This window comes from Microcoleus sp. D2_18a_D3, from assembly GCF_036702455.1.
In the GTDB taxonomy this organism is placed as follows: domain Bacteria; phylum Cyanobacteriota; class Cyanobacteriia; order Cyanobacteriales; family Microcoleaceae; genus Microcoleus.
Genome location: NZ_JAUBTK010000044.1, coordinates 312 through 57,982 on the forward strand (window position 1 = coordinate 312; position 57,671 = coordinate 57,982).

The following is a 57,671-nucleotide window of genomic DNA, read 5'->3' on the forward strand; positions in this document are numbered from 1 at the left end:
CAACAACTCCAACAACTCCAACAACTCCAACAACTCCAACAACTCCAACAACTCCAACAACTCCAACAACTCCAACAACTCCAACACCGACTCCAATTCCAACTGACAACCAACCGCCAGTTGCCAACAATGCCAACTCCAGCCTCGGGCCCAACAGCAGCACCTTAGTCACGGGATTGGGAGGAAGCGACCCCGACGGGTCGATCGCCTCTTACACGATCAACACCCTGCCCTCACCAGACCAAGCCGTCCTGTTTTTAGGAGATCCAGCCAACGGTGGCGTTGCGGTGACACCCGGCCAAGTCCTGACTCCAGCACAGTTACAGCAACTATTTTTCTCCACGACGGGCAACTTTACAGGAGCCAATTTCACTTACAGCGCTACAGACAACACCGGTGCTATCAGTCCCCCTGCTACCGCTACTGTGGCGGCTATCTTGCCGCCAGTGGCGCCAACGCCCACACCAACGCCGGCATCGCCGATCGTCTCAAATCCGATCGCCGAAGCAAATACCGACTGTTTGTGTCAGCCCATTATTGAAAAACCGGGAATTAACTTTGCGCCCCCGCAGCAACCGGCCGCGGTTGGATTTGTCCGCCCGATTTCACAATTCTCAGAGGGACAAACCACCAAAGGAACCGACGGCGATGACTTCATCGTAGACACCAAAGGCAACCAAAAAATCGTCGGTTTTGAAGGCAACGACCTGCTTTTAGGTGAAGACGGCGCGGACGAAATTGACGGAAACGAAGACAATGACACGATTTTTGGGGGCATTGACACCGATATTGTTTACGGAGACGAGGGCAACGATATCGTATTCTCCGGCAAACAAAACGACTGGATTGCCGGCGACTTAGGCTCTGACTCCCTGTTTGGAGATCAAGGTGCGGATACGATTCTCGGAGACACCGGGCAGAGCAACTCCCAGAGTCCTGACGATGCTCGCGATTTGATTTTCGGAGGCGAGGGTGCAGACCTGATTAACGGCAACGAGGGCGACGATACCATCCATACCGGCAAAGGTGACGATATTGTCCTTGGAGGTAAAGAAAATGACCGAATTTGGGGCGAACTCGGCTCCGATACCTTGTTTGGTGGCATCGGCTCCGACACCTTGTTGGGCGGCATCGGCGACCAAAAAGCCAGCGACTCCGAGGGACGCGACTTGCTGTACGGAAGCTTCGGCAACGACTTCCTCAACGGCCAAGAAGGCAACGATACGCTGGTTGCAGGCAAAGATAACGATCGCGCTTACGGAGGTAAAGGCAATGACATCATCTACGGTGAATTAGGGTCCGATACCCTCTACGGCGGTGAAGGAGCCGATACTCTGCTCGGTGACATTGGCAGTTCTCAGTCCATCGGGGATATTGGGGAACAAGACTTCATCTTTGGCGACAGCGGCAACGACATCATCGGGGCCGGCCACGGTAATGATACCGTGCAAGCAGGTAAAGGCAATGATTGTGTTTGGGGTGGCAAAGATAATGACTTGCTTTGGGGCGAACTCGGCTCTGATACCCTTGTTGGCGACAGCGGCGACGACACCATGTACGGCGGTACTCGAAGTCGAGATCAAGATGTTGGCGGCCAAGACTTGCTTTTTGGTGGCATCGGTGCTGATGTGCTGTTCGGCGATGAGGGTGACGATACCATCAGTGGCGGTGAAGACAACGACTTGATTTACGCCGGCAAAGCTAACGACCTCATACACGGAGATCAGGGTGACGACTTGATTTACGGCGGTGACGGCAGGGATGAACTCTGCGGTGGCGAGGGCAACGATACCATCTATGGCGATCGTGCTGATAACCGGGCTGTCTCGGTGGGCGCAAACGACCAGCAAGACTGCATCAACGGCGGTGACGGCGATGACTTGCTCTACGCCAACGAAGGCCAAGATACTATCAACGGAGATGCTGGCAGCGATACTCTGATTGGTGGTAAAGATAACGACCTTCTCAATGGGGGCGCTGGAGATGACTGGCTGTTTGGCGACTTGGGCGAGGATACTTTAATTGGAGGTATTGGGTTCGATCGATATGTGTTGAGTGCTGATGGCGGCATTGATACTGTCATTAACTTCGAGGTAGGCGTGGATAAGTTTGTTTTGACCGACGGGCTGAGTTTCCCGCAGTTGCAATTTAGCGCCACTCCGAACGGTACGTTGCTGCGCGTAGCAGGAACCGATCGGGTTTTAGCAAATCTGGTGGGGGTTAACGGGGCGATCGGCTCCTCGGATTTCCTATCAGATATCTTGCGCTTTGAGGGTTAGAATTGGTGGCGAAAGTCTCCTGTTCTGGCGAACAAAACGCCACAGCAGATCCGAACTTCTGTGGCGTTCCTCCCAATACTCAATCCGGGTTAAAAACTTTGTAGCACTCGGCTTTTGTCATGGCTCTTACAGTGGCTTTTTGTCCCTCTCTAAAATGCTAAAAAATAAAGGTGTATTCCAGCCGGATTTGGGATAATATCAAATCAGTTATACCAATTCACTATGAAGATACACTAAATGAGGCTGATGTCTTCCTGGTTGGAACTATATCCTTAGCGTGTAAGGATTCAGGTCTGAAAGAAGGGAATAAGCTCAGGCCGAGCCAAGTCACAAGAATGGGCAGAAATAGCCTCACGGAAAAAAGCCATTACTGAACGAGCTTGAAAACGACAGGTTTGAATTACACTCAGCAGATCAGCCGTTTCCTCAAATCGTTTCATTGAACGAGAGCCGCCAGAAACTTTCCGTTTCGTGACAGCTAGCCGTAGGGAACGTTCGGCTTTATTATTATCAGGAGGCACCGAGGGGTCATCCAGAAAATACCACCACTGTTTTGCCTTATCCCGTAAGGATTTGAGTAACAAACCTGCGGCATAACCAACTTGGTTCAACCAAGTGGCAAGGGCTTTATTGAATCGTATTTTGAAATCAGTTGCCCAGGAGTCGTAGGTAAGTTGCTCCTTCGTCTTTCGCCAGGACTCATGGGATCTAAAAGCTTCATCAATTAATGACAGAAATACTTGAGCGACTGCTGCATTATTGTTGCCAGGAAGTTCCAGCACTTTCTTGAAATGCCGCCGTAAATGGGCCAGACACTTCTGTTGGGCTGCGATGTTCCCGCCATTATAAACGCTGAAATCATCTGAGCTTAAGACTCCCGCAAATTCTTTGCCCAGCATGGTTTCCAATTCCACCCGCCCCCTGGTATCTGCGGCATGAAATAAACAGAATCCTTCTCCACTAGCTGTCCATAGCCATTCTTTAACCCCCATCACACACCGGGGGCGTTTCATCTACATGAACATTTGATTGCACCCCGGCCCATTTCCACAGTGCATTTATAGCTGGCTTGACTGCGGCTGCTACTCGTTGATTGGTTTTTTGGAGTGTTCCTACGGACACTTCTATCCTGCCGAGTTCCCACAACAATTCAGTCTGCTTGGCGTAGGAAAGATGCCCATAATTCCCTAACCATACTAATAGTACTTGGAGATTAACGCTCAAGTCTTGTCCTGGAACTATTCCCCGGGGTGGTTCTCCTCTGACTACTGCACCACATTCTAGGCATTTACACGATTGTGTCTGATATTCGATGACTTCAATTGGTTTTGCTACTAGACTTGCTACTTGCTGTCTGTGGATGTTAATTACTTCACTTAATTCTTTACTGCCACAATTGAGACAGATGTCGGGTGAGCTAATTTCAGTTCTGTCTACTCGTCCAAACCCTTTGCGGGTTTTCCCCTGATGACCCGGTTGTCCGCCTGGTTTCTTTTTTTGGTCTGCTTCTGGTTTGACTGTTGCTTTCTCTGGTTTTTGGAGTAGATCCGTTGATGGAGGTTTTGAGGAAGTCTGACTGGTGGTTCGACTATTGCCCGTAGCAATAGCTAGTTTTTCTTGTAATTCTTCAATGATTTTTTGCAGCGCCAGTACCATTTCTACCAGTTCAGCTTGGCTCAACTGGTAGAAATGGGTTTTTTCTTTCGGTCTGGTGGCTGCGGGCTTTTTCATTTGTTTATTTTACCAGCTTTTGACACTTAAGTCTTTTTTGACCTGAATCCTTACCTTAGCGTTATATTAAATGCAGCTTCATAGTGAATTGGTATTAGCCTTGGGATTATTCATAAATCTCTTATTATCGGCGTGAATCAGCGTCAATCCATTGTCATCTGCGGTGAATAAATTTTCTTTTTTAAACCGCCGATGTGGGCAGATAAACACAGATTAACGCAGATGAATTCGATTAATTCCTGTTGCAGCGTCCGTGATTTTTGACTTGTTTTTACGCGCGACGCGGCTACCGGAGTTGATATAACTTTGTATGGGGTTTTTCAGGTGTTCCCAGGTGCACAAGGGTTGGTAACAAATAGTGTTTACTAGCAACTAATTTTATTGTGTTTTGCGATCGGGCTTAACAGTCAACTAAAATTCATCAATAATTCCCCATTCCCATTCCATTGATTCACAATAGAAGGAAAGAAGAGCTATTTTTTCCTTTTTCTTGGCGAATCCCCAATTCCCCACGATCAATTCAAATACTTATACCATTTTTTTAAAGATGTGATAGAGATAAAGAATGTAAAATCCAAGACCATCCGGTGAGAAAACCAATGACGCGAGCGGTGAAAGATGCCAAAATTTCCTGGACTTTTATGCGGAGTTCGTCAAGATTACTAAACACCGACCAAGCTAAAAAATATTTCAGATATTCCCACACTCTTTCTGTCGGATTTACTTCGGGACAAGCCGGAGGCTGAAATAGTAAAATAACATTGTCTGGTAATTCAGATGAGCTTAAATTATGAGCGGGTGCGTTATCAACTTGAATGATGTGTAATTCCGCAGGATATTGTCTTGACAAAAGTTGTAGATATGCTTCAAAACAAACTTTGTCTAAATGCGAAAACTCCCAAAAAAAACTTTTTCCATTAGCGATCGATACGGCTCCATACAGCCAAAAGCACTCAAACTTCCCTTGATGCTTTCCGATTGGCTTTACGCCTGAAAGCGTCAGCTTACGCCGACGAATTGTATGCAGCCCTAAACGAGTTTCATCACTGCACCAATAATTGACTTTTTTATATTTGTTTACTTGAGGTAAAGCTTTGTCTAGTAAAGCTTTTATCTGTTGATGTAAGTTATTTTAAAATTCATTAATTGCCGTAGATTTCTGAGAAACACTGCGAGGTCTGGGAATTTTTAATTTACTTTTTAATTCCCCTCTCACTAAAGAATATACAGCCGGGTAACTACTGGCTATTCCTTTAATCAACCATAGCCAAAGATGAACTTCTTTATAACTCTGAAATCCTTCGGGGTCTCTCAACTCTTGTTGCAATGAAGCTGCTACTTCAACTGAGAACTTTTTTGGGCGACCAAAAACCTGCCGATTTTTTAACAAATTTTCCAGACCGCCCTCTTTATATTGAGAGAGCCAGCGATGAATTGTTGCCTCACTTTTACCTAAAACTGCGGATACTTCCCGCACAGTTTCTACTTGTTTTGACTGAAATAAATAAAGCATTTGAACTTTGTTATAAGCTAGGATTCTTTTTTGGTGTTTGAGGATTTCTCGTAAATTTTCTACAGATTCGGTAATCTTTATATGAGGACGACCAGACATTGTAATTGTCTCCTTTACTTTTAACACAAGTCTATCACATCTTTAAAAAAATGGTATTAGCTTAGGATAGCGAAATCTGCTTGCGTAAAAACAGCCGGCGCGGCTGGCCCAACAGCCAACCAGTCCAATTCCAATCCGCCTGTTGCAAGCGATAGCCGGCCTGATAGTACAACTGTCGCGCCGCGTGATTATTTTCCAGAACGTGGAGGTAAATCTCAGAAAATCCCCATTCTCTGGCTGTCTCCTCGCAGTTGCTGAGCAATTGTTGAGCAACTCCCTGCCGCCGGTACTCCGGGTGAACGGCTAAATTCGACAAATAAGGATAGTCAGAATTAGGGATTTGCCAAGGAAAGCGAGAACGTAGAGCCATTTCTACTGTTCCTGTTATGCGCTGATCTCGGTGCGCCCTATAATTCTGCGTTCCCTCCTCGCGCGAGACTAGCTCAGCAACCAGACAAATGTAATGTTCTGCCTTAGAACGCAGCCGATTTTTTAAATCTTCGTAAATGCCCAAACGCAACACTGGATACACCCATTCTACAAACCCCTCGCGGGAGTGAAAGCTCATGGCTAAAATATCAGCTAGCTGCGTTAAGTCGTTGGGCGCAGCCACCCGGATCGAAAAACCCGAAAGTCCGGGAGTTTGTTGTTGGTGAGATGGTGAGGAAAAAAATGAAGGATTCACAATGCCAGGCCACTATATTAATTTTTTTACGAGCGTTTCTAAGCTACCCTCTTAGAAAATTCACTGATGTTATACTGATCTTATAACGTAACTTATAGGCATAGTTTATTAGCCAGATTAAATTACATTTTTTGCTGCTTGACTTTAAGTAGTATTTGAGGTAAAGGAAAAATTTTTAGCAGTTAATACTCTAGTTATGAAAAAATAAAACTCATCCCCTAATACTAGATTGGTGGATAAGCTATTTGGCCTTTAAATTGAAGCTTTATCCCTGGCTTTCGGCCGACATCACAAGAGTTAAGTAAACAGTAGCTTACAAATTAAATGCGCGACAGCTTAGCGGGCAAGGTATTAAAAACAATTACAAAGGTTTTAACGTCAGGTTCCCGGAATCCTACCGCTCTCTGCTTAGGGAAATACCCGATCGAATATAATTTATCCGTCAAGCGGTAGTTGAAAAACTCAACGACTGACCATACTAACACTGGGCACGATCGCGCGTCGGATGTTCCCCGCCGCCCCCCGGCCTGGCAACCCAGCTTTCAGCAGTGCTGGCCTATCCATCGCCCGTCCCCGATCGAACCGGCCTTACCTGTTGAGCTAGGGGGTACTTTTCCAACCTCCAATTTAAATTTGGATGGCTGGAAACAGTCTGCAGGCGTTTTCCCCGTCGGTTCGATACTCTGCTGCGCGCGAGACCTTCAAAACCTCGATCGAGCTGATTGACCCTGCCTAAAAACCGATACAAGTCACCGACACTCGTCGTGGAGAGATCAAAATTTTAGACCCTAGTTCAAGCTCCGCGATTCATCTGTGGAGTAAATCTAAAATCTAAAATCTAAAATCTAAAATCGACTGACCGGTTTCCACAGAGTACATCCCTAGCTAAGATTAACAGATGGATGCTCGATCTTGCGGTGTTTCGCCGCAGTAATTGGCTTGGGCGTTGGTCTGCAGGAGGCACAAAAAATGCCGAGATCGGGGAAAAAAGTGCAAGTCTAACTAAAATGGTACAGCAATTGCGTCACTCCCACAGACACCTCTGTGGTCTGTGGGCCACCCCCGAATATCAGTCAGGGGCTCGGCGCCGGATTGTGGTCGGTATCCTTGGCTGACTGTTAAAGTTGCTGTTAATTGTGGGAAAAAACACCGGCGAAGATGTTGGTTGTCTATTGTATCTTGCTGCGGGCAGCTTTCACATACCAAATAAAACACTCCCCGGAGCCAGGCTCAAACATAATTTTGGCAAATCAACTCACAATCAGGACGGTTATTCCTATGTATTCTGAGATATCCAGACGGCAGTTAAAATGACCACCTTTGTGTTTGCTCTCCTGCTGCATAAAGGTAAGGGGTGAAACAAAATTATCTATCGGGAGATGAGTTTATGTGAATATCATTAAATAATAAAATTGGGGTGCACGACAGATAACTGTGGCTCAGAAGAATTCCGAATTGAAAACCCAGACATCAAAAATCAAGGTTGATGCTTGCCTCGGCCTACTCACAACAACTTCATATCCACGAATTATTGTGATACCATTTTCCCAAAATAATGGCCCTCTAGGCAAAATCCCAAGCCTTATGTCATCACTCATTCGCAATCGAAAATCGAAAATCGAAAATCGAAAAGGGTATGACTTCAGCAATTTAAATCGGCGAATTCTTCCTTTGATCAGACTTATTAAATCGAACAGCCCCGGGGCACAGGAGAACGGTGCATGAATTCCCAAGAAAATCCTAAGCTAAAAATTCTGATCGTCGATGACGAACCGGATAACCTCGACTTGCTTTACCGCACCTTCCATCGAGACTACAAAGTGCTCAGAGCCGAATCTGGCCCCGCTGCTCTCGAAATTTTGGCAAAAGAGGGAGAAGTTGCGGTGATTATCTCCGACCAGCGAATGCCAAAAATGAGCGGTACGGAGTTTCTCAGCCTGACGGCGGCTCAGTACCCCGACGTGATCCGAATTATTTTAACTGGCTATACGGATGTTGAAGATTTAGTTGAAGCTATTAACGCTGGCAAAGTATTCAAATACGTTACCAAGCCTTGGGATGCTCAAGAGCTGATAAATCTTGTCAGTCAAGCTGTTGAGACTCACAATCTTCTGAAAACGCGCACCAATGAACTGCGCCGTGCTTTGAGCCAAGAATCGCTGCTTTATGCCGTTACCAATACTATCCGATCGGCTCCCAATTACCAGCAAATGCTGCAAAGAATTGTGGAAACTGTCGGGCAGATGTTTGAGGTAAGTTGCTGTCTGCTGCGGCCGTTCCAAGACGGCCGGGTAGCCGATGAGTGGTTCGTTTACCAGAAGGCCGAAACTAAAGGGTTGGGGGGCGATGAGGAAGCGATGCCCGGAGATGCTTCTCCTGCGGAACTCTCCCCGGATTTGCTGCCGGATTTGGTTTGGGAAACTTTGGATGTGGAGGTGATTCAAGATGCCCAAACTGACGATCGAGTTTTAAACTGGGATAATCAACAGCGAAAGCAGGCTTACGAAGCTGCGAATATTCGATCGAGCTTGATCGTACCGCTGTTTTACAAAATGGAACTGATGGCAGTCTTGGCGCTGCACCAGTTTGATCAACGGCGCCAGTGGCAAGACCACGAGGTACAGTTGGTAATTACGGTGGCAGACCAAGCGGCTTTGGCGCTTTCTCAAGCCCGGGCTTACGAACAGGTGCGGGCGCTGGCCAAGCGCGAGGCCTTAGTCAATACTATTACTACGGCAATTCGATCGAGTCTAGATCCCCAAAATATTTTTGCAGCCATTACTCAACAACTCGGCCAAGCTTTGCAAGTTGACGGCTGCGCCCTATCTCTGTGGACAGAAGATGATGAATACGTCCAATGCGTGGGGCTATACGACACAGATAGGGATACCGTGGCTGTAGAACAGGGTTTTATTGACAATCCAGAGCTAGTTGCGAACTCTCTGGGCTACGAGACGGCTTCTGGTGATGCTGCTGCTAACACTCGCGCCTGGGTTTTTGCCCATCCTTCTTTGCCACAGTCTTTGGTGCCGATTCGGGGCAATCCGCTGTTGTTGCAAGTTATGGTATCAAAAGAACCGGTGGCGATCGAAGATCTCGACGAACACCCTGAGTTAAATGTTACAGAACTGCAAGTGCGATCGCCAGCCCGCGCCCTGTTAGTCGTTCCCTTACTCTCAGAAGGCAAAATCATCGGCAGCATTTCCCTGCGCCAAAATCACAGCATCCGCCGCTGGAACATCTCAGACATTGACCTGGCTCAAATAGTCGCAACTCAAGCTGCTCTGGCCGTGCAGCAGTCGCGCCTCTACCAGACTACCAGACAGCAGGCAGAACGGCTTCTGGAAGCCGATCGGCTCAAAACCGAATTTTTCCAAAATATCTCCCACGAGTTCCGCACGCCTCTAACTCTAACTATCGGCCCTCTGGAATCAGCTTGCAGGCGCAAAGAAGACTTGCCCTACGAACAAGCCGTAATCGCTTTGCGTAATTCCCGCCGCCTCCTGCGCTTGGTAAATCAACTGCTGGACTTGCAGCGGCTCGATGCCGGACGGATGCAGCCGAGTTTCCGCCCCTGCGATTTGGTCGGTTTCTGTTACTCTACCGCAGAGTCGTTCCGCGCCTACTGCGAGAAAAAAGGACTGCACTTAATTACCCAACTGCAAGAATGTCCTTTACTTTATTTGGACTTGGAAAGATTTGACAAAGTTATTTACAACCTGCTATCAAATGCTGTTAAATTCACCCCAGAAGGCGGAACTATCACCCTGAAAGTTGAATCTGCCGGCGCTCACTGCTTGTTGCAAGTAAAAGACACTGGTATCGGCATTCGCACCGAACAAATTCCCTATTTATTCGAGCGGTTTCACCAAGCCGAAGGTTCAGCAAGCCGTTCCTACGAAGGCAGCGGTTTAGGTTTGGCACTTGTCAAAGAATTAGTCGAACTCCACGGCGGTCAAATTTCAGTTGAGTCAGTTTACGGCGAAGGTACTACTTTTACCGTTTGGCTGCACTTCGGTTCGACTCACTTGCCCCCGGAACAGGTACTAGAAATACCTGCGGAGTTTCACTCATCGAAAGCTGCGGTGGAACTGGCAGATGTGGAGGCGGATTTGTCGGAAAATGAGGCAGAAAATCATAACTTTGAGGCGCTCGAACCTGTCAGATCAGAAACAGCAGTGGGAACGGTTTTGGTGGTTGACGACAATCCCGATTTGCGATTTTATGTGTCGGCCATTCTGCGAGATGCCGGCTTTGCAGTTTTGCTCGCGCGCAACGGAGAAGAAGGATTTGCCGTGGCTAAAAAACGTCGCCCTAATTTAATTATAACGGATTTGATGATGCCTTTGATTTCGGGCTTGGATTTGATTCGGATGATTCGAGAGGATGAGGAATTGCAGGGAACTCCGGCAATTTTGCTGACGGCTAAAGCCGACGAAGATACTCGCATTGAAGGAGTAGAACGGGGTGCGGATGCTTATTTGTCCAAGCCTTTTAACGATCGAGAATTGTTGGCGGAAGTGCGGAATTTGATCGCCCTCAAACAAAACGAGCGCCGAGTGCAGCAGTTGAACAGTTATTTAACTGAGTCGGTGCTGCGCCGATTTTTGCCGCCGGCGATGGTGAAGGCTGCCGCGGCTGGAGATTTGGCATTGGATTTGCGCCCGGAACCGCGATTGATTACTATTTTGTTTAGCGATATTGTCGGTTTTACTCAAATGGCAAATACGCTGCGATCGCGCCGGGTAGCTGAGCTGTTGAATGAATATTTGGCGGCAATGACTAAGGCTATTTTTGACAGCGGCGGTACGGTGGACAAGTTTGTGGGAGATGCGGTAATGGCTTTCTTTGGCGCGCCGGAGGAACTAACGCCTAATGAGCAAGTACGCCGCGCTGTGGCTGCTGCTGACCAAATGCTGCGAGCTCTGAAGGAGCTTAACAAGGGCTGGTTGGAGCAGGGAATTGTTGGGGAAAATGGCGTGCCTCCGGTGCGGTTTCGCTGCGGAATTCACCAGGGTACTGCGGTGGTGGGGATGTTTGGCGGTCCCGATCGATCGGATTATACTGCGATCGGGCCGAGCGTGAATATTGCCGCCCGCTTGCAAGAGGTGACGGAACCAAACACGGTGCTAATTTCGGCGGCGGTTGCAGATTATGTTGAGGAAAATCGCATTGTTAAATATAAGCCTTTGAAACTAAAGGGAATTGATGAAACGGTATTGACTTTTTTACTAAATTGTGATTAGTCATTAGTTGTTTGTTAAGTATTATATGTTGATATCCCACACACAATCTCGGAAACAACCTCTTCGTAAATACAGCCGATTTCAACTGAGTGAAGTACCTTCACCCCACCCGCCCCAAGGCTGTTTCATATCGATTCCGGTTGCACCGGAATCGATATCAATTGTTTAATCTTTAATCTAAAATTTACAATCGACTCACCAAAGTTCAAGATTCCAAATGGCGGCTGGGGAGTCAACTCTAAAATCTAAAATCTAAAATCTAAAATCTAAAATTGACTGACTTTCCTTAATCAATTGTTTAATCTTTAACCTAAAATTTACAATCAACTCACCAAAGTTCAAGATTCCAAATGGCGGTTGTGGAGTCAAATCTAAAATCTAAAATCTAAAATCTAAAATCTAAAATTGACTGACATTCCTTGCGTCCATCTATCAAAAGAGTGACATTTTTTAACCGTTCGTTGGCGGATAACCTCTCTCTAGAGAACGGTTCAGCCGATCGCTCTGATCGAGTAGAAATAGAATGTCATATCTGATTGTGTATTGTATGAAACTGAATTCTTTTACGAAACGGCTTTCGACTGTCGGGCGCTGGATGGCTACAACTGCGCTTTGCGTGTCAGCGATGGCCTTCGTTTGGTCTGGTGCGTTCTTCTCCAACACCGCAGCAATGGCATCTCCTAGTGTAAACTTGATCGCAGCAGCAGATGCGGGCGATGCGGTTCAAGAAAAAGCCAGCAAAGATGCTGGACGAGCCAAGAACTTCATCCGAGATACAGAAGAGAAGGTTAAGGAAACTGCCAAGACAAATGCTTCTAAAGTCGATCGCTCATCGGAGGATGGTAGTGTAGTAGAGCGCAAAGCTAAGAAAGATGCGGCCACAATTGAGAAAAGAGCATCGGAAGATTCAGCGCGGACTCAGAAAGCAGTAGATAATACCAAGAATGCTGTCGAGAGCGCTGTTGACAGCATCAAGGGTGTTTTTAGCAAGTAGGAAATAAATAAGTAGGTAAGTGCAAAGCCCTTGTCTACTTAATTGACACTCCCCAGCCATCAGGCGTGGGGATTCTTGGTTCTAGCGACATACCTTAAAACTATCTATCCTTGCGGCAATACTTAAACCAAATATCCGTTCAAAGGAACCAAATATCGAGCCTAATTTAGTTAGTCCCAGAGGGTTTTATCTCCCCAAGCGTTCGAGAATTACTTCTCATGTTACCGGATGCCCGCTCGGTACGTTTTAACTTCCCAAAATTTACTTTTCTGGTTTTGGCTTACGTTAGTCAGCCTAGCTATGTTTTTCGTGGTTTTCGCCACCCACTAACCATTATTGTTTTCCGACCAGTCGTTTGAGCTTGGTGTCTCATTTGTATCGGCGGTTATTCTACCTGTGGTAGTAAGTATCATTGTACTCTACTTTAAATAGAATGCAAGGAAATTTGAAAAATAGATACTAACGCCACTAAACGATTAAAACAAAAATCGGCAATCAATTAAAGCCGTCCTATTAAGAAGGGGCTTTAGACCCAATTATCTTGGTAAGCGGGCATGAATAAACTGATGTGAGGGGGCGGGTTTTGACCTGAAAGAAGTCGGATAGCAAGAGTTACTTGCACTCACCCGCCCACCATATCTTATGGTTTTGTCGCTCTTGTCTGCTTACTTGAAACTGAAAGATTGATGTACATTAATCAAAATTTCTATAGGTTTGTAGAACCGACCCCAAACCATGCTTTAAAATTGTCGCAAAAAGCGCAAGTCGCTAGCATAAACCCGGCGAATATCGTCGATTTCATAAAGTACCATTGCGAACCGCTCGACCCCAAAACCGGCCGCAAACCCAGTATATTTTTCTGGGTCTAAACCGACTCCTTTAAGAACGTTAGGATCGACTGTTCCGCAGCCCAAAACTTCCAGCCATTTGCCGTTCCACTGCAAATCAACTTCGGCAGAAGGTTCGGTAAACGGAAAGTAACTGGTGCGGAAACGAATCGGCAAGTCTTGCCCGAACATTTGCCGTAAAAACTCTTTAATTGTGCCTTTCAAGTCAGTAAATGTCAGACCTTCATCAATTGCTAAAAGCTCAATTTGGTGGAAAACGGCGGCGTGAGTAGCATCGACAGTATCGCGACGGTAAACGCGGCCGGGAGAGACAATCCGAATCGGCGGTTTGTGCTGTTCCATGTAGCGAATTTGCACCGATGATGTCTGAGTCCGCAGCAAGTCGCCGCCTGGTAGGTAAAATGTATCTTGCATATCCCGCGCTGGGTGGTCGGGGGGTGTGTTCAGCGCCTCGAAGTTGTAATAATCTGTTTCCATTTCCGGGCCGTTGGCGACGGTGTAGCCGAGGCCGACAAAGATATCGAGAGCGCGGTCTATGACGGCGTTTAAGGGGTGCACGCGGCCTTGGGGGCGAAAAATCCCCGGCATGGTGACATCGATGGTTTCTGAGGCTAGTTTGGCTCCAATTTGGGCGGTTTGGAGGGCGGCGCGCTTGTCTTCTAAATCGGCTTGCAGGGCTTCTTTGACTGTATTGGCGATCGCACCTACTTTGGGTCGCTGGTCTGGCGACAGTTTGCCCATCATGCCTAAAATTTGAGAGAGTTGGCCTTTTTTGCCGAGGTAGCCGACGCGCAACTGTTCGAGTTGTTCGAGGGTATTGGCAGTGGCGATCGCACTTTTGGACTCTTGACCGAGGGTTTCTAGTTGAGTTTCAATGTCGCTTAGCTGGACAGTCATTTTGATTTTAGATTTTAGATTTTAGATTTTAGATTGATGGCAGTTTTGGGCCAAGTTGAGTTTAGCGCAATTTTGGCTCTACAGCTTGTTGATTTTAGATTTTAGATTTTAGATTTTAGATTTTCGGCAGTTACGGATAATTTGTAATAGGTAATTCGATGTTAGAGCGATCGCCCTAGTTGAATCTAGTTTAGTATTGTTATAAGGCCTATAAAAATTTCAATGAAACTTTTAATTAGCAACGACGACGGCATCTTTGCACAAGGCATCCGCAGCCTCGCCAACGCTCTCGCCGCCGCTGGCCACGATGTGAGTGTAGTTTGTCCCGACAGAGAGCGCTCCGCTACCGGCCACGGCCTTACCCTGCACCAACCCATCCGCGCCGAAATTGTCGAATCTATTTTTGAGCCCGGAGTCCAAGCTTGGGCCTGTTCGGGTACTCCCGCCGACTGCGTGAAACTCGCTTTGTGGGCTTTACTTGACAAACCGCCGGATTTTGTTCTTTCCGGTATCAACCACGGGCCCAATTTAGGCACGGATATCATCTGTTCGGGCACGGTTTCGGCAGCAATGGAAGGAATTATGGAAGGTATTCCCAGCATTGCTTTCAGCCTCGCGAGCTTTACTTCGCAGGAATTTGGGCCGGCGGTGGATTTCGCTGTCACCTTGCTGGCACAGTTGGAAAAACAGGCAATGGCCAAACCGATGCTGTTGAATGTCAACATACCGGCAGTCACACAAGCAGAAATTACCGGAGTTGCGATCGCCCGTCAAGGCATTCGCCGCTATTTCGACATATTTCAAAAGCGCACTGATCCGCGCGGCAAAACTTATTATTGGCTGGCTGGCGAATTGTTAGAAGATGTAGAAGAAATCGCCGATTCGGCGGTGCCGCATGATATTCCTACAGACGTACAAGCTATTCGCGACAACAGAATAACCGTAACTCCCTTGCAATATAATCTCACCTGTGCTCCAGACTTGCACTCGTTGCGGGATTGGCAATTTGAAGGTTTTCCCAAGCATTGAGCTCCGATCGACCCGATTGGAGCGGTAAACTAGGAATTAAGGAAAAGTGCCTCTCAAGGTCTATACCTTAAGCGTTAACACAGGCCCCCAATTACTTGTTAGTTTTTTTTACTCAAGAAAAACAGTTATGAACGCTCCCACCTATAACACTCATTCTGTCACTTGCCCGATCTGCAACCGTTCCAGCGTCGTAGGCCCAGTCGGGATGGTCAGTGGACTATTCACTTGTCCCCACTGCCATTCTCATATGGTAATTAGCTGGAGCGGTCATTTTGTGCGCGATCCTTTTAGTCTCAAACAACTGACGGTAGGAAAAATGCTCAGGCGCGAGAGCAGGCCGTTAGCTCGGCTTCAGCGGGACTTTGGGCTGGGTAAGCCTTTTCCGCTGATTGCTATTTTGGGCAGTGTGGTCTTTTTCGGGTGTGCGATCGCCGCTACGGAACAATCGCTACCCCGACAGAATTCACTTCAAGGATTTTTAGAGTGGGTGAGCGGAACTGGTAATTCCCAAGATGTCTCACGTTAACATTTCTTAAAAAAGATTCTGACAGATACTGCGTGCAAATATCTAGTCCTTTAGGTAGAAATCACACTATTTTAGCAATTGCATCCCTCTTGAGCTACGGGTAAGCATTTAGACGGGGTGCCCTTCATCGTGTGCCCAAAAACGTCAAAACCCCAGTCCGGCAGGGGTTTTAACCCCTGCCTAAAAGCTCAAGTCGGGTGGGCGTAAGTATCACAAGGGTGTTTGGGGTTAAGTTGACACGTAGAGCACTTTTCACGTAAGTAGGTACGAGCTGTAGGGACACGGAACTGACCTGTCCTAGCCCTTGTAGGGAAACGGCGCCGTGCCCATAGCTGTCAACTTAACGTGCAACCGATAGTCCGACAGGGGTTGAAACCCCTGCCTCAAAGCTAAAGTCGTCTGAAGACGACTAATGAGTTTTTCAGTCCTCTTTGATAGGACTTTAGCTATAAGCCCTGTGGAATTTATTCCCTGGCGAAGAGTGCCGGGTGAGCGGGAGGACTGGCGGACTAAAAGCTTAAGTTGACACGCCTACGGCGCTCGCCGTAGGCGTGTACTCAATTAAGAAACTCAGCAATTTTTCTAACTGCTGCTTCCAAAATTGCTGGCGACTCGACTAAGGCAAATCGCACGTAGCCTTCTCCTGATTTCCCGAAACCGGCACCGGGGGAAGCTGCGACTCCTGTACTCTGTACTAGCTGAGTGCAAAATTTCACGGAATCTCCGGCCCAAGGTTCCGGCAGTTTCGCCCAGACGTACATGGTGGCAGGGGGTACGGGTACTTGCCAGCCGATGCCCTGTAGCGCGTTTACAAAGGCATCCCGCCGTTTTCTGAAGGTTTCTACGCTGGTTCTGACGGTATCTTGAGGGCCTGTTAATGCGGAGATCGCTCCGTTTAAAATCCCTCGGTATTGGTTGAAGTCCACTGCGGCTTTTACCTGTCGCAGCGCTGCAATTAGTTCGGAATTGCCGATCGCATATCCGACTCGAAAACCTCCCATACTGTAGGATTTGGATAGTGTAAAAAACTCGATCGCCACACTCTTCTCTCGATCCGCCTGAAATATTGACGGTGCCATCAATTTGCGGTTTTCCTCGATCCCAGAGGGCGGGCACGGGGGCACCGCCCCTACGGAATCGTCAAATACCAAATCCACATAAGGGAAATCGTGAACTAAAACCAGCCGATGTTCTCGACAAAAAGCCACAGCTTTCTCAAAAAAAGCAACCGGGGCGATCGCAGTTGTAGGATTGTGAGGATAGCTCAAAACCATCATCTTCGACTGAGCCAGCACTGCTGCCGGAATATCTTCAAATATCGGCAAAAAGGCATTTTCTGCTAATATAGGCATCGGATAAATTTGACCACCAGCCAAATGCACACCGCCCGCGTGGGAAGGATAGCCCGGATCGAGTAGCAAAGCAAAATCTCCAGGGTTGAGTACAGCTAAAGGCATATGCGCCGTGCCTTCTTGGGAACCAATTAACGGCAGCACTTCTGTTTCTGGATTGACTGCAATCCCAAATTTTTGCTCGTACCAAATAGCTGCTGCTTCCCGAAAATCTCTTGTGCCGTTAAATAGCAAATAGCCGTGAGTGCTGGTGTCGGACAGAGAATGTGCGATCGCATCTGTAATGTGAGCAGCCGCCGGCAAATCCGAAGAACCCAGAGACAAGTCAATCACATTTTGTCCCGCTGCTCTAGCTTGAGCTTTTGCCCGATCCATATCGGCAAATACATTAAATTGCAGTGGTTCTAAACGTTTAGCAAATTGCATATTTTCTATAGTTTTGTGGAATTTTAAGAAATATTTTTATCCCATCTAAATTATTTTTTATATGGCATTTTTATTGAGTTTGTGATTTTTTTTAGTAACCGCAGAGAGCGCAGAGGGCGCAGAGTCAGAGAGGAATATCGAGGAGAAAAGAGAGATGTTAAAAAAATATTTGCGATTTCTATAATTGTAAGTTGGGAGTTGGAAACTCCCGAATCATTTCCAAACTTTATAAGTGAGCGTCGAGCAAACCGACCAAAGTTTGTTTAGTAATAGCTCCCTCGTGAGACAGCACTACTTCGGCATTTTTAAACAGCCTGAGAGCTGGGACTCCTTCTACTTTATACTGCTTGACAGTATTAGGATTGGGGTCAATTTCCATTTTAACCACTTTCAGCCGATCGCTGTAGTTGGCCGCCACCCAGTCTACCGAAGGCGCGATCAGTTTGCAAGGCCCGCACCAAGTAGCCCAAAAATAGGCAAGCACTGGTTGCTCAGCTTTCAGGACTTCTGTTTCAAATTTTTCGTCGTTAATGACAATTACACTGTTGCTCATGGTTCTGCGATTATTTTTTCTATTTATTTCTAAAGCACCGGCTGGCGTGAAACTTGCACCAACTTAGAAGACAGGCCCAAAAAACTGTTACTAATTTTAAAACATTCTGTGAATTATTGAGTAGAAACTAAGGACTCGTGACTGATGGCTAATTCTGTTTGGCGTTTAATTCCGCAGCTACAAGCGTCTGGGAGGTTGCAGATGGCGATCGACCAATGGCTACTGGAACAGCATCTAGCGGGGAAAAATCCGCCAACTCTGCGATTTTACACTTGGCAACCGGCGGCGATTTCCTTGGGCTACCACCAGCGCAGGTGGCCGGAGTTTTGGCAGCATTTGTCTTGGCGGGGAATGCCTGTGGAGTTGGTGAGGAGGCCCAGCGGCGGGCGCGCCGTGCTGCACCAAGGGGATTTAACTTATGCAGTTGTGGCGTCGGGATTTGGAAGCAGGCGTATGAAAGCTTATCAGACTATTTGCGAGTTTTTGATTGAGGGTTGGAGGGCGATGGGGTTGGATTTGCACTATGGGGAAGCGGGAAGGGGTTATATTCACAATCCGAATTGTTTTGGTACTGCGACGGGTGCGGATTTAGTTACACTTGATGGCCACAAGTTAATTGGTAGCGCGCAATTGCGACGGGGTGATGCTATTTTGCAGCACGGTTCGATGCGTTTGCAGCCGGATGTTTGTTTGTTTTCTCAAGTGTTTGGGGAGCAATTAATTCCTGTGCAATTACCTCTATCTGAAGGAGGAGATGATTTGATTGCCACTGTAATTGATGTTTTGAGTGCGGCGGCTTGTCGCTGTTTTGAGATTGAGTTGGAGGTGCGGCCGCTTTCGGATCAGGAATGGCAGGATATTTTGGAATTAACAAGTAATAAGCTGTTTCACATTTAACCTCCATATTTGGGGGCGGGCTTTACTGCCACCTTTTGGGAACAGCCAAGATGGCCGTTCCACAAGAGATTTTTGGAATAATTATTGTGGGGGATGTCAAAAAGTCGGCCGCCTTTTGGGAACAGCCAAGATGGCCGTTCCACAAGAAAGAATTTTTATTGTAGAACAGCCATCTTGGCTGTTACTGATACAAGTTAAAAACTTGTACACTTCTTTTTATTAAAACTCTTCTAGCCCGTTGCTCTAACGTTGCCAAAAAAGTTAAATTTATATGCAGTACAGCTTATGGCTGTGGCTGAGTTGGAACGATCGGCTCTTTGGCAATTTCGCCCAATGTCACTGAATCCAGCAAGCTTTCCCAATCAGCCTTGAACGTTGTATCATTAGGCTGATCGCGGCGAGCAGCAGCTAGGGTGCTGAGGGCATCTTGCCAAATCCCATTTTCAGCATAAATAACGGTTTTCTGGCGCGGATCAGCCTGCTCTAATTTACTGCGGATATCTGCACTGAGTTCAACTCGCCGTACAGTACCGATTTCGATCTGATCTGCCGATCGGTCTAGAGAGTCGCAAATCACTGTAAAATTCCAACGGTAACTTTTGCCTACTTCCAAGGGCGGCACATTTTGGTTAGCGGGGATACTAACCCCGATCACCCCTGATAAATTGCTAATTGTGAGAGCCTGTTTATAAATCTCCTTGCCGCTTGGATCTTGTAGGGTAAATTCGGCTGATTCCGCCTCTGTTGGAGGCAAGTAGAAAAAGAACGTTGGATAGTCGGAAACAGTCCGTCCCATCTTATTTGTAGGCATTAAGGCTGTGAGACCTAGCTGACTAATGCTCGCGCAGCCACCGCGCACAGGCCGTCCCGGTTGAGTGGGGGGCAGCTCATCTATATCTTCAGTAGGCTGACTGAAGCGCGGCCCTCCCGATTGAGTGATTGGCTTGCCATCTACGTCTGGAGTCGGCTGTCCCACAACTGCTAATTGGGAAGCATTAAGTGTTGCTATCAATACTATTGAGCCAACGGATGTCAGATTGAGGATAAATTTAGTAATTGTTTTCATATTAACTCCCTGAATTTTTATGAATAGATTCTCTCTTTTTATTTCTTTTTATTTCCCAAAATCCGGTAGACATTAACTTTTTGTTCCCTGCCTCTTAAAGGCAAAGCTCCCCAAGATTCTACCTCAAATTTGTCCCCCAGATGCAGAAAGGTTTCTTCTGCAATCAATATCCGGCAAGTGTCCTCGTGCCGCTCCTTTTCGCAGCTTTCGAGTCGAGAGGCAATATTTACGCTGTCGCCGATCACTCCATATTCTAAACGGGTTGTGCCTCCCAGACTACCCACCATAACAGGCCCTGTAAAGATGCCTACTCGCATTTTTACGGCCGGTAAACTGCGATCGAGCCAATTTTGATTCATTTCTGGCAAGCGGGAACTGATGGCTAAAGCGCAAGATACGGCAAGGCGAGCATCTTCTGCAATTTCTTCTGGAGTGGTGCGGGGAATGGGTACGCCAAATACTGCCAGCATTCCATCTCCGGTAAATTTATTAATCACGCCTTGATGTGCTTGGACTTCTTGGGCCATTGCTGATAAATACTCATTTAACCAACTCATTACCACTTCTGGCGGTAGTTTTTCGGAGATTGTACTAAAACCCTGCAAGTCTGTGAGGATGATGGTAGCAGTAACTTTTTGACCGGGCAATAACCCTGATTCGAGCAGATGGACGCGCTCTTTCCACAGGGCATTTGCGATCGCGGGTGAAGTTTGTTGTCCTAATAATTTCATCACAATCCCTTGCTGTTGCCTCGACTGCTCGTATTTATAGGTGACTGCGACTCCTGCGGTGATTAAAAGTGCCAGGGCTGGAGTGATTACAGGTATCCACCCCTGTTGCATGAAGAGGAAAAAGGTGAATCCGAATAATGAGCCACAAGCTGCGATCGCGATCACGATCAAATTCAGCGATTTTTCTAGCCGCCAAGCTAAACAGCCGCCCACTGCACTCCACACAGTGATCCAGAGAATTTCTTGCCATTCGTCCCAATACCAAAATAGCCCTTTCCCATCTAAAACTGCGCTGAGAATTTGGCTAGTGGCAGTTGCATGAATTAATACCCCCGGCATCGGCTGGTTTCCGCTTGCAGCAGCGCTGTAAGGGGTGGAAAATAAATCTTTGGCAGTTAGGGCTGTAACGCCTATTAGCACTATTTTACCTTTCACCCATTTCGGGTCAACTTTTCCCTTTAACACTTGAGTTAGTGTCACGGTTTTTGCTATATTTTCAGGAGAGCGGTAATTGAGCAGGATTTGATAGCCTTGGGCATTAATTTTCTGATAACCTCCTGAGTTCGATCGCAACTTGGAAAATACTGTTTTGTCTACCTGGAGGGTGTTGTTTTCTATTAGTTTAGAATCTATTTTTTTGTTGTTAAAATAGGCAAAAGCTAGTCGCATTGAAAATGAAGTCAATGTCGTTTTACCATTCTTGGCGTACATCAAATTGCGACGCAGTATACCGTCGGGATCGACGACTAAATCGTTAAATCCTACCCGCTTTTCTGGTATATTGGGAGGTGGTGGCGCTGAATCTTCTTTAGAGTTACCGATCAAGGTAATGGGGATTACTTTAGGGTTTTGCCATTGAGTTACTAATTCTGCATTCCCCGGTTCGTAGGGAATATTGCGAATTATATCTATGCCAATAGCTGTGGGTTCAAGACGCGCTATTTCTGCGATCGCTCGTGCTAAAGTGCGATCAGAAATGGGCCATTTTTCAATAGTATTAATGTCCTGATCTGTGATTGTTACTACCAGTAATCTGGGGTCAGGGCCCTGATCGGGTCGCAACTGCACCATGAGGTCGTAAGCATTTAATTCTAGTGGCTGCAACCCGCCTAAATGCCGCACTCCCAATAGAGTTCCGGTCACGACAATCCAGATGATAGCAACAGGTTGCAAGTCAGCGTAGGGGAAGAAATGAGTTAAATTTTTCCAAAGTCCCTCCGCAAATTTATGATAAATTCTCTTAAAGAATGGGGGCATAAAATTTAGTGTTTCAACCCTGAGTGACAAAGTTTGCTACATCTTAACTGATCGCTGATGCCCCTTACCGATGCCCAATTTTTAATTTTCCTGTGCGGTTTTGGCGATCGCACTTAATTGCAATCCCTGCGGATAGCTGTTTTCTTCTTTGCTGCGCTTGATGTCTGTTTCGGAAATCTGGGGTTTGAGGTATTTTGCCAAAACTTTAACCACGTCACCCCGATCGATCGTCCCCGCTACTGAACCAATCGGCGAGAGGACGATGATTCGGGGGAGTTGACGGGCTTCCATGCTGTTAATTACTTCTGCGAGGGAGGCTTTTTCCGAGATTGTGGGGGTTTTGCCGAGGGGTTTCAAAATGTTGTGCAAAGTCTGAACTTGCCATTGACTGCGTTCTGTGAAGCGGATATCGTCGATCGACACTAAGCCCAAATCCCGGCCGTTGGTCGCAGCAATGTAAAATGGAAACGGATTGACTTCTAACAAATATCGATCGGCAAATTCTCGCAGAGTCAAATCTGCATCTACAACTCGAAACTCGCGGCTCATCGCATCGCTGGCTTTAATTTTGAGCAGGGCTTCTTGCAGTGAAGTCAATCTGCTATAAGCAGTGGCATTGCGAATGCCAAACCAGCCGATCAGCGCAATCCACAAGCCGCCGTACTCGCGCGCTAAAAAGCATAAACTCAGACCCAAAGCAACAGCCAGCCAACCTAAAACTTGTCCTGTTTTTGCCGCCCAGCGAACGCCGGCAAATCGAGAGCCGGTGATTTTCCAAATAGCTGATTTTAAAACTTGTCCTCCATCCAAAGGCAAACCGGGAATTAAGTTAAATAATCCCAAAACGAGATTGATTAGTGCTACCCTTTCGGTGACAATTGCTAGCAAACTTTTCGGGGGCAGAACTTGAGAACCCAAACCGAGGATTAAAAACACCGCAAAGCTGACGAGAGGGCCGGCAATAGCTACTTGAAAAGCTTGACCGGGAGTTTTTGATTCCGAGTCGATCGAAGCTACTCCGCCAAATAAGAATAAGGTAATAGAATTAACTTTAATGCCTTGCGATATCGCCGCCAAGCTGTGTCCGAGTTCGTGCAAGAGCACGGAAGCAAACAGTAGCAGAGCTATTGCTAACCCCGCACTCCAGGAGAGCGCAGGCCCCCACAGGCGGTAACTGCTGGCGTATTCGCGGGTTGCTAAGGCTAAAATTATAAACCACGAATAATCTATAACTAGGGGGATGCCAAATAAAGAGCCGATTCGCCAACCTGTCTGCATGAAGTTTCCTGGGAAAGGAGAGCAAGAAAGAGTTTCTATTATATCTTTTCTTCCCCTTTCCTTTGCCTTTCCCCTGATTTTTACAGAACTCCGGCGTTACCCAAGCCCAAGATTACTCCGGCTCCGAGCAAGTGGCCGAAGCTGGCTGTTGCCAGCAATTCTGGTACGCCGAAGCCTTTGAACATTCCAGGGAGTGCAACGGGTAAAGCAGGGCCCTTGCCTCGGTTTTGCTTGGAGATGCCGTAGTAGCCGATCGTGATCGCCAGCAAATTGCATAAAATCATTGTCAGTCCTACCAGTGGCGACCACTCTGGTGTTGAGGGAGCGGTAGATTGTACGGCTAACAGCAAAGATGAGGTGATCATGTTCTTATCTCCTGATTTCACAGATAAATTGATTTCCAAGATTATAAAAAGCGGTTTGCATTAAACTAAGATTTGTTTTAATAGTTAACAATTCGTTGATATTTTGATACAAATTCGGAACGGAGGACGAGGAGTGCGGGTTAAAATTTGCGGAATCACTAAATTAGACCAAGGAATTGCGATCGCCCGCTTGGGAGCCCAGGCTTTGGGGTTTATCTGCGTGCCGGCTTCCCCCCGCTATGTCAGCCCAGAAACAATTCGCCTGATTGTCGAGCAGTTGCCGGAAAATGTCGATCGCATTGGCGTTTTTGCCAACACCACAATAGAAAATATCTGTCAAGTAGCGGCAGAGTCAAATTTAAGCGGGGTGCAGTTGCATGGAGATGAAACAGCGGAATATTGCGATCGACTGCGGGAGTTTTTGCCGGGAATTGAAATTATCAAAGCCCTGAGAGTTAAGACTCCTGAAACTTTAGCCACCGCTGCTGTTTATGCTGTTCGTGTCGATACTTTACTGCTGGATGCTTACCATCCCAATCAACTCGGCGGCACTGGCAAAACGATCGACTGGATGATGTTATCAGAGTTTAGACCCCAGTGTCCTTGGCTGCTGGCGGGCGGTTTAACACCCGATAATATTTTAAATGCAATTGATAGTGCGATCGGCAATAACTTCAGCGGTGTTGATCTTTCTAGCGGCGTAGAAATAGCGCCGGGAGATAAAGATTTGACCAAAGTTGCTCAGTTGTTTGCTAATTTAAGTTTACTTGCTCATCATTGATAAATTGGCAATATCAAGTTCGCGCTTTTTATCGGATTTATTCTTTAGTCTGCTTGGGCGAAGCCTGCCCTAGACTAGGCAGACTTCGTTTGTATAGTAGGGGTTTCAACCGCAGTTTATGCCGTTTATTGTATTATCGGCGGATCTCAAAAGTGCGCTCGCCCTCCGGGTCTTCGTATTCCAAAACCAACTCACTAACCGTAGCACCGGTGGGGCCGCGGCGGCACCAAGCAATCATTCCTTCCACAGCTTTTTTGGAGCCTTCAAAGACAGCCTCGACACGGCCATCGGGGAGATTTCTTACCCAGCCGCCCAGGCCGAAATACTTTGCTTGATTCCTTGTTGAATATCGGAATCCTACTCCTTGAACTAATCCCGAAACAAAAACGCGGACTCTGACGGGCGGCAATGATTGGTTTTGCATAATAAACGGCTCAACTTACTGTTAACATCTGTTTGAAAATTTTAAGGATCAGTTTGATTATGTTAAATTTTAGTGCGATGGCGCTGCCGGGATTCCTGATACGCCGCATCACCCTGGCTTTTTCAACTATTCCCGATTTCACCGATTGGCTGGTTGCAGCTATGCTCGCGCTGGTTTACACTTCGATCGCTCTTTCCATTGGTTTTTGGTCAGGATTTCTAAAAGTAGACGTGCAAACCTCTCGGCGTACAATTGTGGGAGTGCTTCTTGGCTGTTTGTTAAGTCCGGGCATCACCGAGGAATTATTGTTCCGGGTGTTAATGCTGCCACACCCGTTCGAGAAGGCTTCTGGCTTAATGCTGTGGTTTTGGGGATGCGCGAGTTTGGCGGCTTTTGTAGTTTACCACCCGCTGAACGCGCTGACTTTTTATCCGGTTGGTCGATCGACCTTTATGAATCCAGTATTTTTGCTACTGGCGGCAATTTTGGGAGTTGCGTGCTCCCTCGCATACCTGCAAAGCGGTTCTATCTGGCCTGCGGTGGCGGTTCACTGGCTAGCAGTGACAGCCTGGCTGTTGCTACTGGGCGGTTACAGGAGGCTGTATGGTTAAATGTAAAAAGTCCAGCATCACTATTTTGTCGGGAGGATCTCAGTTGTGGGTATCATAGGGGCGATCGTAGGTTTTTTGGCAGGGGTAGCAGTTGCTTACTGGTTAGTGGAAAAGCGCTTAAACAAGCAAAAACAAGAATACTTGCAGCAAACTCGCAGAATTAGTGAAGAAATAGAATTAGCTCAGATGTCTCGGGTGCGACAAGCTGTCGAATCTCAGCAACAAGAACGCGAAAATCAGCTTAGAAAAGCTACTATCGAACACGAAAATTTACTCAGACAAGTTACTACCCAATACGAAAACCAGCTCAAACAAGTTGCGGCTCAATACGAAAATCAGCTCCAACAAGTTTTGGCAGAACGCGACAGTCAGCTCCAACAAGTTGTCAGCGCACACGAGCCTGAGCTGCGGCGGCAAATCAGCGAGGAATTAGAAGCCGCTAACAATGCTAGGATGCAGCAAAATATCCAATCTTTGCAAGCAGAACACGAACATCATTTACTCAGAGTTGCTGACGAATTGCATCTAAGTTATCAAGCTCAGATGGAGCAACATTTGCAAAACCTGCAAAATGAACACGAAATTCGCTTGAGGCAAATTGCCGAGGAATATGAGAACCGAGAGGTTGAGATGCAGTTAAATATGGAGGCTTTGCAAGAGCAATACGAGAGTCAGTTGCAAGCGGCTCACGAGCAGTTGAAAGCTCACGAAGCTCAGATGCAAGCTACTATCAGGTCTTTGCAAGAGCAGTACGAAAGTAATGTACAACAACAAGAAGTCCCCGATCAGCAGTTCAGTCAGTTAAATTCAACAGAATTTGCCGAAGGTTTATCACAAGAAGAAGTTTGGCAAGAACTGTCAAGTGAGTTAAATCAAACAGAAGTTCAAGAAGAGTTAAATTACACAGATTTTTCGGAACCACAACCAATAGATATACATCAACCAGCAGTCGAACAACAGCTTCCAATTACCAGACAAGCACCAAGCTATTCCCTACCGCAGTTGATGGGATGCGTTCAAAGTCAGGACAAAGAAACCCGCAAGTTTGCAGCGTCTTCTTTAGGTAAAATGGCTGCTGCTAATGCTCTGAGATCCGAAGGTGAGCGAACAATAGAAACCTTGGGAAAATTAGCTCAAGATATTCACCCGGAGGTGCGTGAAGCTGCTGTGGAAGCACTAGCAATGATTAAGTCTGAAAAAGTGATTCCGCTGCTACAAAAAGCTTTGCGAGATATAGATAGCGGTGTGGCTAAATCGGCAAGTGCTGCGCTCAATAAGTTTAAGTTTTATCCGCGCACTCCGGCTGCTAAACCGAAAAATGTTGATGTGAAAAAACCCAAGCGTTAAGCATTTATATCAATTCCGGTTGCACCGTCCGTGATTGTTGACTGTTAACTGTTGACTGTTGACTGTTGACTGTAGAAGGAGGGGTGGAAAAACTGAATGGTTGAGTGTTAACTGTTGACTCGATTTTACAGCATATTCCAGAATATGCTGTAACTTGTGACTAATGACTACTGACTGATGACTAATTTAAAATCGCTGCTTTGTACCGAGTATAAGTTTGATGTCGCCGGAGTCGCTAACAGCCATATCTAAGCGAATTAATCCAAAGGACGATCGCACCCTCACACCCACCCCAACACCCGCCCCAGTCCCCGGTTTGTCCCTGACTAGCGCCGGTTTTCCGAGTACACTATCTCCCGTTCCCAAATCCGACGCAAAATCAACAAATATCACGCCGCCGACATCCTGACCCACAGGAAACCGATATTCGCCGGAAGCTAAAAAATAACTCCGGCCGCTGCCAATATCCCCGCTATCGTAACCTCGCACGGAATTGCGGCCGCCGAGGCGAAAAGCTTCCGTTGGTGGCAAATCCCCAATTACCGTCCCCGCTTGCAAGTTAAAAGCCAGCATTTCGGGCAAGGCTTCAGACTCGCTGATGCCGAGCAAAGTTACTGGTACATAATGTATATAATTGGCTAACAGCCTGTTGCTCACAATGTTACCTCGCCCCAGAGGTATCGACTGCTCGGTGCTGAGGCTGAGAATTGAGCCACTGGTGGGGTTGAAGGGATTGTCCCGCCGATCGAGCATGGCACCAAAAGAAACAGTGTATAACTCGTCAACGCCGCTGCCGCTGAAAGTGAGAGGATTGCCGAGTTCGTCGCGGCGGGCGATATTTAAGTTGCGATCGCGCGTACTGATGTTTGTATAATTCAGTCCCAAAGTCGATTGCCAATCGCCCAAAGGTCTGGTAAACCTGAGATTTCCCCCCATCCGAATTTCCCGAACTCGGTTCCCGTTGGGCAAATCAATATCTTTGTTGAAAATTTCCGATATTCTGCGATCGCCAAAAGCTCTCACACTGTATCCCAAACGGTCTTCGGCAGCAACGTAAGGGCTGACAAACTGGACATCGTACTGGATACCTCGGAGGCTGGGTTCAAGTTCCACCGCCAGCCGCTGCGGGGTTGTTCCGAAAGTTCGATCGGTATAGGAAAGAGGAACAGCCACGCCAACATCATCACTAAGACTGGCACTCACGCTAAAAGAGCGAGCCGATCGCTCTTGAACGTTGTAAATTACATTAACATCCGTGCCAACTTCTTCGATCGAAACCGTAACCTTGTCAAACAATCCCAATTGCTGCAACTGCTGTAAATCCGATCGTACAACTTCCCGGCTGTAGTTATCCCCCGCCTTGAGTTTGAGCTCACCTCGAATAAAATCTTCCGAAATTCTGCCCTCAACCGGATTCCCTTTTTTATCAACAGCTTCGCCTCTGGAATTGACAAAGCGAATTTTCACATCAGCAACGTAAACGCCTTCAGCATTGCCCGCTTGACTGATTTGTAGAGTTCCGTCTAGCTGTCGGGCGTTGCTGTTTACTGCTTCGGGGATTTCGGCTTGTGTCGCGATCGTCGCCGGAGTTTTTAACAGAGATGTAAAATCTTTCTTGTGGTTGGACTTGAGTGATATCAATTCCTTACCCGATCGCTGCACCCCGCGTACTTCAGCCAACATTCCTGTTCCACAAAACAATTCATCTCTTGTGGAACGGGCATCTTGCCCGTTCTTGACAGATGCTGCACCGTTCTTGAGAGATGCTGCACCATTTTCAATCAGCTTTTGATGAACAGGCAAGATGCCTGTGCCACAAAACAATTCATCTCTTGTGGAACGGGCATCTTGCCCGTTCTTGACAGATGCTGCACCGTTCTTGAGAGAGGTTGCACCATTCTCAATCAGCTTTTTATGAACAGGCAAGATGCCTGTTCCACAAAACAATTCATCTCTTGTGGAACGGGCATCTTGCCCGTTCTGGAGAATGGTGCCAGATGTGAGACTCACCTCATCCTCCTCCCTCTGTGCCTCTGCAGTTCGTCGCTTGTCATCTAGTCTAGATCCCCCTAAATCCCCCTTAACAAGGGGGACTTTGAGCATATTTCTTGTCCCCCCCTTAGTAGGGGCGGTGCCCCCGTGCCCGCCCTTGGTTAGGGGGGATCTAGACTTCGCTACAAACAAGAGAGACGGTGGGTTTGACGTTAAGTTATCACCAATGACCTCATCCTCCTCCCTCTGTGCCCTCTGCGCCTCTGCGGTTCCCTCTCTCAACTGGGCCTCAGTCAGTGCGGCACTCGGATCGATCGCCCGCGCTGCCAATTCGCCGCAACCCAGCGCCGCCAAAGTCAAAAATGCAATAATCGAAATTCGCATAGACATTAAATTTAAAGCACACCCAACGCATATTACCCAAAACCGGGTTCCCTGCATAATTAGCCGAAAAGAAACCCGGTATTTTTGAGGCTACCGGGTTTCTGGGATGCTGAAATGTGGGAAAGTTCGATCGACAGTGGGCGATCTTAATGACCCAGAAAAATTTGTTTAAATAGCTTGTCGAGAAACACGTTTCTCAAAATGAGCCTGAGTCTGCTGCAACAGTTGTTCGCGACTATCCTTAGCGGTGGTAATGGTAGGGAGCAGGTTGCGAGCTTGTAAAGTCATGTGAAGCTGTAGGTGTGCTACGTACTCACTGACATCTTCGCGAAGAGAGCAAGCCGGGTACTGTTTTAAAGTAGAGTTCAAGGTGTTCTCCTGCTTTGGGTTTGTAGTTTTTTCTAATAATCATAGACAATATCATGGTCTATTTCTAACTGTGTACTCCGTAATGAAGTTTAACGTTTGAACTGCTTTTTTGTTACAATCCTTTACAAAGGTATCTTACCTATCAGGAGTCGATCGCCATGCAGTCTCAAGCACTTGTAGGACAAAAGCACACATTAAGTACATTTGTCAATAGCACCACCCAAACAGCAGCCTACCTGGACATCGGGTGCGGCCGACCCTTATTGATGCTGCATGGTTTCTTCGGAGAAAAGACTTGCTGGCTGCCCTTAATTGAGTTATTGCAATCTCAGTTTCGGTGCATCAGTTTAGATATGTTGGGTTTTGGAGAATCCAGCAAACCAGAAATCCGCTACGACGTAGCTGTAGAAGTTGCTTTTGTGCGGCAAGTTGTAGAACAACTAAATATCGAACCCTGCTACATCCTCGGACATTCTTTTGGCGGTTGGGTAGCATCTGCATATTCCCTAAAATATCCTAATTCTGTTAGCAGTTTAGTGTTAGCAGCACCTGCGGGAATTCGAGACGACAGTTTTTGTGGTCAATACGATGCTTTGCGGCCGCTGCTGTGGGAAACCCCAGCCGTTGATTGGGCCTTGCAGTTGGCAAAACCTTTTGCTAGTTTAGCGGGAAAAAGTGAGCAATTGCAGCAAATTTCTGGGTGGCGCAGGGAGTTAATGTCTCAACCAGTAGCAAGGTCTTTTTTAATGAGTCGGATGCGGCCAGAAGATGCAGTTGATACAGTAGAAAAAGAAATTCACAAATTGCAAATTCCTACCTTAGTTATCGCAGCAGATAGTGACGAAACAATTCCTCAATGGCACTGTGAAACCTACGCGGGCGAGATACCGGGGGCAGAGTTAGCAATTATTCCCAATGCTGCTCACGGGTTGCCGCAAACTCAAGCTCCCATCATGGCCAAGTTTATTAGTAAATTTTTGAATAGTTAAGAAAAACGGTGCAACAAGCGGAATCCTGAAAATTGTGATATGCCACAACGGTAAAATAATTGTGTTTTAGTATACTACTCTACTACGAAATACAGAATATATTGGTGAGTGTCTTGTACAAAAACTTTTTATGGCTCTTAAATCTTGTGTCAGCAGGAGCTACAGACATTTAGGCGAGTCGGGGGCATTACCAATGGCGGCAGTGAAAAACTACTTTAATCTGGAAGAAATTACGACAGCCAGAAGAATTAGTGCTGCGGTAATTAACATCAGCGGCCGCCAGCGAATGCTTTCCCAACGAACGGCTTTTTTTTGCATGAGGTTAGTTTGCTCCTCGAATGCGGCAGAAAGAGCAAAACTGCGCGGGAATTTGTTAGAGGCGATCGAGCTTATGGAAAAATCGCACCGCGACTTAATTAATACTAGCAGCAGCATCAACTTATTGAGTCCCCCTTCAGCCACTGTCAAGGCAATGTATTTTGAGCCGCCACTGTATTTAGACAAACAAGTGCGCGCATATATCGATCGAATTAAAGCCTTGGTGCAAGTTCCCGATGCCGAACTCAGGCTGGAAAATTCCCATCTGCTGTACATTGTCGAAGCAGCGGGCGGCGACTTGCTAGAAGCTTTCGATGCCGTGGTGAGTCAATACCAGCAAGAAAGCGAAATCGAACAATTTGAAATCGATCTTAAACAGGTAGAACTTTATCAAGAAAGTTGTGCTGCTACCTCGAAAGCGGAAGCTCAAGCGGCCAAGCTCGATCGCGCACTTTGCGAACTAAAACAAACTCAAGCTCAACTCCTCCACAGCGAAAAAATGTCTTCCCTGGGAGCGCTAATGGCTAGTATCGTCCACGAAATTAATAACCCAGTTAGTTTTATTTACGGCAACTTGAGCCATGCCGCAATTTATACTCAAGATTTGCTGAACCTGCTGCGTCTCTATCAAGAATGCTATCCCAATCCCTGTCCCGAAATCACAGCTAAAATCGAAGAGATAGATCTGGATTTTCTAGTTGAAGACTTGCCTAAAGTTATGTCTTCCATGCAAATGGGTTCCAATCGCATTCGCGAAATTGTCAAATCTATGGGCAACTTTTCGCGAACCGATAACAGTAACATGACCCTGTGCGATTTGCACGACAGCATTGACAGCACCGTGTTAATTTTGCGAAACCGTCTCAATTCTCAAATAGACCGTCGCGACATTCAAGTAGTAAAAAATTATGGAAAATTGCCTGCTGTAGAGTGTTATTCAGGACAGCTAAATCAAGTATTTATGAATCTAATTACCAACGCGATCGATGCTTTGGACGAGGCAGCACAAAATCAGCCCAATGCTGCGCTAAAAATTTCGATCAGCACAGAGTTAGCTGGGCCCGATCGCGTGAGAGTGCGGATTGCTGACACGGGAAGCGGAATGACACCACAGATAAAAGAGCGAATGTTCGAGCAGTTTTTCACCACCAAGGAAATCGGTAAAGGTACCGGTTTAGGATTGTCTATTGTCTACAAAATCTTAGTAGAAAATCACCGAGGATCGCTCCGGTGCGAGTCGGAGCCCTGCAAGGGAACCGAGTTTATCATTGAACTGCCGATCCAGCAAACTTAAGCAATTTACCCAAATTTATCTATGTTAACTGTGGCACGGGCGTCCCGCCTGTGTTAACTGTGTGTGGCACGGGCGTCCCGCCTGTGTTAACTGTGTGTGGCACGGGCGCCCCGCCTGTGTTAACTGTGGCACGGGCGTCCCGCCTGTGTTAACTGTGTGTGGCATAGGTGTCCCGCCTGTGTTAACTGTGTGTGGCACGGGCGTCCCGCCTGTGTTAACTGTGGCACGGGCGTCCCGCCTGTGTTAACTGTGGCACGGGCGTCCCGCCTGTGTTAACTGTAGTTAAAATTTACACATATCCTACGCTAATTCGAGCTTCAAAGTTGGCAACAGCTTTTCTAAATTTCTGAGAGATTTCTGTTGCCAAGGAATATCATTTGAACCCAATACCAAAAGTTGAATCGTTTTCTTTTTTCGGACGCTAATGACAAATTTAGACAGCATACTGATACCAGAACTGTTAACAAATTCCAATTTTTTTAGGTTCAAGGTAATAGTAGGAGGTTCGCCATTGGCGACCTCATCTAACAACTCGGCTATTGGTGCATACTCTGCAGGGCCGCTCAGGCTGAGTTCCCCTTGGAAAGTGAGTGTGACTGATTCTAGATCGTACTGAATCCTGTAATCTTCACCTTTAATTTCTTGAATGCCCATTGTGATTTGGTTTCCTGACTAAAATATTGCGATCGCACAAGAGAGTAAATATTGAAATGCTAGAAACTAGACCCTAATTTGAACCACAGTCGTAAGAATGATGGTATCACTATCTGGCCTGGGCTCGAATTTCCAACCTATCTTAGCTGAATAGTCATTAATCATCGTCAGCAATCCCAATCCCGATGTATCACTTTCCGATTCCGCATTCTTTTCAAGCTGCTGCAAATAAAGTTCATTGGGATCGGAAGCCATAATTTCTTCAATAAACTCCTTCAACTTATTCGCCCCTTCTGAAGTGACACTATTACTGGCAAAAATTACCGCCGTCACCTCTGTTTCACCAATAAAATGTATACCAAATCTGACCTTGTAATTGGTATCATCGTTATTAAATTTAATCGCATTTTCTAACAGTTCGTTGGCTACGTAGCTCACAGCTCCCTTGCTTTCTTTTATCCGTTTCTCGCTGCTAGCATCCTCCTCATCCACCGGTAGAAAGCTAGACAAATAATCGGCTACAAAATGAGCTGAAAGCCTGTTGTTGCGCCACCGCTGTTTGATGGGGCGAGAACTGGGGGTAAATGTAAGTTCTAGGGAGTCGTGTTCAGGAGGAAATTCTTCAATGAATTCTCCAAAGATTTGTGTCATTGTTTTTAAGCTTCCAGATGTCATGATTTTTCTCGCTCCAATTGATGTATTAAGGTCACTTCTTGGTGAATTTCCACACGCCATTCCAGTTAGCCGGAAGACTATTTTCTAACAGCGATTGGATGCGTTTTAGGTAAAGTTGACTGGGCTTGTCATCTGGATTTAGCGCTACTATCTGTTCAAAACAAACTATGGCCTTAGCAAAATTTCCCTGACAATATTCTTGGAGTCCCTCCTCAAATATAGGCAAAGTTTGAATTTTGAGCGATCGCACTGGTTCTACTTCAACATCTAACACCTCACAAACTGTAATGGCTTCTTGTCTACCTTTGACAATAGCCCGATCCAAAAAACGGATATGATACTTTTCGGGTTGACTCAAACGTTGTACCACATCTCCAGAAATTAATAAAGATACGCCATAATACTTAGTCAAACCTTCCAGACGAGCGGTGAGATTGACATGATCAGAGATCGCATCTGCTTGCATCCGATTCGCATCTCCAATAATCCCAACCATCGTATCACCCACATGGATACCAATGCCAATCTTCAGCGGGATCTCCCCATTTATTTTACGGCTTTGATTGTATTTCTGCAACTGCTCCAACTTCACAATTCCTGCCCCAATAGCATCATCCACGCCATCGGGAAAAACTGCCATGACTCCATCTCCAATATACTTGACAATAAAACCGTTGTGCTTCCGAATTTCGGGACTAACTTGCTGTAAATAGTTATTGATGAAGTCAAAGTTTTCTTGAGGAGTCATTTGCTCCGCCATCGTGGTGAACGAACGCATATCGGAAAACATAATTGCCATCTCTTTGCTCACGTGATCTCCAAGCTGGAAATCAACCATGCTTTGCTTGCCGAGAAATTGGAGAAATTCATCGGGAACGAAACGTCCGTAAGCCTGCAAAAGTTTCTCTAATTCTTGTTCCCGCGCTTTCACCGTTTGCACCATATGCGAGAATACCTGTGCCAGTTCTCCCAGTGCATCACTGCGCGCTGCCACATCTGACAATATCTGGGGTTGAAAGCTATTGTTTTTTACAGCAATAGCTGCATCTATGACTTTTTTTACCTGCTCGATGTAAGTCTGCATCTCTCGGTTTTTATGACGGATCTGGTTTTCCAGATCCGTGGAGTGTTGCGTGATAATTTCTACTAAGGTTTCATAGCTATTTTTTTCATCCTCTACTTCCTCAAGTTTTTCGCTCAACTCCCGTAGCTGGGTATGGAGTTCTTCGGGAGATTTAGATGGTGATAAATTTCTTTGTGGTTTCATAATTTAAACTTCCGAATCGGGAAGCGCAAAATTGTTTGACTCGCTCGCTGTAAAATATTAGAACTTACACACGGGGAACTCGAAATCCTGTTTCGGCTTCGATGCTTGACCACTAAATCCAAGACCCCTCGTAGAAACCGGGTTGACGACCGTCAATCGATTTTAGATTTTAGATTTTAGAGGCGACCCCACGGATAAATTCGGGGGGCAAGTTTCATGGGATACAGGTTTTTTATTTCTCCGTCCTGAGTCTGCTTTCGGAATGAATCCGGGGGCTTGTATCCTGGATGCTTTCGGTCACTCATAAATTATGCACAATATTGCCCTGTTGCTTCAATACTAGCAAAGTAATGTCATCAAAAACCTTTTGTTCTCCAATAAAGTCTCGCAAATCATCAATGGTGGCTTCCTTAATTTGTTCGGCGCTCAAATGCCAGTTTTGAGAAACCACTTCACAGAGTCTTTCGATACCGTAGAATTGTTTGTGCATATTTCTAGCTTCGGGGATGCCGTCAGTATAAAGCACCACCCCGTCCCCCGGCTCTAAGTCTACTAAAACATGGCTGATCCAATCGGAAATATCCTCATCTAAGCCGAGCGGAAATCCTAAATTTATGGTGTCTATCCGCTGGATTTTACCGCCTTTCCTGACCACAAGAGTTTCCTCATGTTGACCGCTGATACTAATTGTGCTATCCGCATAGTTGAGCAAAGCTAGTGTCATATTTTTGTCCGAGTTCATGCGCTGGACATTTTTATAAATAGTGCGGTTGAGGGTATCTAAAAAACGCACCGGGTTGGATTCTTGCATTTCCTGAAGAGTGCGGACAGCAGCTTGAGTCATCACCATCAAAATGCCGCTTTCCAATCCGTGTCCGGTGACATCACCAATGCAAATCGTGACAACTCCGTTAGTACAAAGTACGTCGTAGTAATCACCCCCTACTTCCGAGGCTGGCTCCATAAATCCGGCAATATCTAAATCTTCAATGGCTGCAAGTTCAGCAGGTTTTGGCAGAATCAACTGCTGCATTTGTTTGAGCATATCGAGCTCGGAGCTCATGCGGAGGTTTTCCGCTTTCAGGCGCTGGTTGAGAGTGGCAATTTGTTTAGTGGCTGTGGCGAGTTCAGAGGTACGTTCTTTGACTTTATCTTCTAGCGTTTCAAAGGATTCTTGCAGTTGTCTCGCCATGCTGTTAAAGGAATTGGTTAAGGTTTCAATTTCCAAAATCCGACTGGAAGCAACGTTCTGGTTAAGAGCACCACCTGCTAGATATTCTGAAGCTTGAGCAATTTGGTTCAGGGGGCGAGTAATCCAGCTAGCGGTGAAAATACCCACTCCAACAGAGACAATGAGAGCCACAATACACAGCAAAATAGTCTGCCGAGTGTGAGCATAAATTTGCGGCATAAAGTCCGCTTCAGGAACTACTACTACACTCAGCCAATTGAGGCCGTACTTGTCAGTTAGCGGAGAAACTTGGATAAATTGCCGCTCACCGTTAAACTTAAAGTCAAGTTGAACAGTTTGATGGATGTCTTCCAAACGCTTGAAGCGATCGAGCAGATAAACCACACTTTGACGCATCAATGGGTTGCTGCTTTCCTGTGCTTTGAGCCGCTTTGTATCTTTGCCTTTTCCCACCGACAGAGGCTGTTCTTTAAGCGAAGTGGCTATTAATTCACCCTGGGGTTCAATGATAAATACTTGACCGGAATTACCCACCCTTAAGGTTTGCAGGAAGTGGCGAATTTGATCTAGTCCCATCTGGCAAGTCAGCACGCCAATTAGTTTCCCTTCGGCATCGTAATAGGGTAGACTCGCATTAATTTGCAGCGTACCGTAGCCAAAATTAATATAAACTTCACTCCAAGCTGCCTGTTTCTTCTCAACAGCTACTCTGTAAAAAGGGCGCGTGCGAACATCATAATTGGGCGTGTTTTTGTCGATTGTTGTCGGGTTTCCATTATCGTCAAGGTTGTAATATATCAAGTCGCCGCCCCCCGGAATCAGTTGCTGGGCAAGCTGAGGTTGTTCAAGTCCAACCAGCCGATTTACCCAACCCACACGCAGGTACTGACCTTTTTCGTTGGCAATTCCCGCGTGACCGATCGACTTAAATTGCAGAACTTGTTTCCAAAAATATGGTCTAGCTTGCTCCAAATCGTCAAAGTTCAACACCCCCAAAGGTACAGCATCCTGATTGATCTGATTCACCAGTGGGGGAGCTTCCAGATAGGTTTGGACACGTTCGTAAACTCTCGCACTCACTTCGTGCCGCAACTGACTAACAATATCGTTGACTATCTGCTCTCCGTTTCTGTAAGAGAGATAGCCAACGCAGCCAACAGCCGCCAAAATTTGGAGAACAAAGGGAACTACCAAGACATTGCGGAGACGGAATTTGCCCGCTCTGGAGACGATCGCACTTTTTTGAGAAACCATTGTTAAAAACACTCCCAGCGGGCAGTTTTTTGTTACAAGACTTGATAATGGATATATTAATAGCGACGGACAATGTTATCATATCAAAAACTCAACCAACCTCAAAAAAATCTGCGTTCATCAGCGCTCATCAGCCTGCATCAGCGGTTAAAATAAAACCATAAATCCCAACAAAAATGCAAATTACTCAATCCCTCCACAGCGCCATCCTCATCTCCAACCTGGAACAATCCCAACACTTTTACAGCACCGTACTAAAACTGCAAAAAATCGATCGAGACTTAAAATTTCCCGGAATCTGGTATCAAATCGGCGACTTCCAGCTCCACCTAATTTTAGGTGGAACAATTATCCCAGATGCCGTAGACAAGGCTAAATGGGGACGCAACCGACATCTAGCATTTTCTGTGGCCAACTTAGAGGCAGCCAAACAGCAGTTAATCGCTCACAATTGCCCGTTCCAAATGAGCGCGTCAGGTCGATCGGCATTATTTACCCAAGATCCCGATGGCAACATCATCGAACTCAGCGAGTAACAGATGAAAATCATCGCTTATTCTTACACCGAACCGCTACTCGAAGCAGCACCCGCACCGGAAATTTGGGGGCAAGAAGTCGATCGCACCTATCAAGACTTAGGAGGGCGACAACAACTGCAACAACTCCTCAAAGACTGCGAAACAGAACCAGTCAAATACTTATTAATTCAGCGCTTTGAAGAACTCGGCGACACCGTACAGCAAGTGTGTTCGCACCTCGCCCAACTCGAAAACCTCGGCGTCGAAATCATCGTACAAGCAGAAACAGAACCGCGAAACCGCCAAAACTTGCTGCAAATCCTCGCAGAAATCCAGCGCAGCCAACACAGCCGGAGTATTCGCAAAGGACACGCCCGCAACCGCATCAAATCCCGGATTCCACCGGGTAAGGCTCCCTACGGCTACCGGCGCGGCAAAGATTGTTATACGATCGATAAAACCACCGCCCCCACCGTCAAAGACTTTTTTGAACACTTTTTAATTTACGGTTCCTTGCGAGGTTCCGTGCGGTATTTAGCCAAGAAATACAACAAAAAAATCTCTGTAAGCACCGGCCGCCGCTGGCTGACAAATCCCGCCTACCGAGGCGATTTGGAATATCAAAACGGCCAAGTAATTTCTAACACCCACGTCCCGATTATTTCCCGAGAAGAAGCCGCCCAAATAGATAGGTTACTGCGCCGCAACCGCTGCCTTTCTCCTCGCAGCGCTAGCGCCCCACGTTCCCTCGCAGGTTTAGCAATTTGTGGAGAATGCAAATCGCCCATGACAGTTGCCAAAGTCACCTCCTACCGCAAAGAAAAAGAATACCTTTATTTGCGACCGATTAACTGTCCAAAACAGCCTAAATGTAGCGGCCTTTCCTACGATGAAGTTTTGCAATTAACCATCGCCGGTATTTGTCGGGATTTACCCGATGCTGTTGCTGGGTTGCAAATGCCGAATATGAGTGGAATTAAAGCAGGAATTGTCAGGGCGATCGCATCGAAACAAGAAATCATAGAGCAACTTTCCGCCCTGATTGACAGCGGCATTTTAGACACAGAAACGGCAGAGTTTAGAGCCTACAAAATCCGCACCGAAATTGCCGATCTGCAAAGCAAATTAGCGCAACTACCCCCAGTGAATTTGCGAGAAACTGCCCAAACAGTTTCCCTTCCCCAATTTTGGCTCGATTTATCAGAATCAGAACGCAGGTTTTACTTTCGAGAATTTATCGATCGCATTGAAATCGTCCGGGAAAATACAAATTGGCAACTGCAAATTATTTTCATTTTTTAAGGATTAGCTCGACGTTCATCCCTAGCTCCTAGGTTAGATGCCCGACTTCTTAAATAAGTGGGGTATTTGGGTACTCTCTTAGTTCGCTAGGAGTGGACTTCGTTTGACAAGCATCGGTTTCTACCGCTGAATTATCTTTTTTACCTTTTAGCCAATAGACGCTCATCTCTCCTTTTCCTTTAATCGTGATCGCACCTCTTTCCTCAAATAAATACCCATCTTTTAACAGTTCGTAAATAGCAGTAGTAACTTGAATATATCCCGGTAATCCTTGACATTCCATCCGAGAAGCAACATTAACAGTATCTCCCCACAAGTCATAGATAAATTTTTTAGTGCCAATTACGCCAGCAACTACTGGCCCTGTATGAATGCCAATCCGAATTTGAAATGGTTCGCCTCTGTCAGTTTGAAAATCCGCGATCGCTTCCTGCATATCCAAGGCCATATTCGCGATCGCTTCTGCATGATCTGCCCTCGGCACCGGCAACCCCCCCGCTACCATATAAGCATCTCCAATTGTTTTAATTTTTTCCAAACCGTGTTTTTCAGTTAATTGGTCAAACCTGGAAAAAATCTGGTTCAGTACATTTACCAATTCTAGAGGTAACATTCTCGCAGCAATAGACGTAAAATCGACAATATCGGCAAAAAGCACTGTTGCTGAATCAAACCTCTGAGCAGGAGAACCCTCGCCCTTTTTCAAATTTTCAACAATCGCGGCTGGTAAAATATTCAGCAATAAATGATCGGACTTTGTTTGAGCAAGCCGTAAAGCTACCTCCACCCCCTGCCGCTCTTTAATTTCGTTTTGCAAACGTTCGACAAGTTCTTGGAATTGCTTCGTTTGCTGTTGAAGTAACTGTTGTTGAGTTTGAATTGTTAACTGATTTGCCACTCTGGCCAATACTTCTTTACCGTGAAAAGGTTTAGTAATATAGTCAACTCCTCCCACCTCAAAAGCTTTCACCTTATCTAAAACGTCATCTAAGGCGCTTAAGAATATCACGGGAATGGAACTGGTTTTTGGTGAAGCTTTCAACTTTGCACATACCTCATATCCATTCATCTCTGGCATCATCACGTCCAGCAAAATTAGAGTCGGCGGAAACTCCAGCACTGTAGCGATCGCCCTTTGCCCGTTCAGTGCTTTACGAACCTGATACCCTTGTTCTGTCAAGATTGTAGATAAAAGCCGCACATTATCGGGCTTATCATCAACTACTAAAATGTTGGCTTGAATTGTAGGATATTGATGGCTGTCCATGCGATCGCTCACGGTAGTTTGTCAAGATGAAAGATATTAACACTTAAGAAGTTTACCTCAAAAAAACCCAACGGTAGAAATTCCGATTTACCTTGCTAAAAATAGATGGCAAGGAGACGGTATTGGGGCGTAATCTTAGGTCTTTTTTAAATAGAATTGCCTCCCAAGTTAAGATTAGTTGAAAACTGTTATTTTTACCTCGTTGCAACTGCTGACTGCGCTATATCTATAATATCGTCAAATAGGAAATCCTGCACCAAAGTAGTTAAGTATTCTGCGGCAAAAGCAAACTCGCTCGGCAATTCCTCAATCAACTTAACAATTTTATCGTCGCAACATTCATGAGCAGCATGAGATATCTTTTCTACCCACTCAAGAGGCATTTGACCGAGTTGTGACTCGACAGATTGATTGCTAGTCACTCCGCTAATTTCGTTTTCATTTTCTAGTGGTGCATCAACAGATTCCTCGTAAATGTAACGTACTCCTAAAAGTTCTTCCATTTTCGCAAATAGTATCTTTGCCTCGAATGGTTTACGCATGAAATCATCGCATCCTGCTCCTAAAATAGTTTGTCGTTCCTCTTCAAAAGCGCTCGCAGTAAGAGCCACTATTACAGTTTGTTTTCCGAGAGGATGAGCTTTAATTTTTCTGGTGGCTTCATAGCCATCCATGACAGGCATCTGCATATCCATCCAGATCAGGTGCGGTTGCCAATCCTCCCATACAGCAATAGCTTCTTGACCATCTCTAGCTTCTCGCACGAGGATGCCTAGTGGTGACAATAATCTCTCTATGACTAGGCAGTTATCGGCGCGATCGTCAACAACCAAAATCCGGTATTCTGGTTGATTCGGTGCTAAACTAATTACTTTTTTCTGCGGTTTAAGGATTTTAATCTCGCTGGGAGGGGCAAGGCTGATTTGAATATCAAATGCAAACTTACTTCCCAATTCAGGTGTACTGCTGACAGTAATATCTCCTCCCATCATTTGTACAAATTTGCGGCTAATTGGTAAGCCTAAGCCAGTTCCTTGTTGAGATTTTTGACCTGTTTTTGTTTGCTCAAATGGTTCAAATAACTTATTCATTTCTTCTGCAGCAATGCCAAGGCCAGTATCTTCAATTTCAAACTGAAGGCGTAACAATTCCGGGTGAAGGTGAGTCGAGTCTACACAATCACAGTCCGCCAAGCTTTCGGACTGATTAAAACCAGTGCACCATCCGGGTTTTCTTTGTATAGCTGCGGTTTCAACCGCTAAGCTTTCGTAATGTTCAGAACCCGCGCCGACAAGTTTTGTTTGTGTGTCGGAAAACTCTGCGGTTTGAGCCACCAAACTTTCTTCTACCTTCTTTTTCACTCGCAAAGTAACGCTACCCCTCTCTGTAAACTTGATCGCATTTCCTACAAGATTAATTAAAATTTGGCGCAATTTACCTTCATCTCCACTAACAAAGTCCGGTACGCCGTCACCCACTTCAAGATTTAGCTGCAATTTCTTAGATTTAGCTTTTAATCGAAACATTTCTTCTAAGGTTTTTAGCAAGCGCATTAAATTAAAACTGCTTTCATTAAGCTGACTTCGGCCGGCTTCAATTTTGGACATTTCCAAAATGTCATTAATCAGGGCAAGCAAGTGTTCACCGGCGCGATTAATAATTTCTAGGTGCTGTTGGTGTTGATTGTTGAGAGATGAATCGCGCACCATCACCTGACTAAATCCGAGAATGGCATTCAGGGGAGTCCGCAATTCGTGGCTCATCGAAGAAAGGAATTCGCTCTTGGCGCGGTTAGCTGTATCAGCAGCTACGACAGCTTTTTGTAATGCTGTTTCTGCTAATTTGCGATCGGCAATTTCTGTTTTGGCTTGTTCAAAAAGGGTGCATTGCTGGATGGCAATTGTTAGCTGCACGGAAATTTGCTTGAGAGATTCTATCTCAGAAGAGTTCCAATGCCTATGACTGCGGCAGTGATGAGCAATGAGTAGCCCCCATAGTTTGTCACCTTGCAAAAGGGGAACCACGAGGTTAGCTTTAACTTCCAACTCGCTCAGTAAATTAACGTGGCACTCTGAAATACCTGCCGTGTAAATATTCTCGATCGCGCGGACGTGTCCCTGCTCGTAAACAGAGACGTAGCGTTCTCGAAAACAAGGGTCATTAATGTCAATCCCCAAAATCGGCATCGTACCGACGGATACCGACTCGACGGCTATAAATCCACTCCAATCTGGATTAAAGCGGTAAATAACTGTTCTATCAGTTGACAAAAACTGGCGGACTTCTTCCACAGCCATTGTCATTACTTCTTCTAGGTTAAGAGAGGAACGAATTCGCTCTTGCATGGAATTCACGAGCCGCTCCCTTTTTACTTGTTGCTGCAAAGCTGCTTCCGCCTGTTTGCGAGCAGTAATATCTACTCCATAACCCACGCACTCCACAGGTATGCCAGCAGCATTTTTGACCAACTTAACCTCATCGTATATCCAGCGATAACTACCGTCTTTGTGCCGTTCGCGGTATTCGTAGGAAATCGCTTCTTTTTCCACTATCTGAGCGAATGCAGTTGCAACATTTTCTCGATCGTCTGGGTGAATGAGGCTATGCCAATCAAGGGAACCATCAACAAATTCTCGCGCTTCATAACCCATCATTGAAACAATATTATCGCTGACAAATGTTACGTCATAATTTCCCCCTAATTTGCAGCTAAAAATCACCGCCGGAGTAGTCGCCAGCAAATATTGCAAGCGTTCGGTGACAGAACGCAAGTTTAACTCAGCTTGTTTGCGATCGCGAGCTTCCATTGCTAAAGCTGCGATCTGCGCCACATAGCTAGCAAAGCTTTGTTCGTCGAGCGTCCAATTCCTGGTCGTTCCCTGATGTTCTAAACAAATTACACCCGCAATTTGCCCTTTATGGGTAATAGGAACATCTAGCATCGACGAGATGTTTAAAGGCATCAAATAAGATTCGCTAAATTCTAGGGTGCGCGGATCGGTTTTGGCATCAACCGCTGCGAGTACCTGTTCTGTATTCAAAGCTTGGAAATAGCTAGGATAGTCAGCAACTTTCAGTTCTGCACCGGCGCTGTGTTGATTTGGAGTCAGTTCGTAAATATCCGCACAGCACATTGCGGATTTATCTTCCTGATAAAACCAAATACTTGCCCGATCGACATTCAGAGTACGAGTTGCCATTTGCGTAATCTCTCTCAACGCATCGCCGATATTTCCCTCGTAGATACTAGAATTTTTGGCTAATTCTAGCAATCCATTTTGTTGTTCTGTTAACCTAGTTTCTCGTTCGCGTAAAGCGGATTCAGCGGCTATTCTTTCTCTTATTTCTGCTTCTAAATAACCATTAATTTTTGTCAACTCTGCGGTGCGCTCTTGAACTTTAATTTCTAAGTCATCATAAGCGTGGCGCAACGCTAATTCTGCCTCTTCACGCACAGCAATCTCAGTCTGCAACTTGCAATTTATTGCCTCTAATTCTTGGGGGGTTTTTAAGGACAAAAACTGGGGCAATAGTGTTACCATCGAGGCGGCGGTGTAGCAGGAAACCAGTGCAGTAATTCCTTTTTCAATCCCCGACAGCCAATAAGCGGAATGCCACAACGTCCAAATGTCTAGCAAGTGACCCGTGCCACACAGAATAATAAATGCACCAAATAAACCAAATATTCCTAAAAAAGGAACATCGCGGCGCTTGAAGATAAAATAAATTAGCATCGCCGGAATTGAATAGTAGGCGATCGCGATTAAAAAGTCCCCAGTTACGTGCAGCCACACTAAAGGCGTTTGCCAAAGATAGCAATGACCGTGAGGCATATACTGAGTTGGGGAAAAGATATTTTTGAGTGCTTCCCACATAATAGTTGTTATTGGCAGATAAGATGGATTTGATGATGCCTAAGTTAGGCAAAAAAATAAAATAAGCCGAAAATTGTAGCTGGATTCAGCATTATTTATTAACGCCTAAACCCCGCTTGTTCATAACAGCTTGCTTGTGCAGATGGTGGCGCTCGCCAAATTGCGAGCGCAAAGGAATTTCAATAATAAACTCCGTACCTCTCCCAACCTCGGAAGTGCAGCGCAAATAACCTTCATGGGCTTGAATAATCTGATAAGAAATCGCCAAACCCAGCCCGGTACCAGCACCGATAGGTTTCGTTGTATAAAATGGATCGTAAATTTTAGCGATCGCATCATAATCTATGCCAGTGCCATTATCCGCAATGTGAATCTGCACCCACTTGCCATCAACTAAAAGGGTGCGGAGGCGAATTTTTAGCAGTGGGCAATAGGTGTTTTGTAAGTTGTCAGATAAATTATTTTCCCAATAGCCGTTGGTCGAATATCCCTCCTGTACAATCTGTTCTAAAGCATCAATAGCATTTGAACAAATATTCATAAATACTTGGTTAAGCTGCCCAGCGTAGCATTGCAATGCTGGCACATCTCCATACTCTTTAATCACTTGGATAGGTGGACGGTTTGGTTGTTCTTTCAAGCGGTGCTGCAAAATCATTAAAGTGCTATCGAGCCCTTCATGGATATTTACTTTTTTCATTTCGGCTTCGTCTAACCGGGAGAAAGTTCGTAAAGACTTAACAATTTCCCTAATTCGCTCTGCGCCAATTTGGATCGAACGAAAAAGTTTTTGCAGGTCTTCTAAAATAAAACCTAAATCAATTCTGTTAATCTTGTCTACAATTTCCGGTGCAGGAGTGGGGTAATAAACTTGATAAGCCTTAATCAATTCCAAAATATCTTTAATGTATTCCTCAGCCGGAATCAGATTGCCATAAATGAAGTTAACAGGGTTATTTATTTCGTGGGCAACCCCAGCTACCATTTGCCCCAAAGACGACATTTTTTCAGTTTGCACGAGTTGAGCTTGAGCGCCTTTAAGTTGTTGCAGAGCGTTCTCTAAATGCTGAGTTTGTTCTAGCAGTTTAGCTTCCGAGTGCCGCAATGAATTTTCCGCCAAAGAGCGATCGCGATTTTCCTGTTGCAAACGTTCATTAGCAACTTCTAAAGCGATCGTCCTCTCAATAACCCGTTTTTCCAATTCTAGCATTAATTCCGAGAGTGCTTCTTGAGCTTGTTTGCGATCGCCAATCTCCTTTTGTAAAGCCCTATTTGCCACCGCCAATTGAGCGGGACTGGGAATCGCCAAGATTTTTGGGATTAGTTCCACCAGCACTGCTGCTGTACATAGCGAAATCAGCGCAGTAATCCCTTTAAGAAAACCAGAGAACCAATAATTAGGATGCCACAGCGTCCATATTTCCATAATATGGGTAATCCCGCAGCAGATAATAAAAGAGCCAAACAGCATGAAAACCCAGTCAAAAGGCACGTCTTGCCGCTTTTTGACAATATAAATCAGCGTGAGCGGTATCAAAAAATAAGCGACGGCTATCAAACCATCGGACAAAACGTGTAGCCCCACCAATCCAGGCTTCCACAAGTAGCAATGGCCGTGAGGAATAAAATAATTTGGAAACATTTTATGAACCATTTGCCTCAAACAACTCGGTTATTTGCTAATATTTTTTAGAGGTGGTTACAGGAGTATTAAAAAAAATGCTAGCCCCCCAATAATAATTAGAGTTTGGGACTTAACACTTGTGAGCAGTAAATGCAGCGAGCTGAAACTACTGTTAATTAACTTAACATCAATCGACTAAGCTTTAGCAAAGTCAACTGTCACATTTTTAATTCTGCCTTCACTATCAACTGTGACACCGACATGACATTTTGGCCAACGATCAAGAAAAACTGAGCACAGATTCCTTTCCAGTAGGAGCGCCAGCGCCCATTGAAATTAGGTTATAGCACTCAGCGATCGGTCAGGCAACGGGGAAATCACCAGATTTAACGGATGTCACGAATTTAACTTAACGAAGAGAACCATTCTCAAAAACCTGTAGAGATGGGTTCACTCTTGTACCCTTGAAGAGTGCAGACAGGTTAAATACACCCGCCCCCACCGCGCGAGGGAATTCTTGATTATTGATAGTGATACTCTTCGGGAGAGATTTAACCGATGTGACCAATTACCCCATGAAAAATGTCGCGACAGGAGCGTGTGGCAATCCAATAGGCGATCGCTCTCAGCTTTACAGTCAATTATAAGTGATAATATCAACGATACACTGACGGGATAATTGCAAATTATGACGATAGATGAGGTACTACAGCTAACTCGTGTCCGATTACAAAAAGATTTATATCCCGTACAAGAAATCATACTCCGCCAAGTTTGGGAAGGAAAGACTTATACAAGTATCGCATCTGCCTCTCATTACGGAGAGCATTACCTGAGAAACATCGCCTCATCCTTGTGGCAATCTCTCTCTCAAATCTTGCAGACATCTATTAGTAAATCAAATTTTCGCTCTTGTGTAGAATCACGTTCCCTGACCACAGAGGAACGAGAATTAATTGAAGCATTCACCCGCAGCCAATGCCTAGCCACACCTTTAGAATTTCCCGGATCTCCCGTGCCCCTCGGTTCGCCATTTTATATCCATCACCCGCTAATTGAAGAACTCGCCTATCGAGAGATTGCCAAACCAGGAAGTGTGCTGCGGATTAAAGCTCCCAGGAAGATGGGAAAAAGTTCCCTTCTGCTACGCATTTTAGAGCGCGCGACTTCTCTTGACTATCGAACTGTAAGTTTAGATTTTCAGCAAGCCGAGGAAGCTGTCTTAGCCAATATCGATAAATTTTTACGCTGGTTTTGTGCCAACATCAGCCGTCACCTAGAATTACCACCTCTATTAGATGATTATTGGGATGAAGACATGGGTAGCAAAGTAAGCTGCACTATCTATTTGCAACAATATATATTAGCACAAATAAGTACCCCTCTTGTGTTAGCTTTAAATGAAGTAAATAGAATTTTTGAGTATCCCAAAATTGCCAGAGAATTTTTGCCGCTGCTGCGAAGCTGGCATGAAGAAGCAAAGCGGATTGAAACTTTGGGAAAACTGCGGTTAATCGTTCTTCACTCCACAGAAATTTATATTCCTTTAAAGCTCACTGAATCGCCTTTTAATGTCGGTTTACCGCTGCAATTGCCCTATTTTACAGAAGAGCAGATACTTGCTTTAGCGCAGCGTCACGGACTAGATTGGACAGAGGGTTCCGATGCCGATCGACTGATGGCAATGGTGGGGGGACATCCTTATCTGGTGCGGCTCGCTCTTTACCACCTCTGTCAAAACAGTGTCAGGCTAGATCAGCTACTACAAGAAGCTCCGACAATAGCGGGAATTTATAAAGATTACTTGCGGAGTTTTTGGGCAACATTGCAAGAGTATCCCGAACTTGCGGTTGCACTTAAACAAGTGGTAAAATCGGAACACGGAGTGGAATTAGATCCGATAGTAGCTTCTAAATTATTTAGTATGGGCCTGCTTCATATCGATAACAACCGCTGTACGCTAAGCTGCGAGTTGTACCGCCTCTATTTTGGTTCGCACCACTTTGTTTAGTTATTGCCCCACCTGAAAAATCTGTTCTGCCGTTAAGTTGAAATCGGGGAAAGCAAGCGATCGCACCACATCCTAAACCAACTTTTTTGATGCTAAAAGCTCTATTTCAAATTATCCCATAAACGGCATGACTCAGGTAACATACCAAATTGGTGGCAGTCTCGCCAGTGATGCGCCTACATACGTAGTGCGGCAAGCAGATTCCGAACTTTATGAAGCCTTAAAAGCTGGCGAATTTTGTTACGTCCTTAACTCCCGGCAAATGGGCAAATCTTCTCTCTTAGTCCGCACCCTGCACCGACTGCAAGCAGAAGGTTTTCAATGCAGCACGATCGACATGACCCGTATTGGCAGTGAAAATATCACTCCTTTACAGTGGTATAAAGGCATGATTGGGGAACTGTGGCGCGGCTTCAATCTTTTAGGGCAAGTTAACTTAAAAACCTGGTGGCGTGATGAAGAAGATGTATCATTTCTGCAAAGATTGAGTCATTTTATTGAAGATATTTTGTTAGTCAAGTTTTTTGACCAACAAATCATTATATTTATTGATGAAATTGACAGTGTTCTCAGTCTAGATTTCCCTGTCGATGATTTTTTTGCCCTAATTCGCTTTTGCTATAATCAACGCTCAATTAATCCAGAATATAATCGCATTACTTTTGCAATATTTGGAGTAGCAACACCTAGCGATTTAATTGCTGATAAAAAACGAACTCCTTTTAATATTGGTAGAGCGATACATTTACGAGGTTTTGAACTAGAAGAAGCCCAGCCATTAGCCGCGGGATTGGCAAGTGGAGTCAATAATTATCAAGCTATTCTCAAACAGATATTGGCTTGGACTTCTGGGCAGCCATTCCTGACGCAAAAGCTGTGCTATTTAGCCTACATAGCAACTCAAAGTACACCGCAAAAAGTGGTAACAATTCCAGCAGGAACAGAAGAGGCTTGGGTAGAGCATTTAGTGCGACAAAATATCATTAATAAATGGGAATCTCAGGATGAGCCGGAGCATTTAAAAACCATAAAGGATCGGATTATTCGCAACGAACAACGCGCGGGCAGATTACTCGGCATCTACCAGCAAATTTTACAATATAATCCCCCCTTAACCAGCGGTTCTGTTTCATTGTGGGACTTTGAAGAGGACTCTATGGGCAGTACCCCCGTGCCTGATCCAAATCTTTATAGGGCAACTACAGGGGAATTGCCCCTACAAGCAAATGAAATATTTCTACCTTTGAGCAAAAGAGCGGGAGGAGTATCAACTGATGACTCACCAGAACAAATTGAACTATTATTATCGGGATTAGTTGTCAAAAATAATGGTTATTTACAGGTGAGAAACAGGGTTTATGCTGAAGTTTTTAACCTCGAATGGGTAGACAAGCAATTAGGGCAACTGCGCCCCTACTCGCAAACCTTCGATGCTTGGGTTGCTTCACAACAAACAGATTTTTCCCGACTTTTGCGGGGACAAGCCTTAAAAGATGGTCAAATCTGGGCGCAGGAAAAAAGCTTGAGTAACCTAGACTATCAGTTCTTAGCTGCTAGTGCCGAACTAGATAGGCGAGAAGTTCAACAAGCTTTAGAAGCAGAACGCACCAAAGAAGTGGAAGCGCGGCTGGCAGAGGAACAAATGCGATTAATTCAAGAAAAAAAAGCAGCGAAACGACAGAGGCGCTTACTATTTTCTGTTAGTATTGCACTGCTGCTTGCCGGTGCTTTAGGAGTAACAAGTTATTTTCAGTATCGCCGAGCCGTTATTAGTGAGCGCGAAGCTCGGATGAGTGAAATTGAAGCGCTGGTTTCTTCCTCGGAGGGACTGTTTGCCTCTAATCGCCGATTGGATGCACTAATAGAAGCAATTAAAGCTAAGCGCCGACTACAAAACTTAGGCAATAAAGATAAAAACCTTGAAGATCAAGTGATAAATGTATTGCGTCAAGCGGTTTATGAAGGGGTTGAATACAACCGTTTATCGGGACATAAAATGGCAGCTTTAGGAATTGACATTAGTCCAGACAGTAAGTTTATTGCCTCCACAAGTGTGGATAAAACTATTAAACTTTGGGGTCGGGACGGAACGGAAATAGCAACAATTAAAGGTCATCAGGCGATCGTTCGGTCTGTAAAATTTAGCCCGGACGGTCAGTTTATTGCTTCTGGAAGTGATGATGGAACTGTAAAACTTTGGCAGCGAAACGGCACTTTGTTGAAAACTTTTCAGGGTCATAGTGCTGGTATCTGGACAGTGGCGTTTAGTCCCGACGGTCAAACAATTGCCTCTGCCAGCATGGACAAAACGGTGAAACTCTGGAATAAAGACGGCAAACTGTTAAGAACTCTCCAGGGTCATACTGCTGGGGTACCCTCAGTGGCTTTCAGTCCAGACGGTCAGACTATTGTTACGGCAAGTGGAGACAAAACGGTGAAACTCTGGAACAAAGACGGCAAACTGTTAAGAACTCTCCGGGGTCATACTTCTGTGGTATCTGCAGCAGCGTTTAGTCCAGACGGTCAGATTGTGGCTTCAGCAAGTGGAGACAAAACGGTGAAACTCTGGAACAAAAACGGTACTTTGCTTAGAACGCTTGAAGGTCATTCTGCTGTAGTCTCCGAAGTTGTTTTCAGTCCAGATGGTCAGACTCTTGCTTCTGCAAGTCGCGATCAAACTGTAAAACTCTGGAATCTTGACGGAACAGAATGGACGACATTGAGAGGTCACAGTGCCTCGATTTGGGGGATAGCTTGGAGCCCAGACGGCAGTTTTATTGCTTCGGCGGGTGCAGAAAATACGGTGCGGCTGTGGCAGAGTCAAAACCTATTCGGGACGATGATTACTGCACATAAAGCCGGGATTTGGGCGATCGCACTGAGTTCGGATAGTTCTACAATTGCTACAGGCAGCGAGGATGGCACGACTAAGCTTTGGAGTCGGCAAGGCAAATTGTTGAGGACTTTCACTGTAGAAAACGCTGCGATTTATGCTGTTGCCCTGAGTGGCGATGGCAAGTTAATTGCTTCTGGCAGAATTGATAATAAGGTGAATATCGGGACTCGAAACGGAAAAGCGATCGCAACTTTGGTAGGTCATAACACTACGGTTTTTGCATTGGCTTTCAGTCCTGACGGTCAAATTCTTGCTTCTGGAAGTCAAGATAATACTATCAAGCTTTGGCGGCCCGATGGTACTTTATTGCATACTATGACAGGACATCATGCTCCTATTTGGCAGGTGGTATTTAGCCCTGACGGTCAGCTAATTGCCTCGGCAGGAGGGGATGGTTCTGTGAAGCTGTGGAAGCTTGATGGTACTTTAGTGAGAACTTTTCAAGGTCATACTGCTGCTGTGTGGAAGGTGGCATTTAGCCCTGACGGTAAATTTCTGGCTTCTGGCAGCGGGGACAATACGATTAAGCTTTGGACTGTGGATGGTAAGTTACTGAGAACTCTGGAAGGTCATCTGGCCGCGGTATGGGGGGTGGCGTTTAGCCCGGATGGTAATATTATTGCTTCTGGTAGTGTAGACAATACGCTGAAGTTTTGGAAGCTTGACGGTACCCAATTAACGACGCTCAGAGGTAACTCTGCGGCGATTCGGGGGGTAGCGTATAGTGGGGATGGGTCATTTGTGGCTTCTGTGAGTGAGGATAATACGCTGATTTTGTGGGATGTGGAGCGAGTTTTGAAAGTGGATTTGTTGGCTGATGGTTGCGATCGCGTGCGAGATTACTTGCGAACAAATGCCGATGTGAAGGAGGAGGATAGACATTTGTGCGATCGAGTGGGCGATCGCTAAATTATCCGAAACAATTAACTATCAATTATGAAAGATTATTCTTACCAAATTGGTGGCAGTCTCACAACTGATGCGCCTACATACGTCGAACGACAAGCAGATATCGAACTTTATCAAGCCTTAAAACTCGGCGAGTTTTGCTACGTCCTCAACTCCCGACAGATGGGCAAATCTTCCCTTCTCGTTCGCACCCTGCACCGACTGCAAGCAGAAGGATTTCAATGCAGCGCGATCGACATGACCCGCATCGGTAGCGAAAACATTACTCCTTTACAGTGGTATAAAGGAATCGTTGGGGATTTGTGGCGCAGTTTCCATCTTGTAGGAAAAGTTAATTTAAAAACCTGGTGGCAAGAACAAGAAGAAGTTTCTCTCCTGCAAAGATTGAGTCAATTTATTGAAGAGATATTATTAGTAAAATTTCCGAATGAGCGAATTTTTATATTTGTCGATGAGATTGATAGTATTTTAAGCTTAGATTTTGCCGTCGATGACTTTTTTGCCTTGATTCGTTATTGCTACAACCAACGAGCCATTAATCCCGCATACAACCGAATTACCTTCGCGATTTTCGGAGTAGCTGCACCCAGCGATTTAATCGCCGATAAAAATCGGACACCTTTTAATATCGGAAAAGCAGTAGATTTGCACGGTTTTTCCTGGGAAGAAGCCTCTCCTCTAACTCAAGGGTTAGAGAGTGTAGTTAGTAATGCCGAGGCAATTATCAAATCAATATTAGCTTGGACTTCTGGGCAACCATTTCTGAGCCAAAAGCTGTGTCAATTGATAGTAAGAGCGACGCGAGAATCTCACAGTGACGTGCTGATAATTCCACCGGGAACTGAAGGATTTTTTGTGGAATCGGTCGTGCGATCGCACATCATCCAGAATTGGGAATCTCAAGATGAACCAGAGCATTTAAAGACGATCCGCGATCGCATCCTGAGAAATGAGCAACGTGCTGGCAGACTACTAGGCATCTATCAAAAAATCTTACAAGGAGTGGAAGTACCCACCGATGACTCGCGAGAACAAGTAGAACTATTGCTGTCTGGTTTGGTAGTAAAATACCAGGGTTTTTTACAGGTAAGAAACCAGATTTATCAAGAAGTATTTAACACAAAATGGGTAGAAAAAAATCTCGCTTCCTTGCGTCCATACTCTCAAGCCTTTGATGCTTGGATAACTTCCAAGCAGACAGATAAATCCCGACTGTTGCGCGGACAGGCATTGAAAAATGCTCAAGCTTGGGCCCAGGGTAAAAGTTTGAGTGACTTAGATTATCAGTTTTTAGGCGCTTCTGAAGAATTAGACCGAAGAGAAATGCAGGTAGGATTGGAAGCAGAACGGGCTAAAGAAATTCAAGCCCGACTAACAGAAGAACAAAAAAGACTAGCTGTAGAGAAAAAAAGTTCTAAGCGGCAAAAAATTTTGCTATTGGTAGTAACTATAGCATTAATTATCGCCTGTGGATTGGGGGTAGCGGTGTATTTTCAGTATCGGCAAACTGCTGTCAGTGAGATCAAAGCGATCGCCAAATCTTCCGAAGCCTTATTCGCCTCAAATCAAAAATTAGACGCATTCATAGAGGCAATCAGAGGAAAGCGACAACTGCAAAAATTAGGTGGTGTAGAACCAGAGAGCGAACGCTCAGTTAAAGAAGCTCTCCATCAAGCTGTTTATGGAGCAGTTGACTATAATCATTTATCGGGGCATGACAATGTGGTGAACGATGTAACCTTCAGCCCTGATGGGGAACTCATAGCCTCAGCTTCTGCCGATAAAACGATCGATCTTTGGGAAAAAGACGGTACAAGACTAGGAACGCTTCAAGGGCACAACAATGCAGTTTGGGGAGTCGTATTTAACCCCAGAGGGGATTTAATTGCTTCGGGTTCGGCGGATAAAACAGTTAAACTTTGGCGTAAAAACAGTACAAAATCAACCAAGGTCAAGCCGAATTATACCTTATGGCAGACCTTAAAAGGACATACCAATAATATTTCACAAGTTGCGATCGCTCCTAACAATCAAACTATTGCTTCCGCTTCTAAAGATAAAACCATTAAACTCTGGAGTACAGACGGCAAACTGCACAGAACTCTCACCGGACATACAGATGAAGTTAACAGCGTTGCCTTTAGCCCGGACAGTCAAACTATTGCATCTGCGTCTAAAGATAAAACAGTTAAACTCTGGAATGCAGACGGTAAACTGATCCGAACCCTCACCGGACATACGGATAGAGTTATGAATGTTGCCTTTAGCCCTTCAGAATATCTCATTGCCTCGGCGAGTGCCGATAAAACAGTCAAACTTTGGAAGCTTGACGGCACTCTGGTAAAAACCCTAACTGGACACAGCGATGCCGTGACCAAAATCGCTTTTAACCCTCAAGGTGCTTTGCTTGCCTCGGCAAGTCTAGACAGAACAGTCAAACTGTGGCAGCTTGACGGGACTCTGGTAAAAACCCTGCTAGTCGCGAAGGATGTCGTCTCTGGATTGGCGTGGAGTCCTGACGGGCAAATCTTTGCCTCATCCAGTTGGGATGGCCCGATCGCACTCTGGAAGCTTGATGACAGTTTGCTCAAGACTCTTAACGGACATCAAGCATCAATTTACACCATAAAATTTAGCCCTGATGGTAAGACAATTGCCACCGCCAGTCGTGATAATACTGTTAAACTTTGGCGGCTTGATGGTAGTTTAATTCGTACTTTCCCCAAACAAGCTGATAAAGTTTTCGGAGTAGATTTCAGCCCAAACGGAGACACTATTGCTACAGGGGGTTATGACAGCACTGTTCGATTGTGGCGACTAGATGGAACCTTAATCAAGACTTTTACTGGACATCAAGGTAGAGTTTTCGCGGTTGATTTCCATCCAGATGGACAGTCACTCGCCTCGGTGGGTGAGGACAAAACGGTTAAAGTTTGGAGGATTGACGGCACCCAATTGGCAACTCTCAAAGGACATACCGATTACATTAACGGAGTGGCCTTTAGTCCCGATGGCAAGCTCATTGCCTCTGGTAGTGTGGACGGCACTATCAAACTTTGGCAGTGGGATAATGCGATCGCCTCTGGAAAGCCCAACTACAAGCTTCTACATACTTTAACAAGCCATCGCGGCCAGGTACCTGGAGTGGCATTTAGCCCTGATGGAAAGACTCTCGCTTCAGCAGGTATGGATAGAATGGTGAGGCTTTGGCGACGCGACGGTACAGAAATCAGAGCCTTAAAGGGACACAAAAATGCGGTGTTCTCAGTGGCATTTAGCCCGGATGGTAAGACTCTCGCTTCAGCAAGTTTTGACGGCACTGTTAAACTTTGGAGCTACGATGGTAAAGAGCTTCAAACCTTAAAAGGACACGGGGATGGGGTGTTCGGAGTGACATTTAGCCCTGATGGGAAGTTCATCGCCTCAGCAAGTCAGGATACCACAGCAATTGTGTGGAATTTAGAGCGAATTTTCCAGCTCGATTTTCTCCAGTATGGATGCGACTGGGTGCGGGATTATTTGCGGACGAATGCCGATGTGAAGGAGGAGGATAGACATTTGTGCGATCGTATTAAAACGGAATAATCTCAAGTCCGCTTTATTAGGAATAATAGATTAATAGGTGTGGGCTAGAGCATCATAAGATTAGAGGATATTTATCATGCTTGGCTACTTTTTAGTGAAATATACTATAATACTAAATCCGGCTTAACTACTCCCTTTATCTCTCAGTCTGCAGAGGCGGACTTCGTTTTTGTAGGGGCAATCCCCCCGTGGTTGCCCTGGTTTCAACCGCCGAAGGATACGCAGAATGATCGAGGGTAGAGACAAACCGGATTTAGTATAATAACTACAGAGTAATGAAATCGCTAGCGGTGAGAATACCGGGGGTAATATTGTTAAGCTTCGCCAACAATTGATTGGTGTCCGTCACAGTAATCAAAGTTTGATTGTTGCTGGAAGTAATACTGAGTTGATTAAAACTCAAATCAGGATTCAACCCAATTAAATCCTCTCCCCTGCGGAAATCATTAATGATGTCGCTACCCGAACTTTGATTGAGGAAAAACACATCATTTCCCGAACCTCCAGTCAAAGTATCGTCCCCAACATCCCCGGAAAGGAAATCGGCACCGCTGCCACCGCTGAGAATATCATTACCTTTGCCGCCGTACAGGGTATCGTTACCGATGTCGCCACAGAGCACATCGTTTTCATTGCCACCCAACAGCAAGTCGTTGCCCTCACCGCCATCGAGACTGTCGTTTTCTTTGCCGCCGTAAAGCGTGTCATTTTCCAATAAGCCAAAAATCAGGTCTGCACCTTCATTGCCAAAGGCAATATCGTTGCCGTTTCCAGCATTAATTGTGTCATTTCCTAAGTTGCCTAAAATGTCGTCGTCCCCATCTTCACCCAGCAAGATATCGTCATCTTTACCGCCAAAAATGCTGTCGTTACCAACGCCGCCGGCAACTGTATCATTGCCGATATCTCCCCTCAAAAAGTCGTCGCCCTCACCACCAACAACAGTGTCATTATCTTTGCCAGCGTAGATGGTATCGTTGCCAGCGCTGCCAGAGATGAAATCGCTGCCTTCATTGCCAAAAATTGAGTCGTTATCTGCGCCGCCGTCAATGTTGTCATTGCCGGCCATGCCGTAAAGAATATCGTTGCCGGCTTGTCCGTTAATTGACTCGTTGATGACACCGCCCATGATGAAGTCGGTAGTGTCGCCGCCGTTGATAGTTTGTTGGACGGGGTTGGGGGTAATGGTGGCAGGATCTAGTTGCGGGGCGTTGAGGCTATCGAGTAGGCAATCATCTGCCGCCGGAGTTGGCGTCGGCGTCGGAGTTGGTGGGGGAGTTGGTGTGGGAGTGGGTTCGGGTGTGGGAGTCGGAGTCGGTTCCGGTGTGGGAGTCGGAGTCGGTTCCGGTGTGGGAGTCGGTTCGGGAGTCGGTGTGGGAGTGGGAGTGGGAGTGGGAGTGGGAGTCGGTGTGGGAGTCGGTGTGGGAGTGGGAGTGGGAGTCGGTGTGGGAGTCGGTGTGGGAGTCGGTGTGGGAGTCGGTGTGGGAGTCGGAGTCTCAGTGGGAGTGGGAGTCGGAGTTGGAGTCGGCGTGACTGTAGGGTTAAATTCATAAGCGCCAATATCAACGATCGCACTTCCGTTATTATCACCATCTTGAGGGCGACTCACACCGCGCTGATCAGCAGCCGGCGCGCCCGCACCAGTACCCGTATCAATTGCCGGACTTCCTGTTAGCAGCGGCCGCACTAAAGCGCCGTTAATATTTGCCAAAGGGCCGAGTAAAGGGTCTGCGATCGTCACATTTGCCGTAACATTACTATCATTAGGATCTCCCACGGTCAGTTTAGCGGGAAATTGAATATTGTTTCCCCCATCGATTAGCTGCCGTCCAGTGTGCTGCCTCGTTTTAAAAGGATTACTTGCCGTATTCCTATCAAAAATCGAATTCTTGACAGTAATTGGCGATTTCACAGGATCGTTAAAAGTAGCAATACCTCCCGAAAATTCAGCGGTATTTTGAGCAAAAGTCGAATTTACGATGTTAGTCGAAAAGGAATCTCTGTTAGCGACAAGCATTCCTCCGCCCTGCTTAGCAGCGCTGTTGCCGGAAAATGTACTGTTAACAATGCTGATATTTCCATTCCCTCCTGCCCACAAACCGCCCCCATTATCTTCAGCTTGGTTATTAGCAAAAGTGGAGTTTGTTACAGTAAGATCCACATTGCCGTGACGAATTGCGCCTCCCGAACCTCCAACTCCTGCTAGATCCTTAACAGCTTTATTGTTAATAAAAGTGCTATTTTCCAAAACCACTTTATCTTGCAAATAACCAAACAAAAAGGCTGCGCCTCCTTCTCTCGCTCCGATATTGCCATCAAAAACGCTGTTGCGAATAGCAATAATTCCGGCAACGGGGCCGG

The 57,671-nt window shown here is 45.9% G+C and carries 35 protein-coding genes and 2 pseudogenes (1 of these 37 only partly in view); 16 read left to right on the forward strand and 21 right to left on the reverse strand.

Annotated elements, in window-relative coordinates; genetic code table 11:
• Positions 1-2,279 (forward strand): calcium-binding protein (locus QUB06_RS19740; protein ID WP_333436697.1); only part of this gene is annotated, 2,279 nt, incomplete at its 5' end.
• 287 nt (positions 2,280-2,566) lie between these two features.
• On the opposite strand, the pseudogene tnpC reads toward QUB06_RS19740, so the two are convergent.
• The 3 genes and pseudogenes from tnpC to QUB06_RS19755 all read right to left on the reverse strand — a co-directional run bounded on the left by tnpC (position 2,567) and on the right by QUB06_RS19755 (position 6,307).
• Positions 2,567-4,010, reverse strand: a pseudogene (gene tnpC, locus QUB06_RS19745) (IS66 family transposase).
• Positions 4,011-4,551: 541 nt separating this feature from the next.
• Positions 4,552-5,622 (reverse strand): annotated as a pseudogene (locus QUB06_RS19750) (IS630 family transposase).
• Between the two features lie 61 nt (positions 5,623-5,683).
• A complete protein-coding gene (locus QUB06_RS19755; protein ID WP_333436698.1) occupies positions 5,684-6,307 on the reverse strand; it encodes a GNAT family N-acetyltransferase in 624 nt (207 codons plus the stop codon).
• Positions 6,308-8,028: 1,721 nt separating this feature from the next.
• Between QUB06_RS19755 and QUB06_RS19760 the strand changes: the two genes are divergently transcribed.
• A complete protein-coding gene (locus tag QUB06_RS19760) occupies positions 8,029-11,553 on the forward strand; it encodes a response regulator (RefSeq protein ID WP_333436699.1) in 3,525 nt (1,174 codons plus the stop codon).
• 547 nt (positions 11,554-12,100) lie between these two features.
• Positions 12,101-12,547 (forward strand): hypothetical protein, encoded by a 447-nt coding sequence (locus QUB06_RS19765; RefSeq protein ID WP_333436701.1) that lies wholly within the window; start codon positions 12,101-12,103, stop codon positions 12,545-12,547.
• Positions 12,548-13,287: 740 nt separating this feature from the next.
• Here QUB06_RS19765 and pheS read toward each other — a convergent pair.
• Positions 13,288-14,292: a phenylalanine--tRNA ligase subunit alpha gene (gene pheS, locus QUB06_RS19770; protein WP_333331597.1), complete on the reverse strand. Its 1,005-nt coding sequence runs from the start codon at positions 14,290-14,292 to the stop codon at positions 13,288-13,290.
• 222 nt (positions 14,293-14,514) lie between these two features.
• On the opposite strand from pheS, the gene surE reads away from it, so the two are divergent.
• Positions 14,515-15,321 carry a 5'/3'-nucleotidase SurE gene (gene surE, locus QUB06_RS19775; protein ID WP_333286423.1) on the forward strand — a complete coding sequence of 269 codons (807 nt, stop codon included), beginning with the start codon at positions 14,515-14,517 and terminating at the stop codon, positions 15,319-15,321.
• A gap of 127 nt (positions 15,322-15,448) precedes the next feature.
• On the forward strand, positions 15,449-15,847 hold the full coding sequence (locus QUB06_RS19780) for a hypothetical protein (RefSeq protein WP_333145690.1): 399 nt from the start codon (positions 15,449-15,451) through the stop codon (positions 15,845-15,847).
• A gap of 557 nt (positions 15,848-16,404) precedes the next feature.
• Here the strand turns inward: QUB06_RS19780 and QUB06_RS19785 are convergent.
• Positions 16,405-17,625: an LL-diaminopimelate aminotransferase gene (locus tag QUB06_RS19785; RefSeq protein WP_333436702.1), complete on the reverse strand. Its 1,221-nt coding sequence runs from the start codon at positions 17,623-17,625 to the stop codon at positions 16,405-16,407.
• A 226-nt stretch (positions 17,626-17,851) separates the two neighbouring features.
• Positions 17,852-18,178, reverse strand: a complete 327-nt coding sequence (locus QUB06_RS19790) for a thioredoxin domain-containing protein (RefSeq protein WP_190738970.1) — start codon at positions 18,176-18,178, stop codon at positions 17,852-17,854.
• Between the two features lie 144 nt (positions 18,179-18,322).
• On the opposite strand from QUB06_RS19790, the gene QUB06_RS19795 reads away from it, so the two are divergent.
• The gene (locus QUB06_RS19795) at positions 18,323-19,075 is read left to right on the forward strand and encodes a biotin/lipoate A/B protein ligase family protein (protein WP_333436703.1); all 753 of its coding nucleotides are present in this window, start codon (positions 18,323-18,325) and stop codon (positions 19,073-19,075) included.
• A gap of 283 nt (positions 19,076-19,358) precedes the next feature.
• Here the strand turns inward: QUB06_RS19795 and QUB06_RS19800 are convergent, their stop codons facing one another.
• From QUB06_RS19800 to psaK, 4 genes are all read right to left on the reverse strand, one after another.
• Positions 19,359-20,141, reverse strand: coding sequence for a DUF928 domain-containing protein (locus QUB06_RS19800; protein WP_333436704.1), 783 nt, complete (start codon positions 20,139-20,141; stop codon positions 19,359-19,361).
• A gap of 38 nt (positions 20,142-20,179) precedes the next feature.
• Positions 20,180-22,129, reverse strand: coding sequence for an adenylate/guanylate cyclase domain-containing protein (locus tag QUB06_RS19805; protein WP_333436705.1), 1,950 nt, complete (start codon positions 22,127-22,129; stop codon positions 20,180-20,182).
• An 81-nt stretch (positions 22,130-22,210) separates the two neighbouring features.
• Positions 22,211-23,407, reverse strand: coding sequence for a site-2 protease family protein (locus QUB06_RS19810; protein WP_333436706.1), 1,197 nt, complete (start codon positions 23,405-23,407; stop codon positions 22,211-22,213).
• 80 nt (positions 23,408-23,487) lie between these two features.
• Positions 23,488-23,772: a photosystem I reaction center subunit PsaK gene (gene psaK, locus QUB06_RS19815; protein ID WP_333040629.1), complete on the reverse strand. Its 285-nt coding sequence runs from the start codon at positions 23,770-23,772 to the stop codon at positions 23,488-23,490.
• Positions 23,773-23,905: 133 nt separating this feature from the next.
• Between psaK and QUB06_RS19820 the strand changes: the two genes are divergently transcribed.
• A complete protein-coding gene (locus QUB06_RS19820) occupies positions 23,906-24,553 on the forward strand; it encodes a phosphoribosylanthranilate isomerase (RefSeq protein WP_333436720.1) in 648 nt (215 codons plus the stop codon).
• Between the two features lie 133 nt (positions 24,554-24,686).
• Here the strand turns inward: QUB06_RS19820 and QUB06_RS19825 are convergent, their stop codons facing one another.
• Positions 24,687-24,977: an acylphosphatase gene (locus QUB06_RS19825; RefSeq protein ID WP_333436707.1), complete on the reverse strand. Its 291-nt coding sequence runs from the start codon at positions 24,975-24,977 to the stop codon at positions 24,687-24,689.
• Positions 24,978-25,036: 59 nt separating this feature from the next.
• Between QUB06_RS19825 and QUB06_RS19830 the strand changes: the two genes are divergently transcribed.
• Together QUB06_RS19830 and QUB06_RS19835 are read left to right on the forward strand one after the other, a co-directional pair.
• Positions 25,037-25,588: a CPBP family glutamic-type intramembrane protease gene (locus tag QUB06_RS19830; RefSeq protein ID WP_333436708.1), complete on the forward strand. Its 552-nt coding sequence runs from the start codon at positions 25,037-25,039 to the stop codon at positions 25,586-25,588.
• A gap of 45 nt (positions 25,589-25,633) precedes the next feature.
• On the forward strand, positions 25,634-26,935 hold the full coding sequence (locus QUB06_RS19835; RefSeq protein ID WP_333436709.1) for a HEAT repeat domain-containing protein: 1,302 nt from the start codon (positions 25,634-25,636) through the stop codon (positions 26,933-26,935).
• Between the two features lie 186 nt (positions 26,936-27,121).
• On the opposite strand, the gene QUB06_RS19840 is transcribed toward QUB06_RS19835, so the two are convergent.
• A complete protein-coding gene (locus tag QUB06_RS19840) occupies positions 27,122-29,317 on the reverse strand; it encodes a BamA/TamA family outer membrane protein (RefSeq protein WP_333436710.1) in 2,196 nt (731 codons plus the stop codon).
• A 162-nt stretch (positions 29,318-29,479) separates the two neighbouring features.
• Entirely contained in the window at positions 29,480-29,680 is a 201-nt protein-coding gene (locus QUB06_RS19845; RefSeq protein WP_006634481.1) for a hypothetical protein, read from the reverse strand.
• Between the two features lie 158 nt (positions 29,681-29,838).
• On the opposite strand from QUB06_RS19845, the gene QUB06_RS19850 reads away from it, so the two are divergent.
• Together QUB06_RS19850 and QUB06_RS19855 are read left to right on the forward strand one after the other, a co-directional pair.
• Complete coding sequence (locus QUB06_RS19850; RefSeq protein WP_333436711.1) at positions 29,839-30,669, forward strand: alpha/beta hydrolase; 831 nt, start codon at positions 29,839-29,841, stop codon at positions 30,667-30,669.
• A gap of 130 nt (positions 30,670-30,799) precedes the next feature.
• On the forward strand, positions 30,800-32,281 hold the full coding sequence (locus QUB06_RS19855; RefSeq protein ID WP_333436712.1) for an ATP-binding protein: 1,482 nt from the start codon (positions 30,800-30,802) through the stop codon (positions 32,279-32,281).
• A gap of 300 nt (positions 32,282-32,581) precedes the next feature.
• Here QUB06_RS19855 and QUB06_RS19860 read toward each other — a convergent pair whose 3' ends face one another.
• From QUB06_RS19860 to QUB06_RS19875, 4 genes are all read right to left on the reverse strand, one after another.
• A complete protein-coding gene (locus QUB06_RS19860) occupies positions 32,582-32,935 on the reverse strand; it encodes a slr1659 superfamily regulator (RefSeq protein WP_333436713.1) in 354 nt (117 codons plus the stop codon).
• A 66-nt stretch (positions 32,936-33,001) separates the two neighbouring features.
• Positions 33,002-33,610 (reverse strand): DUF6272 family protein, encoded by a 609-nt coding sequence (locus QUB06_RS19865; RefSeq protein ID WP_333289027.1) that lies wholly within the window; start codon positions 33,608-33,610, stop codon positions 33,002-33,004.
• A 31-nt stretch (positions 33,611-33,641) separates the two neighbouring features.
• Positions 33,642-34,877, reverse strand: a complete 1,236-nt coding sequence (locus QUB06_RS19870; protein ID WP_333436714.1) for an adenylate/guanylate cyclase domain-containing protein — start codon at positions 34,875-34,877, stop codon at positions 33,642-33,644.
• A 301-nt stretch (positions 34,878-35,178) separates the two neighbouring features.
• On the reverse strand, positions 35,179-37,323 hold the full coding sequence (locus tag QUB06_RS19875; protein ID WP_333436715.1) for a SpoIIE family protein phosphatase: 2,145 nt from the start codon (positions 37,321-37,323) through the stop codon (positions 35,179-35,181).
• A gap of 176 nt (positions 37,324-37,499) precedes the next feature.
• Here QUB06_RS19875 and QUB06_RS19880 point away from each other — a divergent pair, with 176 nt between their 5' ends.
• Complete coding sequence (locus QUB06_RS19880) at positions 37,500-37,859, forward strand: VOC family protein (RefSeq protein WP_333436716.1); 360 nt, start codon at positions 37,500-37,502, stop codon at positions 37,857-37,859.
• Between the two features lie 3 nt (positions 37,860-37,862).
• Positions 37,863-39,143, forward strand: coding sequence for a recombinase family protein (locus QUB06_RS19885; RefSeq protein WP_333436717.1), 1,281 nt, complete (start codon positions 37,863-37,865; stop codon positions 39,141-39,143).
• A 49-nt stretch (positions 39,144-39,192) separates the two neighbouring features.
• Here the strand turns inward: QUB06_RS19885 and QUB06_RS19890 are convergent, their stop codons facing one another.
• From QUB06_RS19890 to QUB06_RS19900, 3 genes are all read right to left on the reverse strand, one after another.
• The gene (locus QUB06_RS19890; RefSeq protein WP_333436721.1) at positions 39,193-40,410 is read right to left on the reverse strand and encodes an adenylate/guanylate cyclase domain-containing protein; all 1,218 of its coding nucleotides are present in this window, start codon (positions 40,408-40,410) and stop codon (positions 39,193-39,195) included.
• Between the two features lie 194 nt (positions 40,411-40,604).
• Positions 40,605-44,285, reverse strand: coding sequence for a GAF domain-containing protein (locus QUB06_RS19895; protein ID WP_333436718.1), 3,681 nt, complete (start codon positions 44,283-44,285; stop codon positions 40,605-40,607).
• A gap of 91 nt (positions 44,286-44,376) precedes the next feature.
• Positions 44,377-45,927 carry an ATP-binding protein gene (locus tag QUB06_RS19900; RefSeq protein ID WP_333289010.1) on the reverse strand — a complete coding sequence of 517 codons (1,551 nt, stop codon included), beginning with the start codon at positions 45,925-45,927 and terminating at the stop codon, positions 44,377-44,379.
• A gap of 670 nt (positions 45,928-46,597) precedes the next feature.
• Here QUB06_RS19900 and QUB06_RS19905 point away from each other — a divergent pair.
• The 3 genes from QUB06_RS19905 to QUB06_RS19915 all read left to right on the forward strand — a co-directional run bounded on the left by QUB06_RS19905 (position 46,598) and on the right by QUB06_RS19915 (position 55,310).
• Complete coding sequence (locus QUB06_RS19905) at positions 46,598-47,920, forward strand: AAA-like domain-containing protein (protein WP_333289009.1); 1,323 nt, start codon at positions 46,598-46,600, stop codon at positions 47,918-47,920.
• 127 nt (positions 47,921-48,047) lie between these two features.
• Positions 48,048-51,725 carry a WD40 domain-containing protein gene (locus QUB06_RS19910; protein ID WP_333289007.1) on the forward strand — a complete coding sequence of 1,226 codons (3,678 nt, stop codon included), beginning with the start codon at positions 48,048-48,050 and terminating at the stop codon, positions 51,723-51,725.
• Positions 51,726-51,752: 27 nt separating this feature from the next.
• Positions 51,753-55,310: a WD40 domain-containing protein gene (locus QUB06_RS19915; RefSeq protein ID WP_333289005.1), complete on the forward strand. Its 3,558-nt coding sequence runs from the start codon at positions 51,753-51,755 to the stop codon at positions 55,308-55,310.
• A 265-nt stretch (positions 55,311-55,575) separates the two neighbouring features.
• On the opposite strand, the gene QUB06_RS19920 is transcribed toward QUB06_RS19915, so the two are convergent.
• Positions 55,576-57,671: the 3' portion of a DUF4347 domain-containing protein gene (locus tag QUB06_RS19920; protein WP_333289003.1), read on the reverse strand. Its footprint extends 1,264 nt past the window's final position; 2,096 of the gene's 3,360 nt are visible here — the last part of the coding sequence; the start codon falls outside the window, past its right edge; its stop codon occupies positions 55,576-55,578.

Bases quoted from the DNA above. Each gene is read 5' to 3' on its own strand.
- surE (WP_333286423.1), top strand. From the start codon at position 14,515: ATGAAACTTTTAATTAGCAACGACGACGGCATCTTTGCACAAGGCATC.
- QUB06_RS19890 (WP_333436721.1), bottom strand. From the start codon at position 40,410: ATGGACAGCCATCAATATCCTACAATTCAAGCCAACATTTTAGTAGTT.
- QUB06_RS19900 (WP_333289010.1), bottom strand. From the start codon at position 45,927: ATGTTTCCAAATTATTTTATTCCTCACGGCCATTGCTACTTGTGGAAG.
- psaK (WP_333040629.1), bottom strand. From the start codon at position 23,772: ATGATCACCTCATCTTTGCTGTTAGCCGTACAATCTACCGCTCCCTCA.
- QUB06_RS19855 (WP_333436712.1), top strand. From the start codon at position 30,800: ATGGCTCTTAAATCTTGTGTCAGCAGGAGCTACAGACATTTAGGCGAG.
- QUB06_RS19840 (WP_333436710.1), bottom strand. From the start codon at position 29,317: ATGTCTATGCGAATTTCGATTATTGCATTTTTGACTTTGGCGGCGCTG.
- QUB06_RS19850 (WP_333436711.1), top strand. From the start codon at position 29,839: ATGCAGTCTCAAGCACTTGTAGGACAAAAGCACACATTAAGTACATTT.
- QUB06_RS19865 (WP_333289027.1), bottom strand. From the start codon at position 33,610: ATGACATCTGGAAGCTTAAAAACAATGACACAAATCTTTGGAGAATTC.
- QUB06_RS19870 (WP_333436714.1), bottom strand. From the start codon at position 34,877: ATGAAACCACAAAGAAATTTATCACCATCTAAATCTCCCGAAGAACTC.
- QUB06_RS19830 (WP_333436708.1), top strand. From the start codon at position 25,037: ATGTTAAATTTTAGTGCGATGGCGCTGCCGGGATTCCTGATACGCCGC.
- pheS (WP_333331597.1), bottom strand. From the start codon at position 14,292: ATGACTGTCCAGCTAAGCGACATTGAAACTCAACTAGAAACCCTCGGT.
- QUB06_RS19760 (WP_333436699.1), top strand. From the start codon at position 8,029: ATGAATTCCCAAGAAAATCCTAAGCTAAAAATTCTGATCGTCGATGAC.
- QUB06_RS19795 (WP_333436703.1), top strand. From the start codon at position 18,323: ATGGCTAATTCTGTTTGGCGTTTAATTCCGCAGCTACAAGCGTCTGGG.
- QUB06_RS19810 (WP_333436706.1), bottom strand. From the start codon at position 23,407: ATGCAGACAGGTTGGCGAATCGGCTCTTTATTTGGCATCCCCCTAGTT.
- QUB06_RS19860 (WP_333436713.1), bottom strand. From the start codon at position 32,935: ATGGGCATTCAAGAAATTAAAGGTGAAGATTACAGGATTCAGTACGAT.
- QUB06_RS19780 (WP_333145690.1), top strand. From the start codon at position 15,449: ATGAACGCTCCCACCTATAACACTCATTCTGTCACTTGCCCGATCTGC.
- QUB06_RS19790 (WP_190738970.1), bottom strand. From the start codon at position 18,178: ATGAGCAACAGTGTAATTGTCATTAACGACGAAAAATTTGAAACAGAA.
- QUB06_RS19885 (WP_333436717.1), top strand. From the start codon at position 37,863: ATGAAAATCATCGCTTATTCTTACACCGAACCGCTACTCGAAGCAGCA.
- QUB06_RS19915 (WP_333289005.1), top strand. From the start codon at position 51,753: ATGAAAGATTATTCTTACCAAATTGGTGGCAGTCTCACAACTGATGCG.
- QUB06_RS19875 (WP_333436715.1), bottom strand. From the start codon at position 37,323: ATGGTTTCTCAAAAAAGTGCGATCGTCTCCAGAGCGGGCAAATTCCGT.
- QUB06_RS19880 (WP_333436716.1), top strand. From the start codon at position 37,500: ATGCAAATTACTCAATCCCTCCACAGCGCCATCCTCATCTCCAACCTG.
- QUB06_RS19825 (WP_333436707.1), bottom strand. From the start codon at position 24,977: ATGCAAAACCAATCATTGCCGCCCGTCAGAGTCCGCGTTTTTGTTTCG.
- QUB06_RS19805 (WP_333436705.1), bottom strand. From the start codon at position 22,129: ATGCCCCCATTCTTTAAGAGAATTTATCATAAATTTGCGGAGGGACTT.
- QUB06_RS19800 (WP_333436704.1), bottom strand. From the start codon at position 20,141: ATGAAAACAATTACTAAATTTATCCTCAATCTGACATCCGTTGGCTCA.
- QUB06_RS19765 (WP_333436701.1), top strand. From the start codon at position 12,101: ATGAAACTGAATTCTTTTACGAAACGGCTTTCGACTGTCGGGCGCTGG.
- QUB06_RS19895 (WP_333436718.1), bottom strand. From the start codon at position 44,285: ATGTGGGAAGCACTCAAAAATATCTTTTCCCCAACTCAGTATATGCCT.
- QUB06_RS19785 (WP_333436702.1), bottom strand. From the start codon at position 17,625: ATGCAATTTGCTAAACGTTTAGAACCACTGCAATTTAATGTATTTGCC.
- QUB06_RS19905 (WP_333289009.1), top strand. From the start codon at position 46,598: ATGACGATAGATGAGGTACTACAGCTAACTCGTGTCCGATTACAAAAA.
- QUB06_RS19910 (WP_333289007.1), top strand. From the start codon at position 48,048: ATGACTCAGGTAACATACCAAATTGGTGGCAGTCTCGCCAGTGATGCG.